The sequence below is a fragment of the Paraburkholderia panacisoli genome, from assembly GCF_008369935.1.
In the GTDB taxonomy this organism is placed as follows: domain Bacteria; phylum Pseudomonadota; class Gammaproteobacteria; order Burkholderiales; family Burkholderiaceae; genus Paraburkholderia; species Paraburkholderia panacisoli.
In genome coordinates this window covers 173,014-230,684 of the sequence record NZ_VTUZ01000013.1, presented here as the reverse complement: position 1 = coordinate 230,684, position 57,671 = coordinate 173,014, and the positions used below count along the sequence as shown (strand labels likewise).

Sequence of the window (57,671 nt, the reverse complement as noted above, 5' to 3'; positions counted from 1 at the left end):
ATCCCGATAGCCTCGCGCTACTGGAGAGCTGGTTGCACAGCTACAAGCCCGACGAGCTTTTCGATTCCAGCGGGCGGCTGATCCCGGAACTGCGGGCGCTCGCGCCAACCGGGTCAAGACGCATCAGCGCGAATCCGCACGCGAACGGCGGCGTGTTACGCAGAGAGCTGAAGCTGCCGGATTTCCGCTCCTATGCAGTCGAGGTCTCTCACGCGGGCCAGGTGCTGCAGGAGAATACGCGGCCACTAGGCGAATTTCTACGCGACACCATGCGCGCCAACATGAGCACTTTCCGCGTGTTCGGCCCGGACGAAACGGCTTCCAATCGTCTGCAGGCAATCTACGAGGTCAGCAAAAAGGTCTGGATGGGCGATCTGCTACCCGAGGACGAGGACGGCGGAGAACTGTCGCGCGACGGCCGGGTGATGGAAATGCTCTCGGAGCATACGCTGGTGGGATGGCTCGAGGGCTATCTCCTTTCGGGGCGGCACGGCTTCTTCCACACCTACGAGGCATTCGCGCATGTAGTGGATTCGATGTTCAATCAGCACGCGAAATGGCTGGACATCTGCAAGAACCATGTGCCGTGGCGCGCGTCGGTGTCGTCGCAAAACATCCTGTTGTCGTCGACCGTGTGGCGGCAGGATCACAACGGCTTCTCCCATCAGGACCCAGGCTTCATCGACCTCGTCACCAACAAGAGCCCGTCGGTCACGCGCGTCTACCTTCCGCCAGATGCGAATACGCTGCTCGTGGTGGCCGACGAATGTCTGCGCTCGACCGACTGCATCAACATCATCGTGGCGGACAAGCAGAAGCACCTGCAGTTCACCACCATCGACGAAGCGGTCGTGCACTGCGCGAAAGGGCTGGGCGTGTGGCGGCGCGCGAGCAACGACGAGGGCGAGGAACCGGACGTGGTGATGGCAGCGTGTGGCGACGTCGCCACTCAGGAGGCACTGGCGGCGACGGCAATCTTGCGCGAGCGGCTGCCCGAGCTCAAACTGCGCTTCGTGAACGTGGTGGATCTCTTCAGGATGCAGCCCGCGAGCGAGCATCCGCACGGCTCGACCGAACGCGAGTTCGACAGCCTGTTCACGGTGGACAAGCCGGTGATCTTCAACTTCCACGGCTATCCGTGGTTGATCCACAAGCTGGCCTATCGCTTCCGCAACCACGAACATCTGCACGTGCGCGGTTACAAGGAGAAGGGCAACATTAACACGCCGCTCGAACTGGCGATCCTCAATCAGGTCGATCGCTTCAATCTGGTAATCGATGTCCTCGACCGGGTGCCGCGATTGCAGGCGAGAACGGCGCATCTCAGGGAAGACATGAAGAACGCCATCATCGCCAACCTGAACCATGCGCATACGCACGGCATCGACCGCGCCGAGATCACCGACTGGGTGTGGCCAGACTGAGTACCCAAGGGAAAAACCATGGCCGCAGATCTGCCCGCCAGAGCATCCGGCAGCGCCGAACCCGCGCGAAGCGGACTGGATGCCGACGCACTGCAGCGCGACGTCATCGACAACCTGATCTGCCAGCAGGCCCGCTATCCAGCCATCGCCACCCCACATGACTGGTATAGGGCACTGGCCTGCAGCGTGCGCGACCGCATGCTGGCCCGCTGGGTGGCGACCGTGCAGACCTATGCCGCACGTGACGTGCGGGTTGCCTGCTATCTCTCCGCCGAGTTCCTGATCGGGCCGCAACTCGGCAACAACATCGTCAACCTGGGCATCGAGGCCAATACGCGCACAGCCATGCTGGCGCTCGGCCAGGACCTCGACATGCTGCTCGCGCTGGAAGAAGAACCCGGGCTCGGCAACGGCGGGCTTGGGCGGCTCGCTGCCTGCTACCTGGATTCACTCGCCACACTTGAAACTCCGGCAATCGGCTATGGCATCCGCTATGAGTTCGGCATCTTCGATCAGCAGATCCGCGACGGCTGGCAGGAGGAAGTCACCGACAAGTGGCTGCAAAAGGGCAATCCGTGGGAGATCGTGCACCCCGACGTAACGTGCTATGTGTCCTTCGGCGGTCGCACGGAGAACGACACCGACGCGCAGGGCCGTCTTCGCGTCCGCTGGATACCGGCGAACCAGGTCAAGGGCGTGGCCTGCGACATCCCGATACTCGGCTTTCACGTCAACACGTGCAACACGCTGAGGCTATGGAAGAGCGAGGCGGTCGAGTCGTTCGATTTGCAAGACTTCAATGCCGGGGACTACTACCAGGCCGTGCAGGAAAAAGTGATCTCCGAGACGCTGTCCAAGGTGCTCTACCCGAACGATGAGCCTGAAGCGGGTAAGCGCCTGCGTCTCGCGCAGCAGTACTTTTTCGTTTCATGCTCGCTTCAGGACATGTTTCGTCTGCTCGATCTCAAGGGCGAACCGGCGTCGTCCTTCGCGGACAGGTTCGCGGTGCAGTTGAACGATACCCATCCGGCGATCGCGGTCGCCGAGCTGATGCGGCTACTGGTCGACGAGCGGCAACTGGGGTGGGACGAGGCATGGGACATCACCCGGCGCTCACTGGCCTATACGAACCATACGCTTTTGCCCGAAGCGCTCGAGACCTGGGGGCTGCCGCTTTTCCGGAGCCTGCTGCCACGCCCGCTGGAGATCATCTATGAGATCAACCGCCGGTTCCTCGACGAACTCCGGCAGCGCTACGCCGGTGACGAGGCGCGCGTGGCCCGGATGTCGCTGATCGACGAACGCGGCAAGAAGCTGCTGCGCATGGCACACCTCGCGACCGTCGGCAGCCATGCGGTGAATGGCGTGGCCGCGCTGCACTCGACACTCCTCAAGCAGACGGTGCTGCGGGATTTCGCCGAGCTGTGGCCTGAGCGGTTCCACAACGTCACGAACGGCGTCACGCCGCGACGCTTCATGTTGCTCTGCAACCCCGGGCTCGCGCGGCTGCTCGACGAAACCGTCGGAGAAGGTTGGATCACCGACCTCACGCGGCTGCGGGAATTGGCAGCCCATGCCGACGACGCGGCCTTCAGGGAGCGGTGGTGTCGCGTCAAACTTTCGAACAAGGAAGCGCTGGCCGCGCGGATCCGAAGCGCAACGGGGATCGTTGTGGACCCCGGCACGTTGTTCGACATTCAGGTCAAGCGCATTCACGAATACAAGCGCCAGCACCTGAATGCACTCTTCATTATCAGTCTCTACCAACGCCTGCGGCGCAATCCGCAACTGGCGTGCGCGCCCCGCTGCTTCGTGTTCGGCGGCAAGGCGGCGCCGGGCTATGCGATGGCCAAACTGATCATCCGCCTGATCAATGGTGTGGCCGAAGTGGTGAACAACGACCCGGCGGTGAACGATCGACTGAAGGTCGTGTTCTTTCCCGACTTCAACGTCAAGAACGCGCACTTCATCTATCCGGCGGCGGACCTTTCCGAGCAGATCTCAACGGCCGGCAAGGAGGCATCGGGCACCGGCAACATGAAGTTCATGATGAACGGCGCGCTGACAATCGGAACACTGGATGGCGCCAACGTCGAGATCCGCGAGGAAGTCGGCGACGAGAATTTCTTTCTTTTCGGTCTGACCGCGGAGCAGGTCGAGCGCGTGAGGCGCGGGGGCTACCGGCCGGAAGACTACGCGAACGGGAATCCCGAGCTGCGTGAAGCCTTGGCGCTGATTGCCGAGGGGCACTTCTCGCGCGGCGACCGCAACATGTTCCGCGCGTTGGTCGAGAATCTGCTGCGCGTCGATCCATTCCTCGTGCTAGCCGACTATGCCGACTATATGGCATGCCAGGAGCGCGTGAGCGCCGCCTGGCAGGACCCACAACGCTGGGCTCGCATGTCCATCCTCAACACCGCGTATGCGGGCAAGTTCTCGTCCGACCGCGCGATCGGCGAGTATTGCGAGCAGATCTGGAAGATCCGTCCTGTAAAGATCGACCTGGACCGACTTTGACGCACCGCTCCGGAGCCTGCCCGCGGGCCCGTTCCACCTGCCGTGCGCTGCGTTCAGTTCGCGCTAATTTGATTCGAAAGCGCCCTACCCGTCTCGAACTCCGTGACGCTTTGCAGAGTCGTTGCGCAGATCGTCGTTACCGCCTCGCGCGTGAGAAAAGCCTGGTGCCCCGTCACGATCACGTTCGGGAACGTGATGAGACGCTGCAGTATGTCGTCGGTGATGATGGTGTCGGACAGGTCGCGGAAGAACAGGTTCGCCTCCTGCTCGTACACATCGATCGCAAGCCCGCCCAACTGCCCGCTCCTCAACGCCGCGATGACCGCCTCGGTGTCGATGAGGCCGCCACGGCTCGTGTTGATCAGGAGCGCGCCGGGCTTCGCGCGCGATAGCGTGTCGGCGTCGATGATGTGATAGGTGTCGGGCGTGAGCGGGCAGTGCAGCGAGATGACGTCCGCGCGCTCGGCGATTTCCCCCGGCAGCGCGTAACGCGCGCCCAGCGCCTCGAATTCCGGCGATGGAAACCTGTCATAGCCGATCACGTCGCAGCCGAATCCCACCATGATTTTGCTGAAGACTCGCCCGATCTTCCCCGTGCCGATCACGGCGACCGTCTTGCCGCACAGGTCGAAGCCCATCAGGCTGTCGAGGGAAAAATTGAAGTCGCGCGTGCGATTGTAGGCGCGGTGAATCTTGCGGTTGATCGCCATCAGCAAGGCGACGGCATGCTCGGCCACCGAGTTCGGCGAGTAGTCCACCACCCGCACCACCTTGATCCCGAGGTCCTCCGCGGCTTTCAGATCGACGTTGTTGAAGCCGGTGCAGCGCAGCGCGACGAGCTTCGTGCCGCCCCGCCCGAGCGCCTGCAGCACGGCGGCATCCGCCCTGTCATTGACGAAGATGCACACGGCGCCGTGCCCCGCGGCGAGGCCGACCGTGTCGACGTCGAGGGGAACGTCGAAGTACTGAAGGCGATGGTGGTGCGCCGCATTCGCGGCATTCAGATACTCGCGGTCGTAGGGCTTCGCGCTGAAGACGGCTATGTCCATTGTGTGCCTCCGTGGCTGGTCGAGGTTCAGGGATTCAGCGGCGGCGCGCTACCCGAGCGCCAGCGGCGCGGCGACCTGCAGGACATCGTAGGTGAGCGGCCCGTTGTGGCGCTCGGGGCGCACTGCGGCGGTCTCGATGAGCCTGGGCGATGGCCGTACGATATTCGGTTTGAGCAGTGCGCTAAGGACATACAGAAAGACAATCGGCCCCGCGACGCCGAACGGATGCGCGGCCTTGTAGCGCACGGTGGGGCCGTCGCTCTTCGTCGCGGCCATCGCCGCTTGCAGCTTGACGCCGAAGCGCGGCACCAACGCGACCGTCAAAAACAACGTGAAGGGCTGCAGGGTTTCAAGCAACGTCCTCACTGCATCCATGGCGGTTCCTTTCAAGGCGCACAGACGCAACGGCGAATAGAATCGCCGCTCCTGGAACGCCACCCACCCGCTCGACGCCCGCCCGATCATACCGCCTGGGATTAAAGCTTCTCGACCGTCTGAAGGTGAATTTTCAATGTAGGTTCAAAAACATAGAAGGACAATGCGACCATGGTCTGATGCGGTGACAGTGGGCGCCAATTACTGTTTGCGGCGCACCTGCCGGCACCTCTTTCCATCGAAATTGCCAGTAAAGAAGCCGCTCTGGCTCAACAGGCAAACTCACCACTTACTCAATTCGCAAACAGACCTCGTCAAAACGCGAGCGCATTAATTCGGTCAGCGAATCACCAAGTCGTTGCCTATGATTGAGCTAGGCTGGCCCCAGTCCTCCGCAGCGCAACTCCCCGGCAAGCCTAGGGTTTTACCCTAACCCGATCGATCCCCTGAGCTTTTGGCCATCGTCGACAGCGAAGACCGGGCTCGCGGCGCTCAAATCGAAGAGTTTCAACCGGGCGTCAAACCAAAGGAGTCGCGCAGATGAAAGCCCCCCAGCGTCCAATACGCATCGAGTTGGCGGCGCCGCTCTCAGGCGTGATGGTGCCGCTTGCAACCGTGCCCGATCCGGTCTTCGCGCAGAAGATGGTCGGCGACGGCGTGTCGATCGACCCGATCTCGGACGAGCTGCTCTCCCCGCTGCCCGGCAAGGTCACGCAACTGCATCGCGCGAACCACGCCGCGACGGTTACGGGAGATAACGGGCTCGAGGTGTTGCTGCACATCGGGCTCGATACGGTGATGCTGCGCGGCGAAGGCTTCACTCCACTGGTCAAGGAAGGCGATACCGTCGCGACGGGCCAGCCGCTGATCCGTTTCGATCCACTCGTCGTCGGTGCGAAGGCGGCGAGCCTGCTCACGCAGATGGTGATCGCCAACGGCGATCTCGTCACGCGCTACGTGCCCGCGACGGGACTCGTCACCGCGGGCAAGGACACGGCGCTGTCTGTCGAACTCGTCGGCAGCGAGCCCGCGGAAGATACGGGCAGCACGGCGGGCGCGATCGTCTCCGACGAAGTCACCCTGCCGAATCCCGCAGGCCTGCACGCACGGCCTGCCGCGGTCGTCGCCGTCGAAGCGAAAAAGTACAAGTCCGAGATCCGCCTGCTGCGCGGCGGCGACAGTGCGAACGCCAAGTCGGTCGTGGCGCTGATGGGGCTCGCGACGAACTTCGGCGACAAGATCCGCGTCCAGGCGGCCGGTCCCGACGCGGGCGAAGCCGCCGCCGCGATCGCGCGTTTGCTGGCAGCAGGTTCGGGCGAAAAACCCGGCGACGCCCCCGCTGCCGCACCGGCCGCGGCGCCGCCTACCCCCGTCGCCGCCACCCGCACGGCCCCCGCCGACGCCAATGAGCTGACCGGCGTATCGGCCTCGCCCGGGCTCGCGGTCGGCAAGATCGTGCAGTTCCGCCAGGAAGTCATCGACGTCGCGGAAGCGGGCGAATCGCCGCAGCGCGAACGGGCGCGGCTCGAATCGGCCCGGCACGAAGCGCGCCAGCAGATCGAGGCGGTCAAAGCCAAACTCACCGATCCCTCGAAGGCGCAAATCCTCGACGCGCACCTCGAACTGCTCGAAGACCCCGACCTTAGCGACCTGGCAATCGGCGCGATCAGCGAAGGCAAGAGCGCGGGCTTCGCGTGGCGCGCTGCTGTCGAGACGCAGGCGCGCTCGCTCGATGCGCTCGACAATCCGCTCTTGCGCGAACGCGCCGGCGACATTCGTGATGTCGGGCGCCGCATGCTGGCACTGCTTGCCGGCGTGAAGCAGGCGCAGATCGAAGTGCCTGCCGATTCGATCCTGATCGCCGAGGAGCTTTCGCCGTCCGACACCGCCTCACTCGATCGCAGCAAGGTGGTCGGTTTCTGCACGACGACCGGCGGCGCCACGAGTCACGTCGCGATCCTCGCGCGCTCGCTGGGTATCCCGGCGATTTGCGGCATCGACGAAGAAGCGCTCCAGCTTCCCGATGGGACGCTCGTCGTGCTCGATGGCACGCATGGCAGCTTGCGGCGCAATCCGAGCGCCGGGGAGCTCGATCAGGCACGCGAACGCATCGGACGCCAGACGGCGAAACGCGAAGAAGAGAAGCTTGCCGCAAGCAAGCTTGCCGTGACGGCCGACGGTCATCGCGTCGAGGTGGTCGCGAACATCCGCAACGCGCAGGAAGCGCGCGATGCAGTGGCGGCCGGCGCCGAAGGGGTGGGCCTGTTGCGCTCCGAGTTCCTGTTCGACAACCGCGACACCGCGCCGTCTGAGGATGAGCAAGCCGCGCAATACTGCGCGGTGGCCGAAGCGCTCGGCCGCGAGCGTCCGCTCGTGGTCCGCACGCTCGACGTCGGCGGCGACAAGCCGCTCTCCTACCTGCCGCTGCCCGCGGAAGACAACCCCTTCCTCGGCCTGCGCGGCGTGCGCGTGAGTCTCGACCGCCCCGACATCTTCCGCACGCAGCTGCGGGCGATCTTGCGCGCCGCCTCCATCGGCAATCTGCATGTGATGTTTCCGATGGTCGCCGCGATCGAGGAAGTGCGCGCGGCCAGAAAGATCCTGCTGGAAGAGGCCGGCGATCGCGCGAGCAGCGTCAAGGTCGGCGTGATGATCGAAGTGCCGTCTGCCGCGCTGATCGCCGAGCCGCTCGCGCGCGAAGTCGATTTCTTTTCGATCGGCACCAACGATCTGACGCAATATACGCTCGCGATGGACCGCGGGCATCCGAAGCTTGCGAAGCAAGCCGACGCGCTGCACCCGGCGGTGCTGCGCCTGATCGGCATGACGGTCGACGGCGCGCACAAGCATGGCAAATGGGTCGGTATTTGCGGCGGCATGGCGTCGGATACGATGGCCGTGCCCGTACTCGTCGGCCTCGGCGTCGATGAACTCTCGGTCAGCGTGCCGGCGGTCGGGTCCATCAAGGCCCAGCTCGCGAGGATCACGATGGACGAAGCCCGCAAGCTCGCCGCCAGCGTGCTGCAGCTCGGCACCGCTGCCGAGGTCCGCGCCCTCCTCACCCCCTACGCCGAATAAGCTGGCCAGCGGGAGATCAACCATGTTCAAGAACGCGTTCGGAGTCGTGCAGAAGGTCGGCAAATCGCTGATGCTGCCCGTCGCGGTGCTGCCCGTGGCCGGACTGTTGCTCGGCCTGGGCGCGACCGACTTCCACGGTTACGTGCCGGCCATCGTGCTCGCGCTCATGAAGAACGCAGGCGACGTGATCTTCGGCAACCTGCCGCTGATCTTCGCGATCGGCGTTGCGCTCGGCTTCACCGAGAACGATGGCGTTTCAGGCGTCGCCGCGACGATCGGCTACCTCGTCATGACGGCGACCCTGGGCGTGATCGCCAAGGCGGAAGGCGTCGAGCCCGACACGATCATGGGCATCCCGTCGATCCAGACCGGCGTGTTCGGCGGCATCCTGGCGGGCGGCCTGGCGGCATGGATGTTCAACCGCTACTACAGGATCGCGCTGCCGGCCTATCTCGGCTTCTTCGCGGGCAAGCGCTTCGTGCCGATCGTGACGGCCATCGGAGCCATCGTGCTCGGCGGGATCCTGTCCGTCGTGTGGCCGCCGATCGGCAGCGCGATCAAGGCGTTTTCGCAGTGGGCGGCGGTTTCGGATCCGCGCACCGCGGCGACGGTCTACGGCTTCGTCGAGCGTCTGCTGATTCCGTTCGGCCTGCACCACATCTGGAACGTGCCGTTCTTCTTCGAGGCGGGCAGCTTCATGGACCCGACGACCGGCAAGGTTGTTCACGGCGACATCAACCGCTTCTTCGCGGGCGATCCCACCGCCGGCATCCTGGCGGGCGCGTTCCTGTTCAAGATGTTCGGCCTGCCAGCCGCTGCGATTGCAATCTGGCACTGCGCCAAGCCGGAGAAGAAGGTCTCCGTCGGCGGCATCATGGTCTCGGCCGCGCTGACTTCGTTCCTCACCGGCATCACCGAGCCGATCGAATTCGCCTTCCTTTTCGTTGCCCCGGTCCTCTACTTCATCCACGCGTGCCTCGCGGCGTCGGCGCAGTTCGTTGCCAACACCTTGAACATGCACATGGGGTTCACTTTCTCGCAGGGCGGCATCGACTTCCTGATGTTCAACCTGATCGGCAACAAGGCGACTCACGCCTGGTACGTCTTCATCCTCGGTCCGATCTACGCCGTCATCTATTACTGCGTGTTCCGCTTCGTGATTACCCGCTTCGACCTCAAGACGCCGGGCCGCGAGGACGACACAGTCGAAACAGCCACAGTCGGCACGAGCGGCGTTGGCGGACGTTCGCGCGAACTCGTGCTCGCCTTCGGTGGCCGTTCCAACATCCGGAGCCTCGACGCCTGCATCACGCGTCTGCGCATCACGGTGGACAATCCGGCGCTCGTCAACGACGGCAAACTCAAGGCGCTCGGTGCAGCGGGCGTGGTGCGCGTTGGTAACGGCGTGCAGGCGATCTTCGGGCCGCTGTCGGAGAACATGAAGACCGACATGCAGGAATACCTGAAAACGGCAGGCAGCGAAGCTGAACTCGCGCCGGTCGGTACGCCTGCTGCTGAAGCCGCGGCTCCGGTTGCAGCCGCCGCGATTCCAGCGCAAAGCCCGACGCAGCAGACGGTGCGTGCGGAAAAGATCCGCGCAGCGCTGGGTGGCGCCGCCAACATTCAGAAGCTCGAAGCGCTTGCCGCCACGCGGCTGCGCGTCGTGCTGTCCGACGCGTCCCGGCTCGACACCGCCGCGCTGAAGGCGGCCGGCGTCCCCGCGACGCAATCGTTCAGCAGCGGCGAGCTGGACCTGATCGTCGGACTGGAGGCGGAAAGCCTGGCAGGCGCGATGCGATAAGCGCCGGCAATCAACCCTGGCAATTGAGGACGCCTGCATTCGTCCAGGCGGAAAAAGGGTGCGAGAAGATGGTTTGCCTGAGCATTGAAGGACGCCAAGTCGAGGCCCCGGCCAATTGCTCGATCCTGCAGGCCTTCGTGCATGCAGGGGAGACGCTTGTCGAGGGCGTCGGCTGCATGGGCCAGGGGGTATGCGGCTCATGCCGCGTCATGGTCCGGCGCAGCGGCGAACAGGAGGTGAAGACTGAGCTTGCCTGCGAGACCCTGATCGAAGACGGTATGCAGGTGGCATTCCTCGATTACTTCACTGCTTCGGCACGTCACGTGTACCGCATCGAGGACATCCGCGACAGCTGGCAGACGTTGCGCGCGATCTCCGAAATATTCCCTGAAGCCTCTCACTGTCGCCACTGCAACGGCTGCGATCGCGCCTGTCCGAAGGGCCTTGAGGTGCAGCGCGGCGTGAATCTCGCCGTGGACGGCAAGCTGGCCGCGTCGAGCGAGGTGTTCGACGAATGCGTGATGTGTAATCTCTGCACGCTCGCCTGCCCCGAACATATCAGGCCGAATCATCTCGGCCTGTTCGTGCGAAGAACGATTGCAGCGCTGTCGCTGCGGCCGGCCAATCTCATGCGGCGGCTGCAGCAGATCGAAAGCGGTGAGATGAAGATCGATTTCGATGCGCCGGGCGCGCAGCCGCCGCGCTGACCAGATCGAAAGATCATGCCCATCAGCATTCCTTATGAAGTCGCACGCAAGCGCTACCGTGCCGGTGTAACGCCCTCGGTACGCAGCGATGACGCGTCCGTCGATGAACTGCTCAAGGGCTATCACCCCGACCACGGGTCCAATGCGCACGTTGCACTTAGCGTCGGGGTGAACCGCGGAGCGCCCTGTCAGCACGATCTTGCCCGCTATCTTCAAGCCAATGCGCTGATCGACGACGTCGACCTGGCCGGCGCGCAGCTCGTGACCACCGATGTGCTTGTCATCGGCGGCGGCGGCGGCGGATGCGCCGCGGCGCTCACCGCGGCAAAGCAAGGTGCGCGCGTGATGCTCGCGACCAAGCTGCGGCTGGGCGACAGCAACACCGTGATGGCCGAAGGCGGAATCCAGGCCGCCGTCGGAGAGGACGACAGCCCCCAACTGCACTTCGAGGACACGCTGCGCGCCGGGCACTTCTGCGGCGAGCCCGAACTCGTGGCGCAGATGGTGATGGACGGCCCCGATGTGATTCGCTGGCTGATCCAGCTCGGCATGATGTTCGACCTGGAAGAAGACCAGCCTCTTGGCGGCAACCTGCTGCGCAAAAAGCCCGGAGGCGCGTCGGCCGCGCGCATTCTCTCCTATCGGGACTACACCGGGTTGGAGATGATGCGCGTGCTGCGCGAGGCGGTGGATCTCGATCCGGGCATCGACGTGTGGAACCGCTGCCCCGTCGTCGAATTGCTGTCCGATGAGCGGGGGCGCTGCGCCGGGGCCGTGATCTACAACCTGGAATGGCGCACCTTCTCGCTGGTGCGCGCACATGCGGTGATCCTCGCCACCGGCGGCGCCGGGCGGCTGCACCTCAATTCCTTTCCGACGTCCAACCACTACGGCGCCACCGCCGACGGACTCGTACTCGCCTATCGAATCGGCGCACACCTGCGCGAACTCGACTCGTTCCAGTATCACCCCACCGGCATCGCCTATCCGACCCACCTCGCGGGCGGACTCATCTCGGAAGCCGCGCGCTCCGCCGGCGCCAGGCTGATTAACGGCGAGGGCGAGCGCTTCGTGGACGAACTCAAGCCGCGTGACATCGTGGCTTCGGCGATCCTGCGCGAATGTGCGCAAGGGCGCGGCATCGAACGCGATGGGCAGATCGGCGTATTTCTCGACACCCCGACGCTCGAACTGGAGAATCCAGGCATTCTGGAAAGGCGTCTAGTGACGCTGCGCCATCTCGCGCATAAGTGCGGTCACGATGCAGCGCAGGAGCCTTTCCTCGTCTACCCGACCCTGCACTACCAGAACGGCGGCGTGACGATCGACAAGGAAGGCGCAACGAGCGTCCCCGGCCTGTATTGCGTCGGCGAGGTCACGGGCGGCATTCACGGACGCAACCGGCTGATGGGCAACGCCCTGCTCGACATCCTGAGCATGGGGCGCCGTGCCGGAGCCTCGGCGGCGCAATCGCGGGGACGCTTCGTGGCGAGCCGTGCCGGCATCGGCCACGTTCACGCGTGGCAGCGGCAACTGACTTTGGCCGGGCTGCCCTTGCACGTGAAGGCGCCGCAGCTCTTTCCGGACTACGCCCATTTCGATCTGCGGGTCGATGCCGGCTTGCGCCCGAGCGCGCGTGCGGATGCGCCGAGCGGCATCCGCTGATGCGATCCACGGAACGCGACAATGGAACAGCTTAATCAGGTTCTTCTGAGGGACGATATCCGGGTCGGCGCGGACCTGGATGCGTGGCTTGCGCGCGGTGGCGGAGAAGGGCTCGCCAAGGCGCTGCAGGACCCGGGGGCAATCATCGCCGAAATCGCCGACGCGGATTTGCGCGGTATGGGCGGCGCCGGGTTTGCGACACATCGCAAATGGATGCCGGTCGCCGCCGCTCGTGAAGGCGACAAATACATCATCTGCAATGGCAACGAAGACGAGCCCGGCACGTTCAAGGACCGCTTTCTCCTGGAGCACACGCCGCATCAGGTCATCGAGGGCGCGCTGATTGCTGCGGTGGCGACCCGTGCGAATCACGTGATCCTCTACGTCAACCCGCATCAGCCGCTCTGCCTCGCAGCGACACGTCAAGCGGCGCAGCAGTGGCAACCGCATCCATTGTTCGTCGCGGTCGAGCGGCTGGTCGGCGGCCCGGTAGCACTTCGCGTCGTGCCGAGTTCGGGCCTGTACATCGGCGGCGAGGAAACCGCCGTGATTGCAAGCGTGGAAGGCGGGTTTCCGTTTCCACGTCGCAAGCCGCCTTTCCCTGCTGAAGTGGGCGTGCATGGCGCGCCGACCATTGTGAACAACACCGAAACACTCGCACACGTACCGGGGATTTTGCGCCATGGCGCGCAGTGGTACCGCGACCTGGGCATAGGGAACGCAGCCGGAACCAAGCTCTACTCGCTCTCGGGCGACGTCCTGCATCCCGGTCTGTATGAATTGCCAATGGGCACGAGCCTCGCGTCGCTCGTCTTTCAGTACGGCGGCGGGATGTTGTTGGGCAAGGAATTCAAGGCGGTTTTCACAGGTGGCCCGTCCAACACCTTGTTGACGAAGCGCGACCTCGACGTTGCGCTGGATTTCGACTCAGTGCGGCAACGCCGCTCGCGTCTCGGGACCGGTGCGATGATCGTCGTGTCGGAAGGCACCAGCATCGTCCGTAAGGTCGCCGAGTATGTGAGCTTCTTTGCCCAGGGTTCGTGCGGACAGTGCCCGCCCTGCAAGGGCGGAACCTTTCAACTGATGCGGCTCCTCAATCGGCTCGACACCGGACGCGCTGTTCGCGCTGATCTCGAAGCGTTGGAGAATCTATGCCGCATCCTTCCTGGCAGCGGACGCTGCGGTCTGATCGACGGCGCGGTGACGGTGGTGGAGAGTTCCGTCAACCAGTTCCGGGAAGAGTATGAGGCGCTTCTGATGGGATAGATGTTGACGCCAATGCCAATGCCGATGCCGATGCGCCGGTTCGAGCGGAATCATCAGCCGCCTGACACTGCTGTATCAGGTCCTCATGGAGTCGACGTTTCTGCTCGAAGTCATGCATGCCGTACCAGGAGAGCCCACCTTCACGTCTGATGTAACCTTCCACGTTCCAGTTCAAAGTGCAGCCGCTAGCAGGACCGAAGTACGGCGACGATTGATAAGTTCGGGTATTTCGCCGCTCTTATCGCTGTGACTTTCGTGTCGACTGGTTCGCTAGTTTTGGATGCCACCGGAACCGCAACATCACCCCTCTTCGAGAACGACAACACTGCGCGCTTGCACGGTACATGCGCCGCTTTCGACGCTCGCATCGCCGGCGCGCGAAACGATATCGCGCGGCGGTGCGGCTGCGGTATCGACAATGCGCCGCCACTGCCGCTTTTCTTCGAGGACGGGAAGCGCAACCACACGCGCGGCACCGCCCATGTTGAACACCACATTCAGCAGCGGCTCGCCGGGCGTTTCCCCGCCGAGCGTGAAAGCGAGGAGACGGCCCTCGGGATCGCCAAACTCAGGAGCGTCCAGGCACTCGCCATGCCACGCGATATCGGGATGCGTCTGCCCGCTCGACGGACGCCCGGTTAAGAAACGCCGGTGGCGCAGGCTCGCATGGCGCTTGCGCAACGCGATGAACTCACGCGTGAAGCGCAGCATTCTGCAAGCCCGATCCGAGAGCCCCCAGTCTATCCACGACAGCGCGTTGTCCTGGCAAAAAGCGTTGTTGTTTCCGTGCTGACTTCGCAGGAACTCGTCGCCTGCCAGGATCATCGGCACACCCTGGCTCAGGAGCAGGATCGCCATGAAGTTACTAGCCTGTCGATGGCGCAGTTCGATGATCTGCGCATCGTCTGTCGCGCCTTCGGCGCCGCAATTCCACGACAGGTTGTCGTTGCTGCCGTCCCGGTTGTCCTCTCCATTGGCCTCGTTGTGCTTTGCGTTATAGCTGACGAGATCGCTCAGCGTGAAGCCATCGTGGCACGTAAAGAAATTGATGCCGTTGGACGGCAGCCTGCCGTCGTCCTGATAGAGATCGGCGCTTCCGGCCACACACGTGGCGACCTGCCCAACGAGTCCAGGATCGCCCCGCACAAAACGGCGGATCACATCACGGTACCGTCCGTTCCATTCCGCCCATGCCATGCCGGGAAAGGCACCCAGATGATAGAGGCCGGCCGCATCCCACGCCTCCGCGATCAGCGACACGCGAGACAGCGCGGGCGACGCCTCGATCGCCCACGGCAGCGGCGGCACAGTCATCAATTCGCCGCGCGGGCCGCGTGCGAAGACGCTCGCGAGGTCGAACCGGAAACCGTCGACGCCCAGTTCACGCACCCAGTATTCGAGGCACTGCACGATGAACGCGCACACCAGCGGATGATTGCAGTTCACCGTATTGCCGCAGCCCGTATAGTCGCGGTAAGGCTGGCCGACGGCCGGATCGAAATGGTAGAAGATGTCGTTCGCGAGAACCTTGAAGTTGATCACTGGACCGGTCGTGCCCGCTTCCGCCGTATGATTGAACACCACGTCGAGCAGTACGCCGATTCCCGCCGCATGCAAGGCGTCGACGAGCGAGCGGAACTCCTGCGGTGCAAGCGCTGGTTCCACACAGTAACGCGGGTGCAGGCTATAAAAGCTGTGGGTGCTGTATCCCCAGTAATTCCGCAGGCCCCTCGCAGCCACTGCGGGGGGAACGTCCTGCTCGTCGAAAGCCATCACCGGCATCAGCTCCACATGAGTCACGCCGAGTTGCTGCAGATAGGGGATTTTTTCGATCAGACCCGCGAACGTGCCGGGATATCCAACACCACTCGAAGGATGACGGGTAAAGCCGCCGACGTGCAGTTCGTAGATGATTGCGTCGTCCAGCGTGCGGACGCCCGCTGCGTCGGGCGTGCAGACCGGTTCGGTGACGATGGCCCTCAATGACGCGCGACCGGTGTCGGCCGGATCTGCAGCGCGCTGTCGGTTCCAGAGAAGATCGCTCACTGCGCGCGCCTGAGGATCGAGAAGCTCTCTGCGACCAGCGGATTCGTCGCTGATCTGCGGCAAATCATGCGGGCCGTGCGCGCGCCACGTGTAATAACAGTGCAACGGCAGATTTTCCACCAACACATGCCAGTAGAAAAACGTGCGATTGGTTTCGGGCGCGAGCGAAATCACCTGAAACGGCTCCGGACTGTCCGGACCGGCGTAAATGAGAAGCTCGACTTCCGTTGCGTGGCGGCAGAACACGCAGAAGTTGACGCCGCCGGATACGAGCGTCGCGCCAGGCGGGAATCTCGAACCCGGCTGCAATGCGTAGCTGCGTTCCATCGCGGCTTTATGGCTCGGCAAGGTTTACTTTCATCGCGCGGGCGTCCCAGATGCGCTCGCAGTACTTGCGGATCGCACTATCGGAAGACAGAGGCCCCGAGCGAGCCCTATTCGCAATCGACATTCGGGTCCGTTGGCGTGCGTCCCGCCACACAGTGCTCACGCGTTCCGCCTCGTGCCGGAGCACGTCGCTGCGCTTTTCGCTCGACGCGCTCTCTGCCTCGCAAGCGGCGTTGACTGCGGGGACATCGTTCATGATTGCTCCCTCGAGTTGCTCCGGCGCGGGCGCCAGTAGCGCAAGACCAGTCGGCGATTTCGACTCGTCCGGCATCCGGCTGACGCTTCCGAGCAGTCTGCGGCTATCCGTTGTTTTGATGCAGTCCCGCAGGTTCGCTTTTTTATTGCCTATAGGCCTCTCGTGCACTATGCAATGATATGTTGAGCAATGAAGTTTGCAAGAAAATCCCCGCGGCGGCGTAGACAACTCACTGGTCAATACGGCTATCGCAGCTTCATTGTTTCAGGCGTAGCGAATACATCTGACAGCAACTCGCACCTGCATTCGTTCATCAAGCCGCGCGGCGCAATGCTCGATGAGAACGGAGGTTGCCAGGCCCGATCACCGGTAGCGGAGTACTCCCATGCTTAACCGACTTGCATTCCTGACCGTGTGTACCGCGGTGTTGGTGCTCACGGGTTGCACCGAGCCGTACCGGCAGGTCGAGGCTGGCGCGGACCAGTCCGTACTCGTTGCCCGCCTGGGTCCGCCCAAGGAAACCTACGATCTGCCGAACGGCGGCAAGCGCCTGATGTGGCCGACTCAACCCATGGGTATGACAACAACCGCAGCCGACATCGACGCTTCCGGCAAAGTGCTAAGTGTTCGGCAAGTACTTCGGGACAACGAGTTCAATCGGGCGGAAGTGGGAAAGTGGACTCGGAACGACGTGCTCGTCAACTTTGGCCGTCCATTCGAAACCGCCTACTTCAAGCGCGTGAACAGAGAGGTGTGGTCATACCGGTACGTGGAGAACAACATCGAACATCTGATATACAACTTTTACTTCGACGATCAGGGGGTCCTGCGACAAACGCAGAGATCGCCCGATCCACAATTCGATCCAAGCCAGCGCACCCTGTTCTAGCGACACCAGGCGGACCTGATTCGGGTGAACTGATTGGAGCGTTCCGCATGCGCTGACCGGTGCGCACGTCGAAACGTGGCGTATGGCGAAGACGCCTGAATACGCCCGATCTCGCCGTGAGCGAGAGAATGCAGCATTGCTCATTGCTCGCCTCGAGCGCACACCGAACCTCGGCCGCTTGCGACCATGGCGGCGCTCGCCGTTCGGTTTCGAACCGGGCGCCGCGTGACCGCAAGCGAATTGCGCTTCGCATTTCCGCGCGCAACGCGGCATGCCGCACGAAGCTTGCTTCGCGAGCCACCCTTTTGCAGTCGCCGCTCTAGAGTGTTCGCGACAAGCGCTCCAAGGTCGAACTGACTGAAATGACCGACGCGATCGCGGAACGCGGCGACGCCGAACTCCCGCTGTCCAGTGACTCAGTCGGGCAAGCATTGCTAATGCTGCGATGTGCCGTTCAGAAGGCTCTTCAGTCGCATCACTCCCTCGTCGGATTCAGCTTGAATCCGCGCGCGCAGAAAAAGCCAGTTGAGTATCGCGAACCACAAAGACGGCGCGCGATAAGTGAACTCGCGCTCGAAGCGTGTTCCGTCCGCGGTCGATGTCAGTGAATAAGTGACGCTGCCCGCCGGCCTGCGATCGATTACTCCCTCTATGGTCCACTTGCGTGGAGGCTCACGTGCGATGACCGTCCACACCACACTGCCGCGCCTGCCCGCCACGAGAAATTCTTCGACCACTCGCTCGCCTGGTTCCAGCGGATGGTCAACGGCGCCTCTGACCGCGAGCGATGACGGATGCCAGACCGGCCAGTGAGCCGGTGTCGTGACATAGTCGAATACGACTGCGGGCGGACGTTGAATCGATGCGACCGTAACGATGTGCGTGTCGAGCCTCACCTTTTGCGGCAACGGGACAACGAGCAACGCAATGACGGCGAACAACGCCAATATTGCCGTCAGGTATCGGGGCAGGTTTCTGTTGGCGCTTTTCACTGGCGAGGCCTACCTGTCAATGAAACGCGCGCAAGGCCTCGTCCGCGACAGCAAGGCGCGACGCCATGACCTTGACTACGAAGCGATGAAATTGCTGTGCGCTCACCGGATCATCGTGTTCGAGCGCATGCAACGACTCGAGCGTCAAACGCCGCACGCGCGCGGGCTCCTCCGCGAGAACGTCCGCGCTACGCGCCTGCTGCGTGTACACCGCCATTTCGCCGACGATCGTACCCGGCCCGAACGAGCGCAGCCTGAGGGATCTCCCGCCCGCAAGCGGCAATAAAACAGCAACACGGCCGCGCTCGACAAAGTACACAGCGTCGCCCGGTTCGCCTTGACGGAATACCGGCTGCCCCGCGCCCAGTTCGCGAACGTCCAGCAGGGCCAGCAGTCTGTCGAGCGCGCATGGTGTGAAATGCGGCGCGAGCATCGTCTGGAAATCCTCGCCTGCGTGAGGCAGCGCGCGTAAATCCGACCCAAGCAGCGTATCTTCGACCCATTCCAGGCCGGCATCCAGCGTCGCGAACTCGTGAATCCGGAGGTTCAGGGTGCCGGTCTTCGTGAGCAGTTCGCGCGAGCGTGTCGGCAGCCCCGTCAACACCAGGTCCGCATCATTCGTCGCGCACAGTTGCCGGAGCTTGACGAAGCTGGCCGATACCGACGCGTCCATGCCGTTGGTCAAAGCAAAGTCGAGCACGACAAACCGGACAGGCATCCCCCTTTGCTTGACCAACCGTTCGCGCACCCGGTGCAGGATCGAATTGGCCGTGCCAAAGAACAGGAACCCCTGCAAACAGGTTCCGCACACCTGTGCGCCGAGTTCCTGCAGCCGTCTGGTTGCCTCGATACTGCGCTCGACATTCGATGCGCGTGTACTGCCATCGAACTCCATCCGAACGCAACTGACGCGGCCGTACAGCAGGGCGAACATCACACATGCGGCGATGACCCCCGCCACCACACCCGTGACGACGCCATAGAACGCAATCGCTCCCAGGATAAGCGGTACAAGCAGATACTCGTGCCAATTGAGCTTGCCGTACGCACCAATCAGCCACTGGATCAACAGACGCAGTCCCATGAAGAGTTGCAGCCCGACCAGTACCGGCACCGGGAATAGCGCCACCAGGCCAGGCGAGACGGCCAGCACGAACAGGCACGCGAGGGCCGCGAATACGCCCGCCAGACGACTGGTCGCGCCCGCACGGGCGTTGAGCATCGATCGGTTGAACGACTGGTAACCAACCATCCCGCCCAGCATCCCGCTCGCGATGTTGGCGATGCCGGCTGCGCGCATCTCGCGGTTCAGATCGATGTCTTCTCCGGTGGCCGTGCCAATCGCCGTCGAATTCATCAGGATCGTGATGGCCGCGATCGACGTGACAACGAATGTCTCCGGCAAGTGCGCGGCAATTGCGGACCAGTCGACACTTCCGTGCGCCAGCGATGCTGGCAGGTGCAGCTCGGGAATCCGAAAGGGGTGCAGTGGCACGCGCGGAAGCAACAGGCGCGTCTCGCGGGCGTCGTCGATCGACAGGCCTGAGACAAACAGCAGCACGTAGAACAGCGCGATGCCGAGTGCAAGGGTGATCGGTAACGCCGCTGCATGTTTCCAGGTGTGCGTCAGCAGTGTGGCTAACGTACCCACCACGAAAGCGGGCGTCCACACCAGCCAGTTCAGATGCGTCACCAGCGGCAATGTGTGCCAGCTCAACGGCTCGCCGGTCACGACTCGAAACGCGCCCGCCAGCAGCAGATAGCCCGTGCCGGCAAGGAAACCGCCCACGACCGGGTAAGGCAGGAATTGCAGGGAACGGCTGCGCCTGGACGAGCCGACCGCATACAGAATGACGCCCGTCACCACCGAACACAACGCAATCGCGAACAGTACCGTCAACAGGATGGTCTGCGGTGTGCCACCGTCAGCCCGCACGCTGCTCGCGACGCCTGCCGCGACACCGGCAAGAAAGGCCGCCGCGTTGCCGTCGGGTCCGGCGATATTCATGCGCATCGAACTCATCAACGCGATCACGAGTGCCGTCACGACGCAACTGATGAAGGCGGTGGGTACGCCAAGCCCGGCGTAATGCGCGAGATCCGCGCTGAAGATCAGCGTGCCGAGACTCATTGCGTAAGAGAGCATGACCAGCATCGACACCATGCCGGCCGTCAGATCTCCGGCCAGCCCCCGGATGCGCAAACCGGATCGGACCTCGGATGAGGAACCTGTCGTAGCTGGCTTCACAGTGTTTCCCGTGAGGGCGGACACAAGCTCGCCTGGACTGAGCAGTTCGCGCCCCGAGCTGCGGTTGCGCCGGGTTCGAACGTCACCCATCGTTGCGGATGACGAGCGACAGACATTGCTTGCCTCTTCGCCCGAGACCGTGCCCGATTCGTTGTCCAGTATCCATCGCGGCCTCGACCAGTGTCAAACGCACTGCCGCACGTCACACATCTCCTTCAGGCTGAACGTACACTGTATTTTTGTCAGGAGTGCCTTGGACACGGCATACCTTGCAACGCTCATCGTCCGGCTAAGGGCGGTGCATCGATTAATTAGTATGACAGGTGGATGCAACGCGGCCCGGCGGACATTCAATCCGGCAGACCGCCTTGCGACGCAATGGGCACGTTCGAACACATCGGGTTAGGCGGCGGCGATGGATATCGGTCAGTGGCTGCATGCATTGGGACTTGAACAATATGCACCGGCATTTGCCGCGAATGACATCGATCTCGCCCTGCTGGAGCAGCTCGACGACGCGGACCTCAAGGAGCTTGGCGTCCTCTCGCTCGGCCACCGCAAGCGCCTGTTGGCGGCGATTGCCGACCAGCGCGCCGCCACGCTGTGCACACCACCGCCCGCTGTGGGTGCGCCTGTGAGCGAGCGCCGGCAAGTCACGATTCTGTTCGCCGATCTGTGCGGTTTTACCGCGCTGTCGCAAACGCTCGATCCTGAAGAGTTGCGCGAGTTGACCGGTCGCTATACAGCGCTCGTCGACCGAATCGTCCTCGGCTACGGCGGGACGATCGACAAGCACATCGGCGATGCCGTGATGGCCATCTTCGGCGCGCCGCTCGCGCACGACACCGATCCGCTGCGCGCGGCGCGCGCGGCATTGGAGATTCATGAGGCACTTAACGAACTGGGCGGGCAAGCGTCGCCTGCGCTGAGGGCGCATGTGGGCATCGCCAGTGGAGAGGTGGTCGCGGGTCCGCTCGAGCGCGCGGATGTTCAGGACTACACGGTGCTCGGCGACTCCGTGAACCTCGCCGCGCGGCTGGTCGCCGCCGCCGGCCCGGGTGAGACGCTGCTCTCGGAGGGAGTCCATCGCGCGCTCGGTGACTCTGTTATGAGCGAAGCCGTCGGCGAGATGCGCTTCAAGGGAATTGACTTGCCGGTGCACGTGTGGCGTCTACGCGGTCTCGCGCTCGAACCCGTTAGCGCCAGCCGCAGCGTTTTTGTCGGCCGCCGGGCCGAGTTCGAGCAGTTCAAGGGCCTGGCCCACGCGTGCCTCGAACAGCGGGCCGGTCACGTCGTCTATGTGCGCGGTGAGGCTGGCATCGGCAAGACACGGCTCGTCGAAGAGATGCGCCGGTTCGTCGAAACGCTGGGCTTCGCGAGTCATCGCGGGCTCGTGCTGGATTTTGGCATGGGCAAAGGCCAAGCCCCGATCCGCACGATTGTCGGCAGCCTGTTGGGCCTGTCGTCTGCGGCCGGCTCGGATGAACGGCGCGCCGCCGCGGAACGGGTGGTCGCATCCGAGGCTGTCAGCCGTGATCAGCTCATGTTTCTTCATGACATCCTCGACCTCACGCAAACCGGGGAGTGGCGCACGCTTTACGACGCGATGGACAATACCGCACGCACGCGCGGCAAGCGCGCGGTTGCAGCGGCGATCGCGGAGGATGTCTGCCGCCACAAGCCCACCATGATTGTCGTGGAAGACCTTCATTGGGCCGACCCACAGGTGCTCGGCTACCTGGCCGCCTTCGCCGTGGCCATCGCGAACGGTCCGGGCCTGCTTGTGATGACTTCGCGGGTGGACGGCGATCCGCTCGACGCGGGATGGCGAGCAAGTTGCCACGGCACTTCTTTCGCCACAATCGATCTGGGTCCGCTGCGCAGCGAGGAGGCGCTGAAGCTTGCCGGCACGTTTATCGATGCGAGCCAGCGCGTCGCGCTCGCGTGCATCGAACGAGCCGGCGGCAACCCGCTGTTCCTCGAGCAGCTCCTGCATAACGCCGAGGAAGGCAGCGTCGAGGCGGTCCCCGCAACGATCCAGAGCCTCGTGCTGGCTCGCATGGACAGGCTGTCATCGCGAGACCGCGAGGCTTTCCAGGCTGCCGCGGTGATTGGACAGCGCTTTGGGCTCGCCTTGCTGCGGCGTCTGATCGATGCGCCAGACTACGTTTGTCATGGGCTCGTCGCCAACGCGCTTGTGTTACCCGAGGGCGAAGACTTCCTTTTTGCCCACGCGCTCATCCAGGAGAGCACCTACTCGACGTTGCTGCGCTCGCGCCGGCGCGAGTTGCATCGCCGGGCAGCCGACTGGTTTGCCGCGGCCGACCCCGTACTGCGCGCCCAGCATCTCGATCGCGCCGAGGACGAACGGGCACCGCAGGCCTACCTCGACGCGGCAATCGCACAACGCGCGACCTACTTGACCGAAGCGGCATTCCGGCTAGTCGAGCGAGGTCTGCAAATCGCGCAAAGGGATACGGATCGCCACGCCCTGACCTGTTTCAAGGGCGAACTCCAGCGAGATCTCGGCGACATCGCAGCGTCGATCGCGACGTACCGGGCGGCCGTGGCCGCCGCTCCCGACGACGGGGATCTCTGTCAGGCCCAGCTTGGGCTCGCCGAGGGTCTGCGCGTGAGCGAAGGTCTCGACGAAGCCCTCTCACTGCTCGACGCAGCCCAGCAAGTGGCGCAACGGCTGAACAAGGTGGCTGAACTCGCGCGCCTGCATCATCTTCGCGGCAACATCCTCTTTCCGCTCGGCAGAATCGAAGATTGCCGCATCGAGCACGAGCATGGCCTCGCCTATGCACAGCGCCTCGGCTTGCCGGAAGCGGAGGCGCGGGCGCTCGGCGGCCTCGCGGATGCTGCCTACGCGCAAGGACGTATGCGCACCGCTTTCGAGCACTTTAGCCGGTGCGTCGCATTGAGTCGCGAACATGGCTTCGGCCGCGTCGAGGTTGCCAATCGTTCGATGGCAGGCTTCAGCCGGATCTACCTCAACGAGGCATTCGCGGCACGCGAAGACGCAAGCGCCGCCGCACACGCCGCCGCGCTGGTCGGCCAGCCGCGCGCGCAAATGCTGTGCGAAACGCTGGGTGTTTTTGCATGCTATGAAATGGGCGACATGAATGGCGCGCTCGTCCATCTCGAGCGCGAGTTGCAGATCATCCGTCAACTGGGAGCACGTCGCTTCGAAGCGCAGAACATGGAAATGCGAGCGCGCGTGCTGCTCGATAGCGGGCATCGGCGAGAGGCCGCGCAGTTGCTACGTGAAGCACTCGCGATTTGCCGCGAAGTGGGAACTCAATTCTCCGCACCCAAGGCCGTGGGCGCACTGAGCCGCGCAGTCGAGGACGATGGCGAGCGCATGCGTCTGCTTGCCGAAGGCGCCGGGATGTTGCGGCGCGGCGCGGTTGGCCACAACCATTTGTGGTTCTACCGCGACGCCATTGAAGCGATGCTGACCGCCGGCGAGCCGTCAGGCGCATTGTGCTATGTCAGCGCCCTCGAAGACTACACGCGCGTCGAGCCGTTGCCGTGGGCGGAGTTGTTCGCGGCTCGCGGCCGTGGTCTCGCTCATGCGAAGCAAGACCCGACTAACGAAGACACACGACGCGAACTCGAACGTGTACGCGCAGCCCTCGTGGAAGCGGGCTTCAACAGTTATCTGCCTGCGATGGACGCTGTACTCCTCGTGTAGCGCGGGCGTTGCCCGAAGCATGAAATCAACCCGAGCGGGTTCCGACTTTGCGCGAACGGATGCGCGCGGCGGCCAGCGCCGACACCCAGTAAATCGAAATGTCGCGAAGGTCAACTCGGTCTTTGCAGCACACGAAGTAGTATTCTCCACTGCACACGGCACACGGTCAGCCGACGATATGACTTGAGGAGCCCGGCCAATGGGAAGCATCGATGCAGTTGTGGCGGCGGCAGTCGCCTTCGTGGGGAGCCACTTTCTCCTGTCCCATCCGCTGCGCGGGGGTTTGGTCCGCGCAATGGGTGAAAGGGGGTTCCAGGGTGTCTATTCGCTGGTTGCGATCCTGACATTCGGCTGGCTGATCCTGGCTTACCGAAAGGCGCCAATCTCCGCGCCACTATGGCCGGTCGGAGACGGGCTCTGGGCGGTTGCGACTGTGCTCATGCTGATCGCGTCGATCCTCCTGATGGGCTCCCTGATCCGCAATCCGGCGCTGGCCACTGGCGGCCGTCCCGGCTCGTTCCCTGAAACGGCGCGCGGCGTGTACGCGGTGACGCGCCACCCGATGATGTGGTCGTTCGCGCTTTGGGGACTGTGCCATATCGCCGTGTTCCCGGTAACCAGGAACATCGTACTTGCAGCCGCCATGGTCGTGCTCGCGCTGGTCGGCGCCGCATTGCAGGATCGGAAGAAGCAGCGGCTGCAGCCCGATCTGTGGCCTGAGTGGGAGTCGAAGACAAGCTACCTGCCATTCGCGGCGATCGCCGCCGGCCGTGCGCGGCTGGGCGGGTTCGGCTTGCACGCGCTTTTGGGGGGCCTTGTCGTTTGGCTCGCAGGGACTTGGGCGCATATTCCACTTGCCGGTTGGCCGGCGGGCATTTGGCGCTGGCTGTAGATGCTGCCGGGAATGTCACGTCGTGGCATAACGGGAGCGATACCGGGCCGCGACGGCATTCACAAGCGCCGCTTCTAAAGTGACGTTGTGCCGCTAGATCCAATGCGCTGCAAGGTGCCGTCAGAATGCGGCCGAGACAGTCGCTTCAGCGGCCCGTCGCCTAAGCCGCACTTCGTGCTACTGCACGGAGGCTGAACTGGACTCCTCTTTGCTCGTTGAGATGAAGTCGCTACTCCCGCCATGAGTGATCGCTCGGACCTGTTCCCTCAAACATCGAAGGTCCCAGATCGATCCCAACGCAAGGCGGCACTGAATTGAAGGCAATAGCCGCTTACGAGCGGCGATATTCGGCCATCCAGCGACCGGCTCAGTTCCTCAATTCAGCCAGAATCTGTTCAGCGAGAAAATCACAGGGCGGTCGCCCGGAGCGCCCACTGCGGGCAAGGACGACTTCGAGGTCATTCAGTGGCGGCAACCCTTCGTTCTGCGAGAGCTGAACGAGGTGTCCCGGTATGCTGCATCTTGCAAGAGGCGCTATCGCGAGCCCTGCTTCGACCATGCTGATAAGGCCCAACAAGCTCGGGCTCTCGTAGGACATACGATACTTAATATTTTCCCTTTGGAGCGCGCTGATGGCATTGGCGCGTGCAGTACTTCCCTGCGCGAAAACGGCGATTGAAAGCGGGCGCTCTTTCCACACTTTTCTTGCGGGCGACCCGGCCCAAACCATCGGCTCGAACCGGATGAATTCGCCCGCGATGCCCCTTGTTTTCGTGATACAGGCCAGGTCGAGCGTGTTGTCTCTAAGCAGTGGAGCGAGCGCACTGCTTGGCAGACCGATCACCCGAATTTCTACGCGCGGATGAGCAACCGCGAACTTTGCCAGAACCTGCGGCAGCAACGACGAAGCGTAGTCGTCAGGAACGCCGATGGTGACGCGGCCCTTCATCTCCGGGCGAACCACCGACGCCCATGCTTCATCACGCATCGCAAGCATGCGACGGCCGTAGTCCAGAAGCGTCTTTCCCTCCGTCGTAATCGCTACGTTGCGGGTGCTTCGCTCGAAGAGCGGCTTTCCCAGTGCTTCTTCAAGCGCCTTGATCTGCATGCTCACCGCCGACGGCGACCGATGCACGGACTCCGCCCCTCGAACAAACGATCCCGTATCGGCGATCGCCACCACCATTTCGAGCACGTCCAGATCAAGCTTTTTCATTTTAGTCAGAAAATCTGAATAATAGATTCAGTTTAATGCGTTTTACTAAAGCATGCATCGAACCGATACTACGACCGATGACCATTTGATGGAGCCCGCGAAAATGCGCGCTGCGGTATCGATTTATGGATTTCTGGTGGTCGGCGGATTGCTTGCGGTGACACTGGGCCCGAACATGATCTACGTGATGTCGCGCTCGATTGCGCAAGGACGAACGGCCGGGCTCATTTCGCTTGCGGGCGTGATGCTCGGATACCTCTTCTATATGTTTGGGGCAGCGTTCGGCATCACGGCGTTCTTCCTGAGCGTGCCCTATGCAGGCGGCGTTTTGGGCGCAGGGGGCGCTGTGTATCTGTTCTATCTGGCGTGGCAGGCCGTGAAGCCTGGAGGCCGTTCTCCGCTGGAGGTTCGCGATCTGCCTCGCGAAAAGCCCCGCCGGCTCTTCGCGATGGGCGCAACGACCAGCCTGTTGAATCCCAAGCTCGCAATGATCTTTCTGTCACTCCTGCCGCAATTCATCGACTATCAGCAAGGCAGCGTTCTCAGGCAATCGCTCGTACTCGGTTCGTCGTTGATTGTCGCGTTCGCGTCGGTCAATGGCCTCGTGGCGATCTGCTCCGGCAGCATGGCAACGTTCCTAGCCTGCCGTCCGAGACTCTTGCTGGCTCAACGCTGGACTATGGGAATCGTTCTGGTTACCCTCGGCGCACATATGGCCGTCGATGCATTGAAGTTGGGAGGTATCGCCTAATCGGTGCTCGCTGACATGATTTGCCGCGAGCACGCGTGGTCGGACATGATCGGTATAGAGGTACATCTCACACCATACCGGGAGCGGCGACTCGGCCGCCGAAGATAAGTGACTGAAACTTGACACGCTCGGCCGGTCACTACCCTTGCGCGGGAACATATTGGACGTTGCGTCTGTATTGGCTGGGTGTCACGCCTTGCTGACGAACAAAGAAACGCGTGAAGTTTCCCGGCGAGTCAAACCCCAGATTGAGCGCGATATCCTGAAGCGCCATGGTTTGCTGCGAAACATTTTCGATCGACAGATCCATCTTCAGCATGCTGCTGAAAGTCGCCGGCGTCATGCCTGTCTGCTTGCGGAATAGATGGAAGAAATGCGGACGCGATAGCCCAACCCTTTGTGCAAGATCGTCGAAGTCGGGCGTGATACCCCTCACCTCTTTCATTGCGTCGATCGCACGACGAATCCTGATGTCGTACGCGATACCACCAACGAGTCCGGCTGCTGAAAGTGTGTTCCCGCGGGACGATGGACCGACCAGTTCACCGGTCAAGTCGGCGATCAGTCCGTGGACCGCTTGAAGCGACCGGCCTTCGCGGTCGGTCAGAATATCGAGCAGGTCAGAATGAAGGCGGCTGAGCTTGCCCTGCAACAACACGGACGAGTTCGGAAAGAAGCGGGGATGAATACTGTACGCGAAACGCCGGTCGACATCTCTCAACCAGTCCGGCTCCAGATAAAGTGCGAGCAGCACCGTGGGCTGCGATTGCGGGCGATGCTCATAGAAATGCGGCTCCCACGCATTCACCAGCAGCACGTTCTTGTCTGACAAAACATACTCACGGTTGCGGACCCCGAACCCTATGTCAGGACCGCCCTCTTTAAAGATGACGTGGGAAACCCGATGCGCATGGAGGACCATGCTTTTGTCCAGCAGCAGCAGCGCCACTCGTCCGAACGGCCCGTGAATGATTCGTAAAGGTTCCGACATGGTGATTGCCTCCTGCCGTCCCGATGAATTCAAAAGCGTTCCCACTGTCTCGGCCGCTTCGCGCAAAAAAGATCACCATACGGAATGACAAATCGGCCTCGTCGCCGACAAGTTTCCATATGGCCGGGACCACGACAAGTGGGACATTCGCCTACTCTGCATACAGGCTCTCTCGCACCGCAGCTATCGAATGATGGCCAGCGGCCGTCAAACACGTTTCGAAGTCAGAACGTGAATGGCGTTTGCTGCAATGCAGGATGCCCCTCACTAAATTTGCACACTCAAGGAGACGATCATGGCTGGCGTCGGCAGTGAAAAAGTGTTTGAGAATGACAAGGTCATCGTATGGAACTTCGTTCTCGCACCAGGCGAGGAAACACCCGTACACACCCACACGCATTCCTACATGTGGTACGCGATCGAAGGTGCACCCTTGCATATATTCGACGAAAACGGCGGGGATCTCGGCATCTTCGACGTGCCGACAGGCGCGATTTACTCACTCAAATGCGAGAATGGGTATCTGGAAGTGCTGTCCGAGATCGGCAAGGGTGCCAAGGTTCCCGCGACGCACAAAGCACGCAACGAGGGTAGCAAGCCATACCGCGAAGTGCTGGTCGAATACAAATAGCAGCGCGCGTGACTGAGTTTGTCTGAGCAGCATCCCCGAACGCCCCGTGTTGCAAGACGGCGTTCGGGCGAGGCTGCCACTCAGCAGAAAAACGCGATGTCGGTTTCACGCACCGCTCAATCGCGTCGCGAAACGAAAAACCGGTACTCCAGATCGGACAATGGCTTAAGCCCGATGCTGCAGCAATGCGGCCATGTTGCGCGTCTCGAGCTCCGTGAAGTGCGCCACGGCATCGGCACCCTCCAGCGACAAATCCGGGTCGAGCCCGTCTGCCAGACGCTCGAGTTGCATGTTGTTCCACGGCAGGAGGTGAAACGGATGGAGCGCAGCTTCAGGGCTGGGCGCGCGATCAACTTCACCGGAGAGAATGCGCTTCGGAACTTCAGGATCGGCAATGATCGGACGGCCGAGCCCGATGACATCCAGTTCACCGCGTTCAAGCGATTCGATCATGGCTGCCGTCGTGCGAAATCCACCGACCACCATCACCGGCATCGTCGCCGCTGCACGAACCGCTGCCGCGAAGTCCACAAAGAATGCTTCGCGCCTGACAGTACTTTCGCGTGGCACATCTTCTCCCTCGTCCTTGAGCGTGAGGCCGGCCATCTTCGGTTGCTCGAGCGATCCGCCCGATAGCTCGAGCAGATCGAGCGACGAATCGTTGAGCTTCTTGACGAGTTCGATGCACTCGGCGTTGGTGAATCCGCCCTTCTGGAAATCAGATGAATTGAGCTTCAGCGCAACCGGAAAGTCGGGACCAACGGCGCGGCGAACCGCAACCAGGACCTCCAGCACGAAACGGAAGCGATTTTCAAGCGAACCACCCCAGCGGTCTGTGCGCTTGTTGGCAAGCGGGCTAAGGAACTGCGAAATCAGATAGCCGTGCGCCCCGTGCAGTGACACACCGGTGAAACCGGCCTCGCGCACTTTCCCAGCCGCAAAGGCGAATTGCCCGATAGCCTGCTGGATCTGCTCCTCGGTCATCTCACGCGGCGTGGCAAACGAGAACCCGGCGCCCCGCATGACGTCGATATCCACTGAAGAAGGCGCAAGTGGCGAGCTATTGATCGCGTCTTGCACCTGGCGCCCGGTATGACCGAGCTGGGCCCAGAAATGGGCGCCTTCCGACGTTCCAGCCGCGGCGAGTCGCGCGAGTTGCTCCTGCCCGCTGTCGTCGTCGATGACGATATTGCCCGGGCGCTCGAGATGCCACCGGTCGACCTGGATGTTGCCGGAGAGAAGCAGTCCAGCGCCCGAGCGCGCCCAGCGCCGGTACAACGCTTCAAGGCGCGGTGTCGAATGATTGTTGGCATCGGCCATGCCTTCGCTCATGGCTGCCTTGGCGAGGCGGTTTGCGAGAATGGCGCCGCCGGGTAACCGCAGCGGTTGTGCAAGGGGATTGCTCATCTGGATGTCCATCAAAAAAGTTCACATGGGAACCGAGCCCTTCCCAACGATAATATCGACCCGGCACACACGCGACAGTGATCGCTGTCGTTTGTTGTATAGTGATCGCTGTCGTATCATTCGTCAAGCGGATAAAAGAGGGACACATATGGTCAAGACCTGGTCGGATGACAATCCGAAAGCGGCGCTGATGTCGCGCAAGCGAACCCTGATCGTCGACGCCGCGCTGCGGGCCTTCCTTGAAAACGGCTATGCCGAAAGCTCGGTCAACCGCATCGCCGCGGACGCCGGTGTGTCCATCAAGACGCTATACCGTCACTTCGAGAGCAAAGACGATCTGTTCAGCGCAGTGATGCAGGCGGCCTGCTCGCCGTCCGGCACTCAGCCGGCTGGCGCGTCGGAACCCGCCGAACCCGGCGAGCCAGCCTGGCTTCGCGAACCTCCGGCCGTCGCATTGCCAATTGCGGGCGGGGAATATCTACGGCACGCTCTTTCGGACGAACAGTTGGCCCTTTATCGCGTCGTGACGCGGGACGCGCCTCGCTTCCCCGAACTGGCGCGCCGCTATCGCGAGGAGGTGACGGGTACGCGCGACGCACTGTTCACAAGCTACCTTGACCGATGGCTGCCAGTCACGGGCTGGGAAGTCAGAGACAAGGACCACGCCGCGGCAACCTTCGCAGCACTCCTGAAAGCCACGCTTTTCGACGATGCGTTGCTCGGCTTGAAAAGCCCCAGCGAAGAAGAGATCGTCGAATGTGCGGGTGATGCAGCCGTCCAGATGCTCGCGCTCATGGAAGCCGGTCGGCTTTAGCGTCGGTGTATCGTTGCTGTGCCACATAGGTGCGATTTTGCTGCGCCGCAGTCGCGGCCCGCAATCCAGCTTTCCCGTTGCGCCGAACATCCCGTGGCAAAATCACCAGCACTGCAGCGTTAGTCCAGGAGGGCGATCATGGGCGACAACACGCACGGCGAGCGCGACGGCGCGCCGGATATTCCCGGCCAGATCGTCCTGGTTTTTCAGGGAGGCGGTGCGCTCGGCGCTTACCAGGCGGGTGTGTATCAGGCACTCCATGACGGCAAGGTCGAACCTCACTGGGTGATCGGCACGTCGATCGGCGCGGTCAATGGCGCGATCATCGCAGGCAACAAGCCGGAAAACCGAATCGCGCGATTGACCCAGTTCTGGAACGGTGTGGCATGTCATGGCGTCGAGGCGGCAAGCTGGCTGCCGGGACTCGCGAACTGGCTGCGCGACTTCGCCACTGTCACACGGGGCGTGCCGTCGTTCTTTACCCCGCGTTTAGAGTTCTGGGCCGGCATTCAGACGCATGTTCGTGCCGACCGGGCGTCGTTCTATTCGACGGGACCACTGCGTGAAACCCTGTCGTCGCTGGTCGATTTTGAATACCTGAACGAGAAAGCAACGCGGCTGACCGTCGGTACAGTCAATGTCCAAAGCGGACGTATGCGGTATTTCACCAATCGCGACGCGCCGATGGACGTCGAGCACGTGATGGCATCCGCCGCTTTCCCGCCCGGCTTTCCTTCGGTGCGACTGGAAGGCGAATCGTACTGGGACGGCGGCGTCTATTCGAATACACCGCTCGAAGCTGTGCTCGACGACCGGCCGCGACGCGACTCGGTGATTTTCTCGGTGCAGTTGTGGCCTTCGAGCGGTCCAGAACCCGAATCCATCTTGCAGGTGATGAGCCGGCAACGCGACATTCAGTATTCGAGTCGCGCCGAAAGCCATCTTGATCGACAGAAGCAGATTCACCGACTTCGCCATGTGATTCGTGAACTCGGCAAGCACTTCCCTGAAGAGAAACGCGGTGCTCCGGAGGTTCAGGAACTCCTCGCCTGGGGATGTGGCACGACGATGCAGGTCCTGGAACTCGACGCGCCGGCATTCGATAACGACGACCTGAACAGGGATATCGATTTTTCGTCGAGTGGCATCAAACGCCGCTGGCTTGCAGGTTACGAAGATACGGCGCGCTTGTTGCAACGGGCACCCTGGCGCGAAACACTGGATCCTATGGAGGGTATCTCGGTGTTTCGCATGGCCTCCGGAGAAGGCCGCCGATGACCGTTGTGATCGCCGCCACCTCTGCCTTCCACCTGAAGGCCGTACGTCAGGTTCATAATGCCAACCTGCGTACCGGCTGCGCGATGCACGCTCGATGGCCGTGGAAGCGCCATTGGTGCAGACCTGACGCGCGGCAGAAGCCGGTCATGGAGGCGTCGTGAACAGAATCGCGGATGGGGAACGGGAATACATCGTTCGCCCCATGAAGGCTGAAGAGGTCGCACTGGCGATCGAGTGGGCGGCACAGGAAGGCTGGAATCCCGGTTGCCACGATGCGGCCTGCTTCCAGGCCGCAGACCCGCGTGGATTTTTCGTTGGGGAATTGCACGGCGAGCCGATCGGCTCGATCTCCGCTGTCGCCTATGACGAGCATTTCGGCTTTATCGGCCTGTACATCGTCAGACCGGATTTTCGAGGCAAAGGACTCGGGCTTCGAATCTGGCGACACGCAATGGCCTACCTGGGCGAGCGCAACATCGGCCTTGACGGAGTCGTCGCGCAGCAGGCGAATTATAGAAAGTCCGAATTTCGGCTTGCACATCGCAACATCCGCTTTCGCGGCGTCGCACGCGGTGCAGGAAGCGCAGCAACCTGCAATCTCGCTGACGTGCCATTCAATCAATTGGCCGAGTATGACCGGCAATTGTTCCCTGCACCCCGCTCAAATTTTCTGACTGCATGGATTGCCCAGCCTGATGTTGTCGCGCTCGCCGCCATGCGCGAAGGCCGGATTCGTGGCTACGGTGTGCTGCGCAAATGCCGCCAGGGCCGCAAGATCGGCCCGCTCTTTGCCGACGACGAACGCACTGGCGAGGAACTGTTCAACGCACTGCTTTCCTGCTGTCCGGATGAGACGGTCTCGATCGATGTGCCGGAGAGCAACGCCGTGGCCATCGCCATGGCTGAACGACACGGTATGGTGAGCACCTTCGAAACGGCAAGGATGTATACGAAAGAGCCTCCGGCGATTCCGATTGCGCGGGTGTTCGGGATTACCTCATTCGAACTCGGATGAGACGTGGCGATGCCCGGGATAGTACAGACAGAGCCCGGGGATGAACGGGCACCGATCTTCCGGCACAGTAACTTCCTGCCCGTGCTTGCGGAGCTCCCAACGGTTGGCACGTCGTCAGCCCGCGTTGCGCGCCTGGCTGCGAGTCGCCACATTCTTTACCGGCGATTTCGCGGCGCCCGCATGCGACGCCACCTCATTCTCGCCGATGATCTTCGCGATCTCCGCATCCGCCTGCGCCCCGTACTGCGCAAAGTGTCGGTGTGATAGGCCGTCGTGCCAGCCGCGCCGAGCTGTGTGCCGGAATCGTTGTGGCTATCGGCATCGACCTGCTTCGACAGGCCGATCCGCAACGGGTGGGCCGCAAGCTCACGCTGGTCGAGCTGGATGCGCACCGGCAGGCGCTGGACGATCTTGATCCAGTTGCCCGTGGCGTTCTGCGCAGGCAACACGGCGAAGGCGCTGCCCGTGCCGGCTGAGAGGGGTTCGCGATCTTCACTCTTCGTTGCCCGAGAGCCTGATCATGCCCGCTCGCCGAAACGAGGCGCCAGAGCCTTGAGCACCGCCGCCCGGCCGCGTCGTCCCACACTGCGGCACATTCCTACCGATGCCGGTAACAGGTTCGCAACGTTAGCTTGAAAATCGCCTCTTGACTGTATATATATACAGTATGTTTGCATATACAGTTCTGGAGGATGTCATGGAGCATCTGGTTCGTGTGCAAAATGAGCGGGACCGTCGCACGCTTGCGTGGTTGCGCGAGCATGTTGGCGATGCAGCCATCATGGCCGCGGCGCGGCGGTGCGGCCCGTCGAAACCGTACCTCTCGATGGTATGCCGGACACTCGGGGTGACCGCACCACGTTTCAGCGCGCAGTGTCGGCACACGCCAAGCGCGACGGGCGAACAGTCGCTGGCGGCAATCAGGCAGATCCTGGCTTCGCGGGCCCGCCGTGGGACGTCCGTGCTTGCAGGCATGCAACGCGGATAAAACTCCGCTGGCCGCTGATGGAACGACTGCCGGAGGTGAGTGACCCGTGCTAACGGCACGTCGAGCGCAACGGAGCGCGTGCGGGACTGGCGGATGACCGTCCGCTCTGGCGCGGCAAATCGCCTTTGGCGAGACAGTCGATCCGGCGCTGCGTTCGACGCGGCCTCGGCGACGAAGCGCATCCGCCCGGTATAGGCCGTTTGCTGCACAGATACGCGTCACTTCGATGACGCCCGGCATTGGCCTCGCGACGATCGCTGTCGCTGGTTGGAACCGCGTTTTCGACGACGCGAAATGGCCTGCGACGCTGATCGAGATCGGGCATACGCTGGATTCCCCTGCGAGCGTCAAGGAGTCGGGACCGTCTGCCGATAACCAGTCTTGACCTATACAGAGAACAGACCGGCATGCGCCTGAATATGACGATCAAATTTCGCCTGCTGGCGACGCTGACGCTGCTTGGCGCATTGCTGGCGGTGACGGGCTTCTTTGGCATCGCCGGTATGCGGGTGTCGAACGGCACGGTCAAGCAGGCGTATATGAACGACGTCGCAGCCGCCACTGCGCTCGGCCGGTCCAACCTGAACCTCACGGTCGTTCGCACAACCCTCGATCGCGTGCTCCTCCATCCGGAGTCGCCGGATACGCCCGCGCTGCTCGAAAAGGCGCTCAACTACCTCGCAGTATCCAACTCGGCCTGGGCAGCATACCAGGCGCTGCCAGCTTCGGACGAGGAAGCAGCACTGTCGAAAGCAGTCGCGGACGCCCGCAGCGCGCTATTGAGCAACGCAATCCAGCCGATGGTCGATGCCATGCGCAAGGGCGACCACGCCACCGCCGACAGGCTGGCGATGGCAGGTGTCCCGCCGCTCGCCGCCGCGTTGACGCAAAAGACGGCTACGCTCGACAAGTTTCGCAACGAGCAAGGCGCGACGCGTTACCAGTCGGCGCAGGACCGCTACAACACCTTGCTGGCTTTCACGCTGCTGGCGATCGCGCTCGGTCTGATCGCCTGCGTCACGAGCGGCTTCACCTTGTTGCGTGCGATCTCGCGCCCGCTCGATCTGACAGTGCGTCACTTCGAACGGATTGCCAAGGGCGACATGAGCGGCAAGTTGCAGTTCGATTCCCCCGATGAAATGGGCAAGCTCGTTGCCAGCGTCGGCACCATGCAGGACGGCATCGCCGCGATGATCGAGCAGATTGCGCGCGGCACGGATTCGATCGCGGCAGCGACGCATCAGATTTCGGCGGGCAACAACGACCTGTCGCAGCGCACGGAATCGCAGGCTGCGTCAGTGGAAGAGACGGCCGCCAGCATGGAACAACTGACTGGCGCGGTCACGCAGAACGCGGAGCACGCGCGGCAGGGTCAGGCGCTCGCCCAATTGACCAACGACATGGCCGCCGCGGGCGCCGATGTGGTTGATCAGGTGATCGCAACGATGGGCGAGATCGACGGCAGCGCCCGCAAGATGAGCGAAATCATCACCGTCATCGAAGGGATCGCGTTTCAGACCAACATCCTCGCGCTGAACGCTGCCGTGGAAGCCGCGCGTGCAGGTGAGCAGGGACGCGGCTTCGCGGTTGTCGCGGGCGAAGTGCGCACGCTTGCGCAGCGCTCGGCGGTGGCGGCGAAGGAAATCAAGGAACTGATCGGCAACTCGACCGCGCGCGTAGCGGATGGCTCGCGGCTCGTCGGCAAGGCGGGCGAGACGATCGGCGAGGTGCGTACCGCCGTGCGCCGCGTGACGGCGATCATGAACGAAATTGCGACGGCTTCCGCCGAACAAAGCAACGGTATCGAAGAAGTGAATCGCGCGGTGTCGCAGTTTGACGAAATGTCCCAGCAGAACGCAGCGCTGGTCGAGCAGGCGGCGGCCGCCGCGGCGTCACTTAAAGAGCAGACGGAGTTGCTGAGGATCGCCGCAGGGCGATTCCAATTGCATCGAACCTCGGTGTAACGCAGGGCATGACGGCGACCGCGTGATCGGTCCACTCGCTGGTCTGAATCGCAGCAATCCTGCTGCAATCAATCAGTCGAGCATTGAGCGCAACTGTCTCATGTTCGTCTGTCATTGCCCGGCCGAGGCTATTCCCCGACCGGCTGAAACCGGCCCGCTTGCTGCCTTCGACTGCAGCCCTCGAAACGGATCAGCGCGCCGCCGGGCTCGCGCCGAGGATGTTCGTTAGAGTCTTCACAGTGCTTCTTGAACCATGCTGCTGCGCAGTCGTTACCCGAATTCGTGGTGTTGTGGTAACTGGTCGTTTATGGAATACCACGGTGCCTTGGAACCGACAAAAATGTGTGCACTCGGACGAATAGCGGGCGTGTCGTCGAGCGTTCCCAAAGTGACGTGCACGAACTCCCCATCACGAACCACTGAAAACATCAGGCTTCCGCATATCTTGCAGTGCACGTCGTGCGATGCCCTTTCGTCGCCGAAAATCAGTAGGCTGTCCTTACCCTGAGTGATGCAAAACTTGTCACGCTCGATCCCCGCGAATGACTTGAACGCCGAGCCAGTCGCACGCCGACAGTTTGAACAGTGACAGTGCTGTGCATAGAGGAATTCGTCTCTCACTGTGTAATGGACAGCACCGCAAAGGCATCTGCCGGCAAGCAACGGTTTCATAGCTGTTCTCTCCGAAAGAAGGAACGGTCACAAGCTGTTTGGGGATTGACAGCCGTCATTATTGACGAGCTGAAAGTCGATGTCGAACGGCCGGAACTGGGCGTCAAGATACAGACGGTCAAGACAGTTGGGGCCGGCTCCATGGTCTTTGAGCCAGGTGCTCAGCTGCTCCCCAACATGGTCGGTTCACAGCTGGCCGCCTGTTCAAGCCCGCGCAACCGGGGTTCCGCCGCCAGATCGCACGGCAGCCCAGCACGGGCCCCGTGGTCAACATCGCTCGAATCACCTCTCGTTGAGTGCCGGGTTGGCTGGCCGCATAGCCAACAGCCTACTGCATCGGGCTGGGCTATAGATGGGCCGAGGGTTTCACAGGATAAGACTTCGCTCGCATCCGCCGATAACTCGGGCAGGAAGCGCCTGGACGCGGGACAGTCCACCGGCGCCGCCCGCGCGCTCACTCAAGTGCGGCTCCGCACGGCATCTGCGCGATTTTCATTCGTTGCGACGAGGACTCAGGATGCACAAACTCAGTTTTACTCAGAAGCTGTGGCTGCCGCTCATCATCAGCCTCGTCGCCTTGCTCGCGATCTCAGTGTCGGCGGCGTGGCAGTCGCGCGAGACGCGCATCGAGGAACGCAAGCACGACCTCTCGAACGTCGCGCACGTCGGACTCAGCATCGTGACGGAGTATGCGGCGCTGGCGCAAAGCGGCGCGCTGCCGCAGGCGGATGCCCGCAAGCAGGCGCTCGAGCGTCTGCGCGGCATCCGCTACGGCGAAGATGGCTACCTCCTCGTGATCAACTCGAAGCCGCAGATGGTGATGCATCCGATCAAGCCGGCACTCGAAGGCAAGGACCTCGCGGGCAGCGCCGATGCTGACGGCCGTCACCATTACGTGACGTTCGCGACGGCCGCCCAGGCGCCGGACGGCGGCTTCGTCGACTACGTCTTCCCGCATCCGGGCGCTGCGCCGGCGCAGGCGGTCGGCAAGATCGGCTACGTGGTGCGCTATGCGCCGTGGGACTGGATCATCGCGACCGGCGCCTACGTCGACGACATCGACGCTGCGTTCATGGCGTCGCTGTGGCTGATCGGCGCGATGTTCGCGGCGGTGTCGCTGGTGCTCGTGGCGCTCGTCGCGGTGACGAATCGCAGCATCGCGCGCACGGTCGGCGGCGATCCTGCCTACGCGGCGAACGTGGCGGATGCGATTGCATCGGGCGACCTGACGGTGGCGATCCGCACGCGTGATGGCGACACGTCGAGCCTGCTGCATGTGATGCAGCGGATGCGCGACGCGCTGACCAACACCATCTGCCAGATCAAGCACGCGTCCGACAACGTCGCGTGCGGCGCGAACGAGATCGCGAACGGCAATGCGGACCTGTCGTCGCGCACCGAGGGTCAGGCGGCTTCGTTGCAGGAAACCGCGTCGAGCATGGAGCAGATGACGGCGAGGGTGCGCCAGACTGCGGACAATGCGCGAACCGCGAGCGAGCTTGCCGCTGGCGCAGCGACTATCGCGAACCGCGGCGGCGAGATGATCACGCAAGCCGTCGCGGCGATGAAGGGCATCTCGAGCGAATCGGGCCGCATGGTCGAGATCATCGCGACGATCGAGGGAATCGCGTTCCAGACCAACATCCTCGCGCTGAATGCGGCGGTCGAAGCGGCCCGCGCGGGCGAACAGGGCCGCGGCTTCGCGGTTGTCGCGGGCGAGGTGCGCAGCCTCGCGCAGCGCAGCGCGACCGCGGCCAAGGAAATCCACGAGCTGATCAGTCACGCGGTGAACAACGTTGGCAGTGGCGCAATGCTGGTCGAACGTACCGGCTCGACGATCGGCGAAGCGCGCGACGCGATCATGCGCGTGACCGGCGTCGTACAGGAGATTGCGGCGGCGGCGGCCGAGCAGAGCGCCGGCATCGATCAGGTGAATCTCGCGGTCACGCAGATGGACAGCATGACGCAACAGAACGCGGCACTCGTTGAGCAGGCGGCGGCCGCGGCGCAGTCGCTGAAGGAGCAGGCAGTGAGCCTGCAACGCGCGGCGGCGGCCTTCCTGGTGAACGACGCCGAACGCTAGCGGCGGCGCACCGTTCGCGCCACCCGGGGCACCCCGCCGCGCCGCGGTTGCGTAAGGGCCTACGCCGCGATTTCGCGGCGGGCTTCGTGTTCCATGGCATGTGCGTGCGTTTCTTTGGACGGTCGCTGACGCAAAGCCGACTGTCAATGAGAGGCAACAAAAACATCGATCTTCGCTGCCGGTGAAAGCGCGAACGAAGCTCGCATTTCCCGAGCCTCATCGACGGGCGAGCGTCCAAAAAACCGCTTGAATTCACGGCTGAACTGCGACGGGCTCTCATAGCCGACCTGCGCCGACGCCGACGCGGCCGTCAGGCCGTCGCGGATCATCATCAGGCGCGCCTGGTGAAGACGCGTCGACTTGATGTACTGGATCGGAGATGTGAGCGTGACGGCTTTGAAGTTGGCGTGGAATGCTGGCACGCTCATTCCAGCCTCATTCGCGAGACGGCTGACATCCAGCGGCTGCGCAAAGTCGGTGTGAATCCGCCGCAGCGCCTTTGCCACCCTGCCGAAGCGCCCTTGATGGGCGAGTGCCGCTCTCATTGCAGCGCCTCGATCCCCGATCAATACCCGATAGCAGATTTCGCGCACGATCGCCGGCCCAAGCACCTGGGCATCGAGCGGTGAACTCAACGCTCGAAGCAGGCGCAACGCGGCATCGGCCAGATCGCCCTCCAATGGCGTGGATACGATCCCGAGCGGCGTGCCTTGCTGACGGCAGTCCGCCTGATCGATCGCCAGAATCAGATCGGTCAGATCGGTCAGATCGAGCCTCAACGACACCGCCAGCATCGGCTCGGACTCGCTTGCCTCGGTTTCCGTCGAGAACGGCAGCGGCACGGACAAGACCAGATAATGCTGCGCATCGTAGACGTACACCTCTTCGCCCAGAAAGCCCAGCTTGCGCCCCTGGCACACGATCACGATGCTGGGCTCATACAGCACGGGTGTGCGCCCCAGCGGCTGGTTCGAGCGCATGAACCGCACGCCCTCCAGCGCGGACTGGGTGTACCCCTCATTCGGCGCCAAACGCTGAAGCAGGCTCGCCATCCTTGTGGAAACCGGGCTGTCGGCAACTGTCACGAGACCCCCCTCGTTCGCCAGATCAAGTGGAGCAATTCTACTGGACGCGATCGACGGACTGCAGCCCACTTCAATAGGAATAGGCAATACCGTCATCGTCCCGTGTATTCGCGCGCAGGCGTGCGGCTCATAAGATGGGTCATCGGTTGCAAGGTACAGCCGAAGCGACCGAGAGACACCGCCGCGATTTGCTATCCCTTCATGCGCAGGCACGGCGGCCTCTCCCCCCAGACAAACCCGCACGGATTATCGGAACGGAGAACGCAATATGACAACGCAAACCAGGCAACCCAAGGTCGTCCTGATCACCGGGGCAAGCAGCGGTATCGGCGAAGCGACGGTCCGGCTGCTCGCAGCCCAAGGGCACCAGCTCGTGATCGGTGCCCGGCGCACCGAACGATTAGCGGCGCTGGCCGAAGAGATCCAGGCAAGCGGCGGCTCGGTTCGTTACCGGGCACTAGACGTCACTTCCGCCACCGACGTCAACGCTTTCGCCCAGTTCGCACTGGATGCGTTCGGCCACATCGACGTGATCGTCAACAACGCCGGTGTGATGCCATTGTCGCCTTTGAGCGCGCTAAAAGTGGACGAATGGAATCGCATGATCGATGTGAACGTCCGCGGCGTGCTGCACGGCATTGCTGCAGTCCTGCCGATCATGGAGCGCCAAGGGTTCGGCCAGGTCATCAATATGTCCTCGATCGGCGGCCTGTCCGTCTCGCCGACGGCCGCCGTGTACTGCGCCACCAAGTTCGCCGTGCGCGCCATCTCGGACGGCCTGCGGCAGGAGAGCGACAAGATTCGTGTGACCGTGATCTGCCCGGGCGTCGTGGAGTCGGAGTTGGCCGAGTCGATCTCTGACGAAACCGCGCGGGCAGCAATGCGCGACTTCCGCCGTGTCGCGCTTGGGTCCGATGCGATTGCACGCTCGGTCGCCTATGCGATCGATCAGCCGGCAGACGTCGATGTCAGCGAGATCGTCGTGCGCCCGACGGCGAGCCCTTTCTAACCTTCTCATCCCTCAGGAGAAATTCACCATGACTTCACATGCATCCGCAGACCAGCCGTTCGCCGGCAAGGTCGCCATCGTCACCGGCGCGGCTAGCGGCATCGGACTCGCCACTACCGAGCTATTGCAGGCGCAAGGCGCCACTGTAATCGCCGTCGATCGTGGCGCCAACGTTGAAGCGTTGGCCCACCCTGGGATCGTCCCGCTCATCGCCGACGTCACGCAGGAAGCGAGCGCGGTGCGCGCCGTCTCCACCGCGACGCAACGCTTCGGCAGACTCGACATTCTGGTCAACAACGCCGCGATCATCATCAACAAGCCGGTCGTCGAGATGACGCTCGATGACTGGAACGGCATTCAGGCGGTCAATTCCACCGGTGCGTTCCTGTTCTCGCGAGAGGCAATGCGCGCGATGATGCCGGCGAAGGGCGGCGCCATCGTCAACGTTGGTTCATACGCGTGCTATCAGGCGTTTCCGCTGATCGCCGCCTACGCCGCATCGAAAGGCGCGCTTGCCCAGCTGACGCGCGCCATGTCACTCGAGGCGATCGATCACGGAATTCGCGTCAATGCGGTAGGGTCCGGCGATGCGGTGACGAACATCACGAACCACCTCCACGAGGATGGCCCGGCCTTCCTCGCCGAGCACGGCAAGAACGCGCCGATCAAACGTGCGGCTCATCCGCGGGAAATTGCTGAAGTGATTGCCTTTCTGGCGTCGGAAAAAGCTAGCTATATCGTCGGCGCAGTGGTGATGGCCGATGGTGGCATGAGCGTGGCGCTGAAGTAACGCCTCGACCGCATTCTTTCGAAGAACTCGCTCTCAATTGAATTCGCACTACTCATTTATCAAGGATCACTGCCATGAGCAAGATTGCAAAACCTGGTTCGTCAGCGGTGCATCGAAAGGCGTCGGCCAACGACTCGTGCGGCAACTCCTCGCACGCGGTGAACGCGTCGCCGCTACCTCGCGAACCGTGGCATCGCTGACGGACGCAATCGGCCCCGCCTCCGCGCAGTTTCTGCCGCTGCAGGTGGATCTGACCAACGACCAGAGCGTGCGGTCCGCCATCGCGCAAACGATCGAGACCTTCGGCAATGTCGATGTGATCGTCAACAACGCCGGCTTCGCGCAACAAGGCACCGTCGAAGCCCTCTCGGACGAGGAGCTTCGGCAGAACTTCGACGTCAATCTGTTCGCGCCACTGACGGTACTGCGACACGCGCTGCCGCATCTGCGCAAACAACGCAGCGGGCATCTGATCAACATCGCGTCGATCGTCGGTTATCAGGGCGGATACGCCGGCTGGGGCAGCTATGTGGCGAGCAAGTTTGCACTCGCCGGCCTGACCGAGTCGCTCGCGGCCGAGGTGGCCGAGTTCGGCATCAAGGCGACGGTGGTGTACCCCGGTCCGGTGCGCACGGCGTTTTTGTCGAGCGGCGCGCTGGCGGTAGCCAAACGGCAGATCGACGACTACACCGAAGCCAAGGCATCGCTCGATCTGCATCTCGGCACGCTGCACGGCAATCAGGCTGGCGATCCGGACAAGTTGGCCATGTTGATCATGCAAGCCGTGGACGTAGCTGACCCACCGTTGCACCTGTTCGCCGGCAAGATCGCCAACGAACTGGCGGCGCAAAAGGCCGCGGCAGTCCAACGCGACCTCGATGCATGGAAAGGCTCATCCGAAGCGACGGACTTCGCTGAGTAAGGCGACGCCAGGCAGCGCCCAGCGAGGGGCGCGCCTGGCAGGCGAGATCAAATGTACATTCTTCGGAGGATCACCGCGCCCCACGCCGGATCATGGCGACCGCTAGCGACGGGCGAGACGCTCAAGGCCCTGCACGGAACGGTTGCTGATGGATGACGTCCTTGATCGCCCGTCCGGCGGCAAGTTGCCGCCAACCGCTATTGCTACGCTACGCCGGAGGATCGCTTTAACCGCTCAAGCAGCCACCGGCCCGCAGGGCCTACGCGCGGCCGACCCTGCATGGCGCGGTGCTGGTAGAACCTATTGAGCCGGAAAGCCAACAGCTGGTATGAAGATTATGTTTGTGTCGGTGACGTGCAAGCGAGGGCTGCTGAACGGGCGACGTTCCTTGCGCAATTTCTGGCCTGCCGACCTCCGACCTACACACGGCGCCTCAATCAGTTAATGTTGACAATCTGAATCTGTAGCGGTGCCGGCAAACCAAGCAGTTGCGCAGCGACAGCAATCACGCGACTTGCCCGCAGGCCGGTCAGGCAATCGCTAGTGCTTTCCCTATGCCGGTCGCACCCTTCCTGCCGGCACGGAACGCACTCTTTCTCCCCTTGCAACAGGTATACGTTGCCGCGCAGGTTTGAGCCGTGTCGAGCCCATGGTTCTTCACCCACCGGCCAGTTGTATGGCCACGGCCCCCAGCGAACCGGGTCCGATGGGCCGAACAGCGCGATCGTCAACGTGCCGCATGCGGCGGCAATATGCGTGACACCCGTATCGGGACCGATGAAGAGCTTCGCATACCGGATCATTTCCGCCGTTTCGCCGAGCGTCAGCTCACCGACAAGATTCAAAACCGGCTCGCCAGCCGCCGCGACAACCTGTCCGGCATACTCGCGCTCGGTTTGCGCCGGTCCTCCGCTCAGCACGACGGCAAAGCCTTGCGCGCGCAGCCAGCGGATCGTTTCCGCCCAGCCATCGACGGTCCATTGCTTATACCTGAACAGGGAGCACAGGTGCAGCACGACCATTGGCCGGTCCGGCATCGCGCCAGGCGCCCCCTTGAAGCGCGCCTCGAACCGGGCTCTGCGCACGGGATCGGGACCGATGCCCGGCGCGACGACCGTTCCTCGCGGTGTCACGCCCACCAGCGGCGCCAGTTGGAGCGCACTCGACACCATGTGTGCCTGCAGGTGCCTGTCGAGCGCGATACGATGCAGGATGACGCGAGCGAACCACTTCACACGATCGGCATTGACCAAGCCGATTCGCTTGCGGCCGGCAAGCCACGTATAAATCAGTGCGCGATCAGAGTCGATGGCTGCGCAGGCTAGATCGTAACGCTGCCAGATCCGTGCCGCGCTGACAATTCGCGCACGCAGCGGGGCGCGCGGAGCGTCAATGATGACACGGCGCAGATCCGGGTTGTGCTCGAGTACCCCCTCGGTGCCTCCCAATACGAGCATGTCGATGCTGGCCTCGGGCCATTGCGTCTTCATCGACCGGACAAGCGGCGTCACCAGCAACACATCGCCTATTCGACGCGGACAGACCACAAGAACCTTTCGCGGAGGCCGCTCCGCCATCAGCGCACGCGAGTTGTCCACCTCGCCGATTTCCCGCTTTCGCGCCTCGATCCACGCAAGCAGTGTTGCGACAGTCAGCGCAAAGAAAGCTGCGCTCATCACGAGCGTCAACGCGTCGATCGTCAACCCGAAGATGATCGTGCCGCCAACCACGGCGAGTCCCTGATACGACGCGGTAGCGATTTCGTCGTCCGCGCTGCGCCTGTTCCGCCAGAACGCTGTGAAGGTCCCGACGTACAGAAGCAGCAGTGCAGCCAAGCCGGCAGTGCCCATTTGGGAAAGCGTGGAAAAGAACTCGCTATGGGCGCCCGCATTGACGATCGCTCGCGGCGCCTCGCCACGTTCGGCAAGCTCGTTGAGCGCCTCTTCCAGACGGCCGCGCCCCACGCCAAACGCCGGATTGCGCAGGTACAGGAGCGCTGATGCGCGCCACAGTTCAAGGCGCAGGCCAAGCGAAGTATCGATGTTGCCTTGCTGCATCTTCCTGGCGTCGGACACGACCGCGTCGACCCGCTGCACGACGATGCTGGTGGATGCAAGTGCCACGAAAATCGCCACAATCGCACAGCACAATGCGATGCGCGCCCGCCTGTTGTTCAGCCAGTGCAAGCCGCCGACGGCTGTCCATATGAATAGCGGTAGCGCTATCCAGCCGCCGCGCGAGCCTGACAGATACGACGCATATCCACCGAGCAGAAACGCCGCGATCCTGATCGCCGTCCCAGCTACGTGCATGCGCCCGGCTCGCGTAGTCGACACAATCGACAGGCAACCAAGCAGCAATGCCGTGTCGCCGAAAGGGATCGGGTTGGTAAATGAATTGCCGAGGCGATCGGCAAGCATCCAGATGGCCGGATGAAAGCTCGCGTAAATGGCCCATATACCCGTGCCTAGCGCGCCCGCCACAAATCCCCATTGCACTAGGCGGAGTTGCTGCGACGCCAGCGACCCCAGATAGAAAAAAATCGGGACGGCGAGAGCCAGCCGCAGGAATGGGTCGAGCGATGGCAAGGTGCTGCTTCGAAAAACCAAAATTTGAAACAGTATGACGGCCGGCATGCCGATCAGACCCAGGACGAAGAGCCGGCGCTCGCGAAACAGCGCCGCCGCGCGACGCCGATTCCCAGCTTTGCCAAGGTAAGCCAAAGCGAGCGCAAAAATAACGAAAAAGCAGTAACCAGTGCCCCCTCTTATCGACAGCATGACCGCCGGCGACAACACGACAGCCAGGGTGGCGACACCGTCTGATAGTTGTTTGATGCGCATTAAGTCGAATCCTGAGTCCGGCGCGAAGCGGCTACCCGCGCCAATTAGGCCATGCTGCGGGATACCGGCCCACATCCGCCGGTCATCACGGCACCAACCAATGCTTTACTCTGTATGGACCGCACACGTGGCAGCAGACCTCTCTCAGGCAGGCCTTGCAGACGGGTGAAATCCGCCGACTGTGTGCGGTTCGGACTCGCGCCGATCATCGTTTCGACTCGTGCGAACAGCTCTGTCTCGCAGCCGCTCGCGTTGTCGAATGACACGTGACAATGTTGCGATTACTGCCAATTCTGCCAGTCACATGACGACATTGGCAACTGTACTCCAGGTGTTGTCCTGGCGATGCGCGCCAGAGTGGCTCATCACGACGGCGCACCTGGCCACCGATTGATGGCCGCAGCCAGCAAAGGAGCGGACGCTCGCGAAGGCAGGGCGAATGACAGAAACGGCGTGGCCGGCGCGACGGCCGCGGCGCCCCCGCCCGCCCCGTTAGCGGATACTTCGCGATGGGCACGATCTACGCGACGCTGCCCGCCGGCTGCATCACGCCCGCCGATCAGGGGGGCACCTACTACCTGTGCGGCAATTCGTGGTTCAAGCCCTCGTATGGCGCGGACGGTGCTTACTATCGCGTCGAGCGCGCGCCTTGAGCGACGCGAGCCGCCCGACGCGAGGCGCGCGGCTTGCGCCGCCCGCACGCACGACACGCAGGTCGAGGGGGGAGAACGCGCGGAAAGCGCGCCCGCATGATATCTGACGGAGGACTGAACGGTGCACCATCTGAGCATCGCGTTGAACGTGTTTGCCTGCGTCGTCGCCAGTTGGCTGCTGGGCCTGTACGTGCGAGAACGCTGCTGCCGAACCACCCTCTGAGCGAACAGTCTGCCCGGCAAGGCGCTGACCTCTCTGCACGGGCAGTGGCCGAAGCTGATCCATTACGTCGAGGACGGCAACTGGCCCATATCGAACAACTCCTGCGAAATTCCATTCGCCCGTTCCGCCTGGGACGCCGCGGCTGGTTGTTCGCTGACACCGTCGATGAAGCAAACGCGAGCGCCAATCTCTACTCACTGGTCGAAACCCGCAAGGCGAACAGCAGCTGGCGTCTTTCCGATTCGGAGGACTTGTGATGCAGCCGCTCACCTAACAAGTCGTAAATCGGCGGACAACGTAGCATGATCGGAACCGCCATCGCCGTGAAGCATGCAGCGAGCATCGGCAGGAGCAGCGTGAAGCCCCGGTCAGTTCGGTGATCAGGACAATGCCGGTCACGGGCGGGCGCACCACAGCCGCGGAAAAGGCCGCCATGCCGACCACGGCAAATGCCTCTGGCTCGCCAACAACACCCGGAAAGCACAGCGCTCCCAACCTGCCAAAGATTAGTCCCGCTTGCGCGCCGAGTACGAGCATCGGCGCAAACAGTCCTCGTGTTGCGGCTGTGCATCGTCTTTGGCGCCTTTGGCCTGTTCACTCCCCCGAATGCGACGGTCACTATCGCGTTGCTTTTGGGCGCGCTATCCACTTCCGGCGCCATCTTCCTGATTCTGGAAATGAATACGCCGCTCGAGGGGTTGGTCACGGTCTCGCTGTCGCCCATGCGCGAGGCGCTTGCCGTTCTCGGCCAATAGCAAAGATAGACGAAAGTCACAGCTATGGACCAGCCCCGCACGAACCTGACGCCCTCCTTTCCACCGCCTCGACCCTATGGTTTTCGGCCTATGGCTTCGGTTGGGGATACTGTGCCTTTGCGCTCCCTGCTGCCTGCGAAAATCTCGGCGCCGCGAACGGAACCCCGAAACAATTCATGCTTGCCTTCGAGCTTGGTCAGCACCGTCTTTTGCAGGCTGTGAAGCAGAACGCATTGCCGATCACTGCGAACGGATAACGGTTTCGACCGACGATCTCTGACTACGGACCAGCGGCCGATATATCACAGGATCGGGCGACTGCGAACGCGCGCTGAGGTGTGCAGAACTGACTTTTGACTGTCCGACATGGCCGGCAACCGGCGTCGGGACGTGGCTTAACCACATCGCAGCGTACGCGCTCCATCCAAGATGCACATAGGCCGGGGGAAGTACGCTCTCGTAAAACGACCGGCCGCGCGCATGGGTAGACGTGCGGGTCGTCGCGGACATATCTGTCAGGGTGCGTCTCCAGCACCTTGAAAAGAGAGCCGAAGTCGTTGATTGGCAGGTCCTCGTGAAAAAACAAGAATGGGACGATCCGGGCCCGCCCGGGCGCGCAACCCGGCGATCGCAACACGTATCGGAAGTTGCGAATTTCTGCCCTGCGACGCACCGTATTCGGCGATGACGATCGGTTGGCCTGCCGTCCTCAACACGACGCTTGCAGCCGCCTGCTTTAAAGTGTTCAACGCCAGGGCACCGCCCCCAGCCTGCAACCTGGCGTGACGGTTGTACGCGCCGTCGCCCTCCCCTGACATATCCTTTGCCTCCTTCACAAAGGCATTCTCCGGCTGGCGATTGTGGCAACGCCCCGAAGACCGCCTACGTTATTCGCTGTCCGGACAGAGCTGCCTCACGGCGCTGTGAACTCGCCGTCTCGGGAGCGCTCCCGTATCGCCACTACAAAGAGCGTACGTATGTACGTATGTATGTACGCAGGTAATGCGACGACTGAAGAGTCCGCCCACGAAATTGAACGTGAAAAACATACACAAGAGCGATTTTGTAGTGGCTGGATATGAAACCAAAAGCCCATTGTCGTTCAATGGCGCAAAAACCTATATTCACTTTATTGGATGAGGGGCGAAGGCCGGAATGCGATTCGCTCACATGCTACGGCCCCTTATTTGCACTCTCAAATGGGGGGTGTCGATGGGAAGTGGCATGCGAATGCGGCGCGAGCAGCAGCAGATGGCCATGCAGCAGGAAGGAATGCAAGCCAAGCGTCAAGTCAGCTTTCGACCTACAACCGCGCAGTGGCAGCATGCATGACCGGGCGGGGCTACACCGTCGAGGAGACATCGTGACTCACTCGCCCGATCCGGGGTCCGCACTTTCGCTCACTGGTTCACGCCAGGCAGGAGGAGCAATCATGCTGAAGATTGTGTCGGCAACCGCCCTGGCGGTCCTTGTTTGCGCCAAGCCTTCACGGGTGTTCAGCGCAAACTTCGACGGCTGCAAACCGTGCGCGGCCATCGACGCGCACTTCTGCGACGTAGGGGAAGTCTGCTATAGGACGCTACCGCCGATTCTCGGGGCGCCGGAGTTCGACGTGCATCAATCATGAAGCCCACCACGCCCGAAGAGAACCACGGCGGGCTAATCGCAATGGGCCTTCTGTCACTCATGGTGGGCGCGGTAGCAGGGTTGGTAGGGGTGCTGTTTCGTCGCTCGCTTGAAGAGGCAGACAGATTGCGCGCCTTGCTCCTCGCGTGGGCACACACGGAAAATGTTATTGGCTTTTGCATTGTGGTCGTTGCGATAGCGGCCTCGACAGCCTTAGCGGTTTGGCTCGTCGGTCGGTTCGCACCGGAGGCAAGCGGCAGCGGAATTCCTCACGTTGAAGCCGTCCTGCACGGAGAGCAACCTCCCGCACAGTTTGTCCTTATTCCGGTGAAGTTCGTCGGCGGGGTGCTGGCGATCGGTTGCGGTCTAGCCCTTGGCCGTGAGGGACCAACCGTTCAGATGGGCGCCTCGATCGCTCATAGTATCGGGACGCTTTTTCGCCGGGACGCAGACGATTGCCGGGTGTTATTGGCCGCTGGCGCCGGGGCTGGATTGGCTGCCGCATTTAACTCACCCATCGCCGGTGCGGTGTTTGTACTGGAAGAATTGGTTCGAAGGTTCGAGACGCGTACCGCAATCTCGGCGCTCGGTGCCTCCGCAGGAGCGATTGCGGTGGCACGCCTGATCCATGGCGATTTGCCGGACTTCCAGTTGATGGCCCAACCTTTCCCGGGCTTCGGGACAGTGCCCGCGTACCTTGCACTCGGGGTAGTCGTCGGTATGCTTGGGGTCGCCTACAGCCAGGCAATACTGGGTGCTCTTACCGCCGCCGACCGATTGTCGCGTTGGCCCGCCGAAGCGCGAGCAGTGCTGGTGGGTGCCGGCGTAGGCGTACTGGCCTGGTTCGCACCAGACCTGGTGGGTGGCGGTGACGCCATTACGCAACGTGCGCTCGACGGAACAGGCTCGCTCACCGCCATCGCGCTCATTTCTATAGTCCGTTTCGCGCTGGGCGCTGTGTCATACGCGGCTGGCACCCCCGGCGGGCTGTTTGCGCCGATGCTCGCTGTCGGCGCACAAACCGGCCTCGCTTTCGGAAAAATTTGCATTCACTGGTTCCCCGGTGTGGCCGCGGATCCCACTGCATTCGCGGTTGTCGCCATGGCTGCCTTTTTTACGGCCGTTGTGCGCGCGCCAATAACAGGCATCATCCTCGCTACAGAGATGACGGGAAATTTCACGCTGCTCCTGCCGATGCTGACATCGTGCTTTGCTGCAATGATTGTTCCCACCATGCTGCACTGTCCGCCGATCTACGATGTGCTGCGCAATCGCGTGCCACAATACAAAGGTGACCCTGCGCATTGACACGGTGGTGCCTGACGACGGTATAACGGCCGCTGTCGCGGTGCGAGCGACACCGATATACGACCAAGGTCCAATTGCTCTTCCCACATGCCACGCCCATACGGCTTCAGGTGGACTGGCCGTGCCTGCTACGCCGAATTTGTCCGTTGAAAAATGGTCCCAACGGGATATTGGCATGACGTTTCCAACACGTAGATCTGTAGCGAGTCTCACTCTTTGCATGCTGCTGCTATCCGTTTTCGACGCAACATCACAGCAAGCACAGCCTCCTCTCTCCGCCTCGGATGTTCGCTTTGTGGTAGAGAAAATCGCCGGTCGCCCCCGAACGCACGTCGTCTAACGCGTCCGCAAGCTGCTCCGCATCATCGAAGCGGATATGGCGCCAGAGATAGCGCTGAAGCCCCTCCTCTATGGCCGGCTGCGGCATCTCCGTGAAAACCGACAAAAGCAGACGAGTAAGCTCGGGCGCATCGCCCATGTTGTACGGCATGCGTCATTCTCGAGGTGATTTGGCAGAGGCGTCAGCCCTTGTGCGTCTGCAGACCTCAGTGGTCTTGAGTCGGATGGAGTGACGGCCCTGCGCGGGGCAACATCCGGAGACAGGGATGTCCAGAAGCCTCAATCCCCACCGCGCGCCGCACGGGCGCGCCGGCACACCATCTAACCTCACGGCTCACAGCCGTTTCACGGCGCCCCCTTGATCGATCCCTGCCAAGACTTCAAGTTGGCCGCTGCTTGTCCTAGCATGAACAATGTGCCCACACAGATCGCGGCAGGATACGAAGGGCGCTGAGCATGAATCCGAAGGACTGGCGACTTCTGTGGAACGGCCCGAGCACGCGTCTGCGCCCCCCGCGCTGCTGCCATCGCCGGGATCGTATTTTCTGTCTTGCTGATTGCCTGCCTGCTGCTGCGGCGGCGTTCTGTTCCGGATAGTCCTTTCGACGCGGGACGGTGGCTTCTAAAAAGTTCGGGTACGGTAGCTGTTGCGGTCAACCTGGTGCCGTTCGCTGGCATTGCCTTTCTCTGGTTCAATGGCGTGCTGCGGGATCGTCGCGGAGATCGCGAGGATCGCTTCTTTACTACGGTGTTCCTGGGGAGTGGCCTCCTGTTCCTCGCGATGCTGTTTGCCGCTGCTGCGTTCGTCGGTGGGATTGTGAGCGCGTATAGCATTGGCGTCGATCGACTTCCCGGTTCAGCCACGGTGCCAATTCTTATATCATTGAGTGCAGTCTACGTTTGGCATCTGAGCCTCTGGGTTCCAAAGCAGACTAGCGCGAACCAACGTCCTACACCCACATGCCCTCGACGGCATCAATAATTCCAGACATGCAGCAGGGAGCAGCAACGTGAAAAAGTCTGAGTTGCGAAATGAACTAGTGGAGCTGCGCGAACTTGTTCGCCAGTTTGTTGGCGAGCGTGACTGGGACAAATTCCACACCCCAAAGAATCTGGCAACAGCTCTCAGCGTAGAGGCCAGCGAGTTGCTGGAGCCTTTTCAATGGCTTGTTTCGGGTGACAAAAGTGAACTTGACGAAGCGAAGCTGACAGCGATTCGTCACGAGATGGCCGACGTTTTAGTATATCTGGTTCGCCTCGCGGATAAGATGGACGTTGATCTCTTTCAGGCTGTGCTGGAAAAAATGGCCCTCAATCGGGCAAAGTATCCAGCCGACAAGGTGCGGGGCGACTCTCGAAAATACTCTGAGTACGAAGACTAAGAACAATGAGACTGTACCAGCCATTCTCTGTACGCCGGGGCCACCTTCTCGCCCAGCGAAATCCGTTCTCGGCAGAATTCGCTGCGCGCCCTCACACTGATTTTTCCCCGTGCGGGATTGACCAACCAGGGTGCCCTGCTGGCGTTTCAACTCCCAGCGAATTCCAAACGCATCGACTGCGTACTATGCGGCTATGCCAAGGATGGCACACTTAGGGCAGGCGTCGAATAGTTGGTAACTTCGGTTTGGGCCGTCTCGTCGTTGCGCGAGCCGGTTGAGCGTGTACAACAGCTTATGTATGCCGCCTGAACTACGAGACCCCAATGGTTCGCGGCATTTACGAAGCGATCGCGCGCGCAGGACAACACCGACGTTGGCTAACAAGGTTCGTTACGTGCGTTCTCGCACGGTCTTCCCCTTTAACGCGTGCTACTACCCTACGTTCGTCTATCGTGAAAGTCGTCTTCCTTATCGAGAAGGACTTTCCCACGAGCGGCACTATCCCCGTCCCTTCACGCCCGGGCAAGCCAACCGTAGTGGAAATACCGAAGCTTGCGACAACCGCGACATTCGCTTCCGCGTCACCGATGCACGTTGCCCGCGACAATACAATCCAGGCCTCACTCTGGGTACATGTGACCGATGAACACGGCAACGAACTCCCCCCGAAGACTGCCTGATCGACGCCGAACATCGCGATACTGACAAGCACTGCACATTGCAAAACGATTGCCCCGATACCGGCCCTTTTTGAGATATCCGCGGGCAATGCAGACAGTTTCGCGTCAAGGTGGCCTCCTGCCCGTCGTGACCAACGAAAGCTGCAGACAGCCCTCATTAGCGTTAATCCGACGATTTACCCCGAGCCCTAAGCCGTCGGAAAGCTCTTCAGGAAACCTTCAGCTTGAGCGATCAAACTAAACGGAAATATGAGCTGCACACGCCTGCGTGGTCCGAGCGCTCATGTCCCGCCCTGCTCACGATAGAGGTCAGACCGATCGTCTTTTCTGTCTGGCAGAGCGTCCTTCGCCCGATGATCCGGCTCGGATACCACGACATACAAAAATGCGTTCGATAGTTTGTGAGCGGAGACCCGAAGGAATATCTTCGTCGTTATGTGAGGTGACGAACAAATGATTACGCTGGGGCGCGTGTACACTTTTAAAGAAGTTGATACGGTCAAACAAAACAGATCGGTTATAACTTGCCCAGAGAATTCTAAAACAATCTTCCGAGGTTTTTGATGACTGTCAGAAACCAAATGAATACTGGCATTTCGCCATTGCATCTGTGGGGTGTGTGGCTTATTGCAACCGTGGTTGCGTCGGTGCCATTCCTCACCACGTCGGTTCCTCCTCTCGGGCAACACTTTTACAATATCGTCCGGGTCGATATCCTTTCTCATCCGGCATCGTACGTTAGAAATTTTGTCGTTCAATGGGATGTCTTGCCTGACCTTGCCATGGACCTGACTGTCCCGTGGTTCACGAAGTTCATACCGGTAGAATGGGCCGCCTGGCTGTTTACCCTTGTTGAACTCGGGCTACTGACGTCGGGCTGCTTGGTGCTGAGCCGTGTTGCCAATGGTCGCTGGTCATGGTTACCGTTTATCAGCTTCTTGCTGCTCTATAACTGGATACTGATACGCGGCTACGACAACTATCTGTTTGGTCTTGGCGTTTGCTTTTGGGCGATCGCCGTGCATGTGGCGTTGCGCAGGGCCACCCTCGCGCGGATCCTGGTCTCGTGCTGCAGTGCCCTTGTTATCTATTTTTGCCATCTGTTTCCGCTCGCCGTGTTCGCTCTGATCACAGGCACGTGGGAACTTAGCTGTCTTCTTCGAGAGAGGAAGATCTCGATTCATTCACTGGCTCGCCACGCGGCCGCGAGCCTTGTTCCGTTGCTGCTTCCCCTTGCACTGTTGGTCCGCAGCAGCACTGGTGGCCTTCATGGGTCAACCAACTTCGGCCTTGTCCGCGTACTCTCGAAGATCGCTTACTGCATCGATGTCTTATCAGTGGGCAATCGCGCAGGTGATGTGGCGATCGTGGCGGGTTTGAGCTTGTTCGTGGTCACTGGTTTCGTTCTCAGATGGTGGACGTGCGAGCCAGAGTTCCGGATAACCGTGTTCGCACTTCCGCTGGTAGTCCTGCTCGCACCGTTTGACGCGTTTGCTTCCTACGGTGTGATCGAGCGATGTGGGCTCAGCTTCGCGTTTTTGCTGACTGCGCTGGTTAGCATACGAAATTCGGTGGCACCACGTCTTCAACGCATCGGCGCGCTCGCGCTCACGCTTGTCTTTGTTTTCCGGATTGTGACCGTGACTGAGGACTGGCGGGGCGGCAGGCCTGTCATTCAGGCTTACCGCACTACGTTCGCGTCTCTGAAGACCGGTTCCGTCCTGTTCCAGTACAAGCAAGACACCACCTACCCGTCTCCATGGAAAGACCCTCACCGCTGGAACCCATATTTGGACAAGGTGGTGGCGCTCGCAACAGTGCATGGCGTTCTCGTGCCGGATTTGTATCTCAAAGCGGGCCAGCAACCCGTGCTTTACCGGAGCGAGAACGTAGCATTGAGGCAGTTCCAGGACAAAAGCTCTAACCGGGAACCGGATTTCGAAGCAAATGGCGCCATGTTGCGCGCGTGGTCGACTGAACTGCTGGATCGCTTTCCAGACCTTCAAAGCCGGTTCACGGCGGTCTATCTTGCGGTGTTCGACCCGTACCGGCGCCTACCCGAGGCCCTTGATGGTTGGCAACTCGTTGCGACTTTACCCGAACATCGGCTCTATGAACTGCATCCTCGTTGAGTTCAATTACTGACGTTAGACGACCACGACGCATGAGAGTTACACGGGGTCTCGACAAGGCATCATACGACGCGTTGCATCAAGCAGGCTGTCGTTGTTCCTTGTCCTCTTCCATTGCAACGTCTTCGGCTCAAGGCGTTGCCGACTATAGAGCCCGATAGAGAGGGACTGAGCTGTACTGTCACCGTGATGAGCGGCATCGGGAAAAGGCCGAAAAGCTTCGGACTCCATCGAAGCGTTCGGTCGGCGAACGTGTCTTGATCAACGTGGTTAGATAGCAGGCTATAAAGGTTGGCTCGAGCCGCTGAGCGTCGCCAAGATCGCGCTCCAGACAGACAGAGCAGACCAATGGGGAATCTTATGAAGCGCAAGCGCGAACGAGTTCTCGAACGGCGAGAGTCAGCCGAGCAGCAGGTCAGGCGCAGTGTACTGTGGGCTCATGTATGGGCGATGCAAAAGCGCGTACATCCAGGTTACCAGCAAACACGCGACGCCTTCGCTGCCACTCTTCGAATATCCGCAAATCGCTCTGTGGCTCCTTGTTCGACTCGTCATCCAAGGATGCCGCCGCATCGCCGAAACGATCGAACCAGGCGTGCTCAATACCGGCGATGCAGTGACTGGCCTGGAAGCAGCGCTCATGTTCATCGTCATCTCTGGCGCGTTGTCCGCTGGTTCCTATGGTCGTACGTTGGGTTTGTCATTGTGCTTTCGATCGTGAAAAGCCTTCATCGTTGCAAAGCTGCGTTGCCTGCCTCCCTAACAGGCTGAAAATGCGGCATCTATCTGTAGATCCATAATTTGGCTTCGAAGGCGTGTGGCGTCGTATAAGGGAAAATGAGAGGGTGGTCTTGAAATGACAGACGTAAGCGTTCCCCTGTGCGTGGATCTCGACGGCACACTAACCTCGACGGACTTGCTTGCCGAGTCGTTCCTGATGCTCGTCAAGAAAAACCCCATTTACTTGTTTGCTTGCATCGTTTGGTTATTGAGGGGCAGAGCCTACTTGAAAGCCGAAATCGCGAAGCGCATCTCCATCGACGTCTCGGTTTTACCTTACAACACGAGTTTCGTCAGCTTTTTGCGCGACCAACGTGAGAACGGGCGAGACCTTTATCTTTGTACGGCGTCCAATCAACAACTCGCTGATCAAATCGCCAGTCATTTCGGCTTCTTCAGCGGCGTGCTTGCCAGTGACGAAGTCCGCAATCTCAAGGGCAGTGAGAAGGGCCGTGCGCTAACTGATCATTTCGGTGATCGCGGATTTGATTATTGCGGTAACGGACTAGCGGATTTGCCGGTTTGGAAGCAGGCGCGTCGGGCGATCGTTGTAGGCGATCGCCGCATCGCGGCTGCGGCAAAGAAGGTCAACCAGGCCATCCTCGTTTTTGAAGACAAGCGTTCACTTTGGCGCCTGGTCGTCAAAGAGATGCGTGTCTATCAGTGGGTGAAGAACCTGCTGATCTTCGTGCCGCTTCTTGCGTCACACCGTTTCACTGATCTGCCGACGGTGTTGGCGGAGGTGACCGCCTTTTTTGCTTTCAGCTTTTGTGCGTCAGCCGGATATCTGCTGAACGACATGCTCGACCTGAATGCTGATCGCCGCCATCCCAACAAAAAGCATCGGCCGTTTGCGTCGGGGCAATTATCGCTCACATTTGGAATGATGCTCACGGTGACGCTCCTGTTCGCGGCGATCGCCCTGGCGTCTCGATTAGAGCCGCTGTTCCGTGTGGTACTGGCCGCCTATTTCGTCGCCACGCTGCTGTATTCGTTCAAGCTCAAGCGCCTCGTGCTCGTGGATGTCTTTGCTCTTGCCGCGCTCTACACGAGCCGCATCATAGCAGGCGGTACGGCTGGCGATATTCCCTTGTCCGACTGGCTCATCTTGTTCTCAGTGATGATGTTTCTGAGCCTTGCCATGGTAAAGCGCTATACCGAACTCGATGGGCTGCTTCGCAATGGGCAGGCGTCCGCCTCAGGACGTGGCTATGACACGCACGATTTGGGTATTTTGCGTTCGTTCGGAACAGCTTCGGGATATGTTGCGGTGCTGATCTTTGCTCTTTACCTGAACTCATCAGATGTCCACGCTCTCTATCGCCATCCGCACGCCTTGTGGGTGCTCTTCGGTTTGCTGTTGTATTGGGTAAGTCGGGTGTGGATGGTTGCGTTCCGCGGTGAGATGCACGACGATCCTGTCGTCTATGCAGTCAAGAACCGCTTTAGCTTGCTCGTCATTTTCCTGTGTGTGGCGACAGTTGTCGCGGCTGTATAACCCGATTACTTGCTTGCCATGTCATACATCACGCTTCTGTTGAGTGGCTCTTGTAGTGCGCTCGCGAGTATTCTTCTCCGTCTTGCCGGGAAGATGCCGGCGGATAATGGTGCGTTCCTCCTTAGCTTTGCGACGCGTCCTCTACTGTACCGCTTCGGCGCTATCGGCGCTTATGGTGCGGGATTTGTCCTCTATGCAATTGCTTTAAAGCGCGTTGAGCTGAGCATCGCATATCCGCTGATGGTCGCAGTCACGATTTTGGAGATAACACTGTTTGGCGCAGCTCTGGGGGAGGGGGCTTCACTGCGTACGCTCACTGGAGTCGCACTTCTCCTGGTGAGCGTTCTGCTGCTCTTCGCGCCTAATCCGGCGTCCGCTTGAGCGTTGGTTCAAATGCTGGCACGGCGATGTCGAGAACACATCAGGGCCGGGCGCAGGCATGTCGGCACCTTAATGAAGCGCGTGGGAGTCGAGGCGTTGTATCGCGAGGCAAACACAACCTGCAAGCATGCAGCCCACAGGATTTGGTCGTAACAGTTGCGTGACCGGAAGGTTTTATCACGAGTACGCGTGGCGTCACATCTCACAGCCATAGGACTGGGCG

General features: G+C 61.6%; 44 protein-coding genes and 4 pseudogenes (1 of these 48 running past the window's edge). 32 read left to right on the top strand and 16 right to left on the bottom strand.

The window, feature by feature from the left end; all coding sequences use genetic code 11:
* A protein-coding gene (locus FVF58_RS21240) for a phosphoketolase family protein (protein WP_149671809.1) crosses the window boundary here: on the top strand, positions 1-1,424 show its 3' portion. Its footprint begins 973 nt before the window's first position; the window shows 1,424 of its 2,397 coding nt (coding positions 974-2,397); the start codon falls outside the window, past its left edge; it ends in the stop codon at positions 1,422-1,424.
* 18 nt (positions 1,425-1,442) lie between these two features.
* A complete protein-coding gene (locus tag FVF58_RS21235) occupies positions 1,443-3,941 on the top strand; it encodes a glycogen/starch/alpha-glucan phosphorylase (protein WP_149671808.1) in 2,499 nt (832 codons plus the stop codon).
* 53 nt (positions 3,942-3,994) lie between these two features.
* On the opposite strand, the gene FVF58_RS21230 is transcribed toward FVF58_RS21235, so the two are convergent.
* Both FVF58_RS21230 and FVF58_RS52890 read right to left on the bottom strand, forming a co-directional pair.
* The gene (locus FVF58_RS21230) at positions 3,995-4,990 is read right to left on the bottom strand and encodes a 2-hydroxyacid dehydrogenase (protein ID WP_149671807.1); all 996 of its coding nucleotides are present in this window, start codon (positions 4,988-4,990) and stop codon (positions 3,995-3,997) included.
* 48 nt (positions 4,991-5,038) lie between these two features.
* The gene (locus FVF58_RS52890; protein WP_246217142.1) at positions 5,039-5,428 is read right to left on the bottom strand and encodes a hypothetical protein; all 390 of its coding nucleotides are present in this window, start codon (positions 5,426-5,428) and stop codon (positions 5,039-5,041) included.
* A 477-nt stretch (positions 5,429-5,905) separates the two neighbouring features.
* Here FVF58_RS52890 and ptsP point away from each other — a divergent pair, with 477 nt between their 5' ends.
* From ptsP to FVF58_RS21200, 5 genes are all read left to right on the top strand, one after another.
* A complete protein-coding gene (gene ptsP, locus FVF58_RS21220; protein WP_149671806.1) occupies positions 5,906-8,443 on the top strand; it encodes a phosphoenolpyruvate--protein phosphotransferase in 2,538 nt (845 codons plus the stop codon).
* A gap of 22 nt (positions 8,444-8,465) precedes the next feature.
* Positions 8,466-10,244 carry a PTS glucose transporter subunit IIBC gene (ptsG, locus tag FVF58_RS21215; RefSeq protein ID WP_149671805.1) on the top strand — a complete coding sequence of 593 codons (1,779 nt, stop codon included), beginning with the start codon at positions 8,466-8,468 and terminating at the stop codon, positions 10,242-10,244.
* Between the two features lie 68 nt (positions 10,245-10,312).
* Positions 10,313-10,951: a 2Fe-2S iron-sulfur cluster-binding protein gene (locus FVF58_RS21210; protein WP_149671804.1), complete on the top strand. Its 639-nt coding sequence runs from the start codon at positions 10,313-10,315 to the stop codon at positions 10,949-10,951.
* Positions 10,952-10,966: 15 nt separating this feature from the next.
* Positions 10,967-12,616 (top strand): FAD-binding protein, encoded by a 1,650-nt coding sequence (locus FVF58_RS21205; RefSeq protein ID WP_149671803.1) that lies wholly within the window; start codon positions 10,967-10,969, stop codon positions 12,614-12,616.
* Between the two features lie 21 nt (positions 12,617-12,637).
* Positions 12,638-13,882, top strand: a complete 1,245-nt coding sequence (locus FVF58_RS21200; protein WP_149671802.1) for a complex I 51 kDa subunit family protein — start codon at positions 12,638-12,640, stop codon at positions 13,880-13,882.
* Between the two features lie 300 nt (positions 13,883-14,182).
* Here the strand turns inward: FVF58_RS21200 and FVF58_RS21195 are convergent, their stop codons facing one another.
* Positions 14,183-16,255: a glycogen debranching protein gene (locus FVF58_RS21195; RefSeq protein WP_149671835.1), complete on the bottom strand. Its 2,073-nt coding sequence runs from the start codon at positions 16,253-16,255 to the stop codon at positions 14,183-14,185.
* Positions 16,256-16,262: 7 nt separating this feature from the next.
* Positions 16,263-16,511: a glycogen/starch/alpha-glucan phosphorylase gene (locus FVF58_RS54225; protein ID WP_281291240.1), complete on the bottom strand. Its 249-nt coding sequence runs from the start codon at positions 16,509-16,511 to the stop codon at positions 16,263-16,265.
* Between the two features lie 385 nt (positions 16,512-16,896).
* Between FVF58_RS54225 and FVF58_RS21185 the strand changes: the two genes are divergently transcribed.
* Positions 16,897-17,400 carry a hypothetical protein gene (locus FVF58_RS21185; RefSeq protein WP_149671800.1) on the top strand — a complete coding sequence of 168 codons (504 nt, stop codon included), beginning with the start codon at positions 16,897-16,899 and terminating at the stop codon, positions 17,398-17,400.
* Positions 17,401-17,834: 434 nt separating this feature from the next.
* On the opposite strand, the gene FVF58_RS21180 is transcribed toward FVF58_RS21185, so the two are convergent.
* Together FVF58_RS21180 and FVF58_RS21175 are read right to left on the bottom strand one after the other, a co-directional pair.
* On the bottom strand, positions 17,835-18,392 hold the full coding sequence (locus FVF58_RS21180; RefSeq protein WP_246217141.1) for an SRPBCC family protein: 558 nt from the start codon (positions 18,390-18,392) through the stop codon (positions 17,835-17,837).
* Between the two features lie 16 nt (positions 18,393-18,408).
* Positions 18,409-20,640: a SulP family inorganic anion transporter gene (locus FVF58_RS21175; protein ID WP_149671799.1), complete on the bottom strand. Its 2,232-nt coding sequence runs from the start codon at positions 20,638-20,640 to the stop codon at positions 18,409-18,411.
* A gap of 415 nt (positions 20,641-21,055) precedes the next feature.
* Here FVF58_RS21175 and FVF58_RS21170 point away from each other — a divergent pair, with 415 nt between their 5' ends.
* Complete coding sequence (locus FVF58_RS21170) at positions 21,056-24,340, top strand: adenylate/guanylate cyclase domain-containing protein (RefSeq protein WP_149671798.1); 3,285 nt, start codon at positions 21,056-21,058, stop codon at positions 24,338-24,340.
* Positions 24,341-24,539: 199 nt separating this feature from the next.
* Entirely contained in the window at positions 24,540-25,232 is a 693-nt protein-coding gene (locus tag FVF58_RS21165) for an NnrU family protein (protein ID WP_149671797.1), read from the top strand.
* A gap of 367 nt (positions 25,233-25,599) precedes the next feature.
* Here the strand turns inward: FVF58_RS21165 and FVF58_RS21160 are convergent, their stop codons facing one another.
* On the bottom strand, positions 25,600-26,448 hold the full coding sequence (locus FVF58_RS21160) for a LysR substrate-binding domain-containing protein (protein WP_149671796.1): 849 nt from the start codon (positions 26,446-26,448) through the stop codon (positions 25,600-25,602).
* A 103-nt stretch (positions 26,449-26,551) separates the two neighbouring features.
* On the opposite strand from FVF58_RS21160, the gene FVF58_RS21155 reads away from it, so the two are divergent.
* Positions 26,552-27,199 carry a LysE family translocator gene (locus FVF58_RS21155; RefSeq protein WP_149671795.1) on the top strand — a complete coding sequence of 216 codons (648 nt, stop codon included), beginning with the start codon at positions 26,552-26,554 and terminating at the stop codon, positions 27,197-27,199.
* A gap of 139 nt (positions 27,200-27,338) precedes the next feature.
* On the opposite strand, the gene FVF58_RS21150 is transcribed toward FVF58_RS21155, so the two are convergent.
* Entirely contained in the window at positions 27,339-28,256 is a 918-nt protein-coding gene (locus tag FVF58_RS21150; RefSeq protein WP_149671794.1) for an AraC family transcriptional regulator, read from the bottom strand.
* Between the two features lie 229 nt (positions 28,257-28,485).
* Here FVF58_RS21150 and FVF58_RS21145 point away from each other — a divergent pair, with 229 nt between their 5' ends.
* On the top strand, positions 28,486-28,821 hold the full coding sequence (locus tag FVF58_RS21145) for a cupin domain-containing protein (RefSeq protein WP_149671793.1): 336 nt from the start codon (positions 28,486-28,488) through the stop codon (positions 28,819-28,821).
* 165 nt (positions 28,822-28,986) lie between these two features.
* Here FVF58_RS21145 and FVF58_RS21140 read toward each other — a convergent pair whose 3' ends face one another.
* A complete protein-coding gene (locus FVF58_RS21140; RefSeq protein WP_149671792.1) occupies positions 28,987-30,228 on the bottom strand; it encodes an NADH:flavin oxidoreductase/NADH oxidase family protein in 1,242 nt (413 codons plus the stop codon).
* 148 nt (positions 30,229-30,376) lie between these two features.
* Between FVF58_RS21140 and FVF58_RS21135 the strand changes: the two genes are divergently transcribed.
* The 4 genes from FVF58_RS21135 (at position 30,377) to FVF58_RS21125 (ending at position 33,335) form a co-directional block, all read left to right on the top strand.
* The gene (locus FVF58_RS21135) at positions 30,377-31,042 is read left to right on the top strand and encodes a TetR/AcrR family transcriptional regulator (protein WP_188130886.1); all 666 of its coding nucleotides are present in this window, start codon (positions 30,377-30,379) and stop codon (positions 31,040-31,042) included.
* Positions 31,043-31,180: 138 nt separating this feature from the next.
* Positions 31,181-32,320 (top strand): patatin-like phospholipase family protein, encoded by a 1,140-nt coding sequence (locus FVF58_RS21130; protein ID WP_149671790.1) that lies wholly within the window; start codon positions 31,181-31,183, stop codon positions 32,318-32,320.
* Positions 32,317-32,481 (top strand): hypothetical protein, encoded by a 165-nt coding sequence (locus tag FVF58_RS51550; RefSeq protein ID WP_188130885.1) that lies wholly within the window; start codon positions 32,317-32,319, stop codon positions 32,479-32,481. Before FVF58_RS21130 ends, FVF58_RS51550 begins: the two co-directional genes overlap by 4 nt.
* Before the next feature lie 41 nt (positions 32,482-32,522).
* Entirely contained in the window at positions 32,523-33,335 is an 813-nt protein-coding gene (locus tag FVF58_RS21125) for a GNAT family N-acetyltransferase (RefSeq protein ID WP_149671833.1), read from the top strand.
* A 114-nt stretch (positions 33,336-33,449) separates the two neighbouring features.
* Here FVF58_RS21125 and FVF58_RS21120 read toward each other — a convergent pair.
* A pseudogene (locus tag FVF58_RS21120) lies at positions 33,450-33,820 on the bottom strand (EmrA/EmrK family multidrug efflux transporter periplasmic adaptor subunit); the annotation flags it as partial.
* Between the two features lie 212 nt (positions 33,821-34,032).
* On the opposite strand from FVF58_RS21120, the gene FVF58_RS55200 reads away from it, so the two are divergent.
* Positions 34,033-34,323 (top strand): CppA family protein, encoded by a 291-nt coding sequence (locus FVF58_RS55200; RefSeq protein ID WP_149671789.1) that lies wholly within the window; start codon positions 34,033-34,035, stop codon positions 34,321-34,323.
* Between the two features lie 407 nt (positions 34,324-34,730).
* Positions 34,731-36,287 carry a methyl-accepting chemotaxis protein gene (locus FVF58_RS21110; protein WP_149671788.1) on the top strand — a complete coding sequence of 519 codons (1,557 nt, stop codon included), beginning with the start codon at positions 34,731-34,733 and terminating at the stop codon, positions 36,285-36,287.
* A 270-nt stretch (positions 36,288-36,557) separates the two neighbouring features.
* Here FVF58_RS21110 and FVF58_RS21105 read toward each other — a convergent pair whose 3' ends face one another.
* Positions 36,558-36,959 (bottom strand): GFA family protein, encoded by a 402-nt coding sequence (locus tag FVF58_RS21105; protein ID WP_149671787.1) that lies wholly within the window; start codon positions 36,957-36,959, stop codon positions 36,558-36,560.
* A 517-nt stretch (positions 36,960-37,476) separates the two neighbouring features.
* Between FVF58_RS21105 and FVF58_RS21100 the strand changes: the two genes are divergently transcribed.
* On the top strand, positions 37,477-39,042 hold the full coding sequence (locus tag FVF58_RS21100; RefSeq protein WP_149671786.1) for a methyl-accepting chemotaxis protein: 1,566 nt from the start codon (positions 37,477-37,479) through the stop codon (positions 39,040-39,042).
* 143 nt (positions 39,043-39,185) lie between these two features.
* Here FVF58_RS21100 and FVF58_RS21095 read toward each other — a convergent pair whose 3' ends face one another.
* Positions 39,186-40,094: an AraC family transcriptional regulator gene (locus tag FVF58_RS21095; RefSeq protein ID WP_188130889.1), complete on the bottom strand. Its 909-nt coding sequence runs from the start codon at positions 40,092-40,094 to the stop codon at positions 39,186-39,188.
* A gap of 301 nt (positions 40,095-40,395) precedes the next feature.
* On the opposite strand from FVF58_RS21095, the gene FVF58_RS21090 reads away from it, so the two are divergent.
* The 3 genes from FVF58_RS21090 to FVF58_RS21080 are packed head-to-tail and all read left to right on the top strand — an operon-like array spanning position 40,396 to position 42,848.
* Positions 40,396-41,136 carry an SDR family oxidoreductase gene (locus FVF58_RS21090; RefSeq protein ID WP_149671784.1) on the top strand — a complete coding sequence of 247 codons (741 nt, stop codon included), beginning with the start codon at positions 40,396-40,398 and terminating at the stop codon, positions 41,134-41,136.
* A gap of 28 nt (positions 41,137-41,164) precedes the next feature.
* Positions 41,165-41,926, top strand: coding sequence for an SDR family NAD(P)-dependent oxidoreductase (locus tag FVF58_RS21085; RefSeq protein ID WP_149671783.1), 762 nt, complete (start codon positions 41,165-41,167; stop codon positions 41,924-41,926).
* A gap of 58 nt (positions 41,927-41,984) precedes the next feature.
* Positions 41,985-42,848, top strand: a complete 864-nt coding sequence (locus FVF58_RS21080) for an SDR family oxidoreductase (protein WP_149671832.1) — start codon at positions 41,985-41,987, stop codon at positions 42,846-42,848.
* Between the two features lie 437 nt (positions 42,849-43,285).
* Here the strand turns inward: FVF58_RS21080 and FVF58_RS52875 are convergent, their stop codons facing one another.
* Complete coding sequence (locus tag FVF58_RS52875; protein WP_246217147.1) at positions 43,286-44,425, bottom strand: glycosyltransferase family 9 protein; 1,140 nt, start codon at positions 44,423-44,425, stop codon at positions 43,286-43,288.
* A gap of 255 nt (positions 44,426-44,680) precedes the next feature.
* Positions 44,681-45,160 (bottom strand): annotated as a pseudogene (locus tag FVF58_RS52870) (O-antigen ligase family protein); the annotation flags it as partial.
* Between the two features lie 300 nt (positions 45,161-45,460).
* Here FVF58_RS52870 and FVF58_RS51545 point away from each other — a divergent pair.
* From FVF58_RS51545 to FVF58_RS21065, 3 genes and pseudogenes are all read left to right on the top strand, one after another.
* Entirely contained in the window at positions 45,461-45,673 is a 213-nt protein-coding gene (locus FVF58_RS51545; protein ID WP_188130883.1) for a hypothetical protein, read from the top strand.
* A 527-nt stretch (positions 45,674-46,200) separates the two neighbouring features.
* On the top strand, positions 46,201-46,344 hold the full coding sequence (locus tag FVF58_RS21070; RefSeq protein WP_188130882.1) for a hypothetical protein: 144 nt from the start codon (positions 46,201-46,203) through the stop codon (positions 46,342-46,344).
* 229 nt (positions 46,345-46,573) lie between these two features.
* Positions 46,574-46,788, top strand: a pseudogene (locus tag FVF58_RS21065) (IS66 family transposase); the annotation flags it as partial.
* A gap of 49 nt (positions 46,789-46,837) precedes the next feature.
* On the opposite strand, the gene FVF58_RS21060 reads toward FVF58_RS21065, so the two are convergent.
* On the bottom strand, positions 46,838-47,104 hold the full coding sequence (locus tag FVF58_RS21060; RefSeq protein ID WP_246217139.1) for a chloride channel protein: 267 nt from the start codon (positions 47,102-47,104) through the stop codon (positions 46,838-46,840).
* 14 nt (positions 47,105-47,118) lie between these two features.
* On the opposite strand from FVF58_RS21060, the pseudogene FVF58_RS21055 reads away from it, so the two are divergent.
* The 3 genes and pseudogenes from FVF58_RS21055 to clcA form a co-directional block, all read left to right on the top strand.
* Positions 47,119-47,322 (top strand): annotated as a pseudogene (locus tag FVF58_RS21055) (bestrophin-like domain); the annotation flags it as partial.
* 1,432 nt (positions 47,323-48,754) lie between these two features.
* On the top strand, positions 48,755-48,949 hold the full coding sequence (locus FVF58_RS21035) for a hypothetical protein (protein WP_149671781.1): 195 nt from the start codon (positions 48,755-48,757) through the stop codon (positions 48,947-48,949).
* The gene (clcA, locus tag FVF58_RS21030) at positions 48,946-50,256 is read left to right on the top strand and encodes a H(+)/Cl(-) exchange transporter ClcA (protein WP_149671780.1); all 1,311 of its coding nucleotides are present in this window, start codon (positions 48,946-48,948) and stop codon (positions 50,254-50,256) included. Before FVF58_RS21035 ends, clcA begins: the two co-directional genes overlap by 4 nt.
* A gap of 250 nt (positions 50,257-50,506) precedes the next feature.
* On the opposite strand, the gene FVF58_RS21025 is transcribed toward clcA, so the two are convergent.
* Complete coding sequence (locus FVF58_RS21025; protein ID WP_149671779.1) at positions 50,507-50,746, bottom strand: hypothetical protein; 240 nt, start codon at positions 50,744-50,746, stop codon at positions 50,507-50,509.
* An 859-nt stretch (positions 50,747-51,605) separates the two neighbouring features.
* On the opposite strand from FVF58_RS21025, the gene FVF58_RS21015 reads away from it, so the two are divergent.
* The 4 genes from FVF58_RS21015 (at position 51,606) to FVF58_RS21000 (ending at position 57,448) form a co-directional block, all read left to right on the top strand.
* Positions 51,606-51,977 (top strand): nucleotide pyrophosphohydrolase, encoded by a 372-nt coding sequence (locus FVF58_RS21015; protein WP_149671778.1) that lies wholly within the window; start codon positions 51,606-51,608, stop codon positions 51,975-51,977.
* 1,261 nt (positions 51,978-53,238) lie between these two features.
* Entirely contained in the window at positions 53,239-54,789 is a 1,551-nt protein-coding gene (locus FVF58_RS21010; protein ID WP_246217138.1) for a hypothetical protein, read from the top strand.
* 856 nt (positions 54,790-55,645) lie between these two features.
* Complete coding sequence (locus FVF58_RS21005) at positions 55,646-57,067, top strand: UbiA family prenyltransferase (RefSeq protein WP_149671776.1); 1,422 nt, start codon at positions 55,646-55,648, stop codon at positions 57,065-57,067.
* A gap of 18 nt (positions 57,068-57,085) precedes the next feature.
* On the top strand, positions 57,086-57,448 hold the full coding sequence (locus FVF58_RS21000; RefSeq protein WP_149671775.1) for a ligand-binding protein SH3: 363 nt from the start codon (positions 57,086-57,088) through the stop codon (positions 57,446-57,448).
* Positions 57,449-57,671: the final 223 nt, after the last annotated feature.

Bases quoted from the DNA above. Each gene is read 5' to 3' on its own strand.
- FVF58_RS21235 (WP_149671808.1), top strand. From the start codon at position 1,443: ATGGCCGCAGATCTGCCCGCCAGAGCATCCGGCAGCGCCGAACCCGCG.
- FVF58_RS21230 (WP_149671807.1), bottom strand. From the start codon at position 4,990: ATGGACATAGCCGTCTTCAGCGCGAAGCCCTACGACCGCGAGTATCTG.
- ptsP (WP_149671806.1), top strand. From the start codon at position 5,906: ATGAAAGCCCCCCAGCGTCCAATACGCATCGAGTTGGCGGCGCCGCTC.
- ptsG (WP_149671805.1), top strand. From the start codon at position 8,466: ATGTTCAAGAACGCGTTCGGAGTCGTGCAGAAGGTCGGCAAATCGCTG.
- FVF58_RS21210 (WP_149671804.1), top strand. From the start codon at position 10,313: ATGGTTTGCCTGAGCATTGAAGGACGCCAAGTCGAGGCCCCGGCCAAT.
- FVF58_RS21205 (WP_149671803.1), top strand. From the start codon at position 10,967: ATGCCCATCAGCATTCCTTATGAAGTCGCACGCAAGCGCTACCGTGCC.
- FVF58_RS21200 (WP_149671802.1), top strand. From the start codon at position 12,638: ATGGAACAGCTTAATCAGGTTCTTCTGAGGGACGATATCCGGGTCGGC.
- FVF58_RS21195 (WP_149671835.1), bottom strand. From the start codon at position 16,255: ATGGAACGCAGCTACGCATTGCAGCCGGGTTCGAGATTCCCGCCTGGC.
- FVF58_RS54225 (WP_281291240.1), bottom strand. From the start codon at position 16,511: ATGAACGATGTCCCCGCAGTCAACGCCGCTTGCGAGGCAGAGAGCGCG.
- FVF58_RS21185 (WP_149671800.1), top strand. From the start codon at position 16,897: ATGCTTAACCGACTTGCATTCCTGACCGTGTGTACCGCGGTGTTGGTG.
- FVF58_RS21170 (WP_149671798.1), top strand. From the start codon at position 21,056: ATGGATATCGGTCAGTGGCTGCATGCATTGGGACTTGAACAATATGCA.
- FVF58_RS21165 (WP_149671797.1), top strand. From the start codon at position 24,540: ATGGGAAGCATCGATGCAGTTGTGGCGGCGGCAGTCGCCTTCGTGGGG.
- FVF58_RS21160 (WP_149671796.1), bottom strand. From the start codon at position 26,448: ATGAAAAAGCTTGATCTGGACGTGCTCGAAATGGTGGTGGCGATCGCC.
- FVF58_RS21155 (WP_149671795.1), top strand. From the start codon at position 26,552: ATGCGCGCTGCGGTATCGATTTATGGATTTCTGGTGGTCGGCGGATTG.
- FVF58_RS21145 (WP_149671793.1), top strand. From the start codon at position 28,486: ATGGCTGGCGTCGGCAGTGAAAAAGTGTTTGAGAATGACAAGGTCATC.
- FVF58_RS21140 (WP_149671792.1), bottom strand. From the start codon at position 30,228: ATGAGCAATCCCCTTGCACAACCGCTGCGGTTACCCGGCGGCGCCATT.
- FVF58_RS21135 (WP_188130886.1), top strand. From the start codon at position 30,377: ATGGTCAAGACCTGGTCGGATGACAATCCGAAAGCGGCGCTGATGTCG.
- FVF58_RS21130 (WP_149671790.1), top strand. From the start codon at position 31,181: ATGGGCGACAACACGCACGGCGAGCGCGACGGCGCGCCGGATATTCCC.
- FVF58_RS51550 (WP_188130885.1), top strand. From the start codon at position 32,317: ATGACCGTTGTGATCGCCGCCACCTCTGCCTTCCACCTGAAGGCCGTA.
- FVF58_RS21125 (WP_149671833.1), top strand. From the start codon at position 32,523: ATGAAGGCTGAAGAGGTCGCACTGGCGATCGAGTGGGCGGCACAGGAA.
- FVF58_RS55200 (WP_149671789.1), top strand. From the start codon at position 34,033: ATGGAGCATCTGGTTCGTGTGCAAAATGAGCGGGACCGTCGCACGCTT.
- FVF58_RS21110 (WP_149671788.1), top strand. From the start codon at position 34,731: ATGCGCCTGAATATGACGATCAAATTTCGCCTGCTGGCGACGCTGACG.
- FVF58_RS21105 (WP_149671787.1), bottom strand. From the start codon at position 36,959: ATGAAACCGTTGCTTGCCGGCAGATGCCTTTGCGGTGCTGTCCATTAC.
- FVF58_RS21100 (WP_149671786.1), top strand. From the start codon at position 37,477: ATGCACAAACTCAGTTTTACTCAGAAGCTGTGGCTGCCGCTCATCATC.
- FVF58_RS21095 (WP_188130889.1), bottom strand. From the start codon at position 40,094: ATGGCGAGCCTGCTTCAGCGTTTGGCGCCGAATGAGGGGTACACCCAG.
- FVF58_RS21090 (WP_149671784.1), top strand. From the start codon at position 40,396: ATGACAACGCAAACCAGGCAACCCAAGGTCGTCCTGATCACCGGGGCA.
- FVF58_RS21085 (WP_149671783.1), top strand. From the start codon at position 41,165: ATGACTTCACATGCATCCGCAGACCAGCCGTTCGCCGGCAAGGTCGCC.
- FVF58_RS52875 (WP_246217147.1), bottom strand. From the start codon at position 44,425: ATGGCGGAGCGGCCTCCGCGAAAGGTTCTTGTGGTCTGTCCGCGTCGA.
- FVF58_RS21070 (WP_188130882.1), top strand. From the start codon at position 46,201: ATGGGCACGATCTACGCGACGCTGCCCGCCGGCTGCATCACGCCCGCC.
- FVF58_RS21060 (WP_246217139.1), bottom strand. From the start codon at position 47,104: ATGCTCGTACTCGGCGCGCAAGCGGGACTAATCTTTGGCAGGTTGGGA.
- FVF58_RS21035 (WP_149671781.1), top strand. From the start codon at position 48,755: ATGCTGAAGATTGTGTCGGCAACCGCCCTGGCGGTCCTTGTTTGCGCC.
- clcA (WP_149671780.1), top strand. From the start codon at position 48,946: ATGAAGCCCACCACGCCCGAAGAGAACCACGGCGGGCTAATCGCAATG.
- FVF58_RS21025 (WP_149671779.1), bottom strand. From the start codon at position 50,746: ATGCCGTACAACATGGGCGATGCGCCCGAGCTTACTCGTCTGCTTTTG.
- FVF58_RS21010 (WP_246217138.1), top strand. From the start codon at position 53,239: ATGAATACTGGCATTTCGCCATTGCATCTGTGGGGTGTGTGGCTTATT.
- FVF58_RS21005 (WP_149671776.1), top strand. From the start codon at position 55,646: ATGACAGACGTAAGCGTTCCCCTGTGCGTGGATCTCGACGGCACACTA.
- FVF58_RS21000 (WP_149671775.1), top strand. From the start codon at position 57,086: ATGTCATACATCACGCTTCTGTTGAGTGGCTCTTGTAGTGCGCTCGCG.